Raw genomic sequence first — 51867 nt, 5'->3', positions numbered from 1 at the left:
CGCGGCTGCTCGCGCTGTGGGCCGTGACCACGATGGCCGTCGGCGGGCTGCTCGGCGCCCTGATCAAGGTCGTCGTGGACCGGGCGCGGCCCGACCTGCCCGATCCGGTGGCCCTGGCCGACGGCGACTCGTTCCCGTCGGGGCACGCGCTCAACGCCACGCTCGGCGCCGGGATCATCCTGCTGACCGTGCTGCCGCTGCTCCGGCACCGGGCGGCGGCCTGGGCGCTCGCCTGGTTCCTGGTGGTGACGGTGGCGTGCACGCGGGTGGCGCTGGGCGTGCACTACGTCAGCGACGTCGTCGCGGGCGTGATGCTGGGGGTGGCCGTGATCGCCGCCACCGTGGCCGGGTTCGAGAGGTGGCGGCGATCCGGCGCGTCCCCGCCCTCGGCGGGCCGCCCGGCCGCCGATCAGTCCTCGGCGCGGCGCTCGTAACGCGCCCTGGCGAGCTCGTACGCCTTCCGCAGCAGACCGCGCAGCGCCGTCTCGGTGCGCGGGCCCGGGTTGACCACGGCCAGCCAGCCCTGCGTGCCGTAGACGGGGTGCGCGATCACGGTGTCGGCGACGCTCGGATCGGTGGTGGCGGGCTCGCGGGGCGTGTGACCGGTCCACTCGACGAACGCGTCCTTCCCGGCGGCGACGTTCACCCGGTAGGCCCCTGGCCGGTCCAGGCGCGACGCCTCGTCGTCCGGGTAGTTCTTGGTCACGACGGTCGCGAAGGGCTGGATGTTGGTCGGGACGACGCCGTCGGGCGAGTAGTAGAAGAACGCGTCGCCCCAGGCGAGCTCCGGCGTGCCGTCGCCGGGCTTCGGTATGAGGGCCAGGACGCCCTCCAGGTCCGACACGAATGCGATGATCTCGTCTTTCTCCATGTGTTCCAGCGTTACATTGAAGTCCTTGTGGAGGCTTTCGAGCAGACGACAAGGGGATTCAGGGTGCCAGGTCTCCATTTGCGTACGGTCGACGTGGGGCGGCGGGCGGGCTACTCCGTGCAGCAGGTGCGCAACCTGGAGCGTGACGGCGTGCTGCCCCCGGCGGCGCGCACCGGCACCGGCCATCGCGTCTACGGGGAGGTCCACGTGCGTTCCGCGCTGGCCTATCGGGCGCTCGCGGCGGGCGTGGGGCCGGTCGAGGCCAAGAAGATCATGCGCGCCGCCCACCGCCATCCGGAGCCCGGCGTGCTCGCCCTGCTCGACGCGGCGCACGCCCGGCTCGACGCCGAACGCGCGGACCTGCGGCGGGCGCAGGCGGCCGCGCGGGCGATCTCCGGCGAGCCGATCGCGGAGGTGCGCCCGTCCGACGCGATGACCGTCTCCGAGCTGGCCGCCGCGCTCGGCGTGCGCCCGTCGACGCTGCGCCACTGGGACGCCGAGGGCCTGGTGATCCCCGACCGCGACCAGCCGCGCGGGCCCCGGCGCTACACCCCGGACCAGGTGCGCGACGCCCGGATCGTCCACCAGCTCCGGCTGGCCGGCTACCGCATCGCCCAGCTCAGGGACCTCATGCCCGAGCTGCGTCGGGCCAGGCGCTGGGACGACGTCTCCGCCGCGCTCGCCGCCCGGGAGGCCGCCGTCGAGGCCAGGTCACGGGCGCTGCTCGGCGGCGCGGCCGCGCTCGCCGCCGTCCTCGACGCCCACATGCCCGAGCCGTGATCGGGGAAGCACACACAGTGTGCAGACGTTCCTGCCCTTTCCCGACTTCACCCGCACCGCCCGGGTGCTCGACCCGCTGCGCCTGGGCAAGCAGCGGGTCGAGGCGCTGCAGATCCTGCGCGCGCTCACCGTCCCCGGCTACGGCTGGCGCCACCACCCGGCGGTGAAGATGTGGGCCGGCTACGAGGAGGCCCTGGTCCGCTACGGCCTGGAGGTGTGCGGCCACTGGTGCTCCACCGGCCGCGCCGACACCTGCGCCGCCACGATGACGCGCGAGCTGGCCGACACCTGCGGCGCCCGCGACGTGCGCAGCCAGCCGGAGCTGGCGCTGGCCGGCGAGCTGCCGCCGTGGCTGGGCGACCCCGAGCTGCACCTCAGCCACCGCTCGGCGCTGCTGCGCAAGGACCCCGGCTTCTACCGGCCGCTCTTCGGCGCCGACCCGGACGACCTCGGCTACGTGTGGCCGCCCTCCGACCGGCCGCCCGCCTGCCTGTGACTCACACGACCTCGAAGTTGGCCATCATCGCCATGTCCTCGTGCTCCAGGTTGTGGCAGTGGAAGACGTAGCGCCCCTTGTAGCCGGTGAACCGCGTGACGATCTCCACCGTCTGGGCGTCGCGCAGCTCCACCGTGTCCTTCCACTCCGGCGGCCCCGCCGGGCGCTCCCCGTTCACCGACAGCACCTGGAAGTGCGACAGGTGCAGGTGCACCGGATGGGCGACGTCGCTGGACAGCCGCCAGATCTCGGTGTCGCCCAGCTTCGGCCTGGCGTCCATCCGCTTCGGGTCGAACGGCTTGCCGTTGATCAGCCAGCCGGTGCCGCCGTGCATGCTGCCGCTGCTGAACTCGAAGTCCCTGGTCACCGTGGCCTTCGCCGGGTCCAGCCGCTCGACCGTGGACAGCTTGGCGGGCACCGCCGAGTCGTCGCGGACGTCCCGGTCCACCACGAACCTCATCACCCTGGCCTGCGGCCCCTCCCCGGCCAGGTTGCGCAGCTCGACCCGGTCACCGACCTTGTGCGCGGCGAAGTCGACGACCACGTCCACCCGCTCGGCCGGGGCCAGCCGCACCTGCCGCACGGTGACGGGCCCGGTCAGCAGCCCGCCGTCGCTGCCGATCCGCACGATCGGGCCGCCCGTGGACAGCTCGTACGTGCGCGCGTTGGAGGCGTTGAGCAGCCGGAACCTGTAGCGGGCCCGGGCCACGCGCAGCTCCGGCCAGGGCGCGCCGTTGACCAGGATGACGTCGCCGAGCACGCCGCCCATGTACGGCTCCAGCGCGCCCGGCTTGTCGCCGTGGCCGGGGTAGGGCATCTGGCCGTCCTCGGAGAAGGACCGGTCGCAGATCATCAGCGGCAGGTCGCGCTCCCCGGAAGGCAGCGGCAGCGCCTCCTCCTCGGCGTCCCGCACCAGGAAGAACCCGGCGAGGCCGCGCCACACCTGCGGGCCCGTGTAGTCCATGCGGTGGTCGTGATACCAGAGCGTGGCGGCCCGCTGGTCGAGCGGGAAGTCGTAGTCGCGCCGCTGGGCGGGCTGCACCAGGTCCGTCGGGTAGCCGTCGGACTCCGGCGGCGTGTGCCCGCCGTGCAGGTGCATGACGGTCGGCACGTCCAGCTCGTTGGCCAGGCGCACCACGGTCCTGCGACCGGCCCGCGCCTCGATCGTGGGGCCGGGGAAGCTGCCGCCGTAGCCCCAGATGCGGGTCTTCATGCCCGGCAGGATCTCCACGTCGGCCGCGCGCGGCGTCAGGTCGTAGTAGTCGACGCCGGCGGTCGTGCGGGACGGCTTGGCGATCTCCGGCACCGGCAGCGGCACCGCGTACGGCTTGGGCAGCGGCGCGGTGCTGGTCAGGAGCTGGGGCTGCGGCGTGCCTTCGAGCAGCGAGCAGCCCGGCAGCGCGGCGGCGACGGCGCCCAGCCCGAACAGCTGAAGCGCCCGCCGTCTCGACAGCGTCATGCCGGCACCGGGGAGCGGCTCGGCAGCACCCGGCTGAGCTGCATGACCGTCCCGCCGAACAGGAGCACGCCGAGCGGCAGGTGCAGCACCTTGAGCCCCATGACGCCCAGGGCCGCGGCCACGCCGGTGAACACCAGCAGGCCGACCGCCGGCGCGACGAACATGGCGGGGCCGCCTCCCGGACGCCACACCAGGATCGCCGCCACCAGGTGCGCCAGCCCGAGGACCAGCAGCACGCCACCGGACAGCATGTGCATCTGCCGCCCGTCCGGCGACGACAGCAGCAGCCCGGCGGTCACCGCCTGGGCCAGCATGGCGAGCACGTGCAGGACCACCACGACCCGCAGGACAGGGAGGAATCTCATCGCGTTTCCTTTCGACGGCTGGGCCACATCGTGGCCTCCGCGGCCCGTCCCGGTCGTCCTGCGTGGGATGGCATTGCGCGCTACGGCGGGGGGAGAAGCGCGGCGGGGCCCGCTACCACGCGGGGAGTAGCGGGAGGTCAAACCTGGGTCCGATGACGGCGGCGCGGGGCGGGTTCTACGCTGCTCGAATGAAGTTCGAGCACGGCCGGCGCCCGGGCGCCGCCGACGTGACGCTGGCGGTGGCCGTCGCCGCCGTCCTGCTGGCCGTCGTGCTGCCGGGCACCGACACCGGGCCGCTCGGCCAGGCCGCCGTCGTGGCCGGCTCGCTCGCCCTGGTCGCCTGGCGGTGGGCGCCGCTGCCCGCGCTCCTCGTCTCCGCCTGCGGCATGCTGCTCTACGCGACGCAGGCGCAGCCCACGCCGCCGACCGCGTTCCCGGTGCTGCTGTGCCTGTTCGCCACGATCCGGTCAGGCCACCGGGTGACGGGCATCGCGGTGAGCGCGGTGTTCCTGGCCGGGGCGCTGGCCGCCGGTCTGGCCGGCGACACCGGAAAGCCCGATCAGGAGATCATGCAGGACACCTCGCTGCTGGTCGGCTGGTTCGTCGCGGCGGGCGTGGCGGCGACCGTGAGCAAGCACCGGCAGGCGTTCCTGGAGCAGGCCGAGCAGCGGGCGGCCGAGGCCGAGCGCACCCGCGAGGAGGTGGCCCGCCGCCGCGCGGGCGAGGAGCGGCTGCGCATCGCCAGGGAGCTGCACGACTCGCTCACCCACAGCATCTCGGTCATCAAGGTCCAGGCCGGGGTGGCCATCCACCTGGCGCGCAAGCGCGGCGACGAGGTGCCCGCCGCGCTGCTGGCCATCCAGGAGGCCAGCGGTGACGCGATCCGCGAGTTGCGGGCGACGCTCGACGTGCTGCGCGAGTCCGGCGTCGAGCCGGCCGGCAGCGGCCTCGACCTGCTCGACGACCTGGTCGAGCGGGCCCGCCGCACCGGCCTGACCGCCACGGTGACGCTCACCGGCGAGCGGCGCGAGCTGCCGCCCGACGTCGACCGGGCCGCCTACCGGATCGTCCAGGAGGCGCTGACCAACGTGTCCAGGCACGCCGGCCGGGCCGCCGCGCTGGTCCGGGTCGACTACCGGCCGGGTGCGCTGATCGTCCAGGTCGACGACGACGGCTGCGCCGATCCGGACCGGGCGCCCGTCCCGGGCAACGGGCTGACCGGCATGCGCGAGCGCGTCACCGCGCTCGGCGGCAGCCTGCACGCCGCTCCCCGCCCCGAGGGCGGGTTCACCGTGCGGGCCGAGCTGCCGCTCGCCCGGGAGCTGGAGCGGGCGTCATGATCCGGGTCCTCATCGTCGACGACCAGGCGCTCATCCGGGGCGGCTTCCGCGCCCTGCTGGAGGCGGAGGACGACATCGAGGTCGTCGCCGAGGCGGTGCACGGCGAGCAGGCCGTCGCCCTCGCCCTGGAGCACCGGCCCGACGTGGCGCTGATCGACGTGCAGATGCCGGTGATGGACGGCATCGAGGCCACCCGCCGCATCGCCGCCGACGAGCGGCTGTCCGGCGTGCACGTGGTGATCCTCACCAACTACGGCGTCGACGAGTACGTCTACGACGCGCTGCGGGCCGGGGCCGCCGGGTTCCTGGTCAAGGACACCGAGCCCGATGACCTGCTCCAGGGCGTCCGGGTCGCGGCCAGGGGCGACGCGCTGCTGTCGCCGTCGATCACCCGCCGCCTGATCGGCGCGTTCATGGCCAACCGGCCCGAGCCGGAGCCCGTCGGCCTCGACACGCTGACCAACCGGGAGCGGGAGGTGACGGCGCTGGTGGCGCGCGGCCTGTCCAACGACGAGATCGCCGCCGAGATGGTGATCAGCCCGATGACCGCCAAGACCCACGTCAGCCGGGCCATGACCAAGCTGGGCGCCAGGGACCGGGCGCAGCTCGTCGTCTTCGCCTACGAGTCGGGGCTGGTGACCCCGCGCTCCGCGGTCACCTGACCGCGTCCCACCGCGGGCTCCGCTGCCGGATCGACCCCGGCTGATCTGCGCCGATCCCCCGTGCCCGGCGGCCTCGCTGAACTACACTCGCACCGGCCGGAACCCGTTTACGAGCCTAGGGCGCTCCTGCCCGCGGCCCCGAACGCCTGGGAGTCACGTGAGCAGCGGGCTAGTCGACGCACCGCCGACCCCGTCCACCACCCGGCCACGACGGCGCTGGCTGCGCCGGGTGATCGTGGCCGTGACGGCGCTCGTGCTGCTCGTGACCGGGGCGGCGGTCGCCGTCGCCGTGCGGCTGACCGGCAACGTGGAGCACACCGACGTGGCCGGCGACCTCGGCACCGCCCGCCCGGCCAAGGTCGCCGCGAGCGCGCTCAACGTGCTGATCGTCGGCTCCGACCAGCGTGACGGCCGCAACGCCCGCTACGGCCGCCGCATCACCGGCGAGCGCACCGACACGATCATGCTCGCCCACCTGTCGTCCGACCGCGAGAACGCGATGGTGATCAGCTTCCCGCGCGACTCGATGGTCCAGCTTCCCGCCTGCCGCGCCAAGGGCGGGCTGCCCGGCCAGCAGCCCCACGTCGGCATGATCAACGAATCGTTCAACTCGGGCGGCATCGGCTGCACCTGGAAGACGATCGAGTCGCTCACCGGCATCCACATCGACCACTTCGTCAAGGTCGACTTCAGCGGGTTCAAGGACATGGTCGACGCCGTCGGCGGCGTCGAGGTGTGCCTGCCGGAGCGGGTCGACGACGACAAGGCCATGCTCCACCTGCCCGCGGGCCGCCAGACGCTCGGCGGCGAGCAGGCGCTCGGCTACGTCCGGGCCCGCTACAGCTTCGGCGACGGCTCCGACATCGGCCGGATCCAGCGGCAGCAGATGTTCATCGCCTCGATGGCGAAGAAGGTGATGAGCGGCGAGACGCTCACCGACCCGGTCCGGCTGTTCGGCTTCCTCGACGCCGGCACGAAGGCCGTCACCACCGACCCCGGCCTGACGCCCGGCGTGATGAAGGACCTGGCGGAGAGCCTGCGCGGGCTCACCGCCGGGAAGATCCGGTTCATCACCACGCCGTGGCACTACTCGGTCAGCCAGCCGGGCCGGGTCGAATGGGTGCAGCCCCAGGCGAACCAGCTCTTCCGCATCGTGGCCAAGGACGCCGAGCTCACCGGCGTCCAGGGTGGCCAAGCCAAGATGCCGAGGTCGAAGGTCGCCGTGGAGCTGCGCAACGGCACCTACCGCACCGGTCTCGGGGCCCAGGTGGCAGCCGTGCTCGAACAGCGCGGCTATCACATCGTCAAGATCGCCGACACCGTACGGAAGCCGTACCGGAAGTCGATGATCCTTTACGGGCCCAACGGCGAGGCGCGGGTGCCGACACTGGCCAAGGACCTGCCGAGGAGCAGGCCGAGGCTGGTGCCGGCGGCCCGGACGGCGCGGCTGGTGCTGATCCTGGGCGACGACTGGCGCGGGCTCAAGCCGCTCGACCCGGCCGACGGCGAGGCGATCAAGGGGTTCGACGCCACGCACGACACCTGCGCCGGCTGACCCTTACTGCTTGCGCACGCAGGAGATCGTCTCCAGCTGCACGACCTTGGTGGGGCCCGCGTCGGCCTCGGTGCCGGCCTCGGTTGCGGGCCGGGCGGGGGCGAACTCCACCTCGGTCGCCGCCTCCGCGTCGAGCACGTCCGTCGGGACCGCGCCGGGTTCGTCCGCCTTGACCCAGTCCTGCCCGGCGGGCTCGGCGGGGATCGCGGGGACGGCCTTGGCGACCTCCAGCTCGACCGTCTTGCCGTCGGGCGTGGTGCAGGTGACCTGGTGGGGCACGTCGTCGGCGGCCAGGGCGGAGCCGCCCAGCCCGGCCAGTGCCAGCACCGCGACCGCGCCGAGCACCGCGAACCGTCGTCTGATCATGTGCTTCTCCTCTGTGGATGGGACGTTGCGGAGTTCAGGCTGGCGGGCCGTACCTGAAGCGGCCCTGAACGCGCCCTAAGTGATCTTCAGGTTGGCTTTAGGCGCGATGCGGCACGCTGGCCGGTGTGCGGGTGCTACTGGTGGAGGACGAGCGGCGGCTGGCCGAGCTGGTCAGGAACGGGCTGACCGGCGAGGGGTTCGCGGTCGACGTGGCCCACGACGGGCGCGACGGGCTGTGGATGGCCACGGAGAACGCCTACGACGTGATCGTGCTGGACGTGATGCTGCCCCGGCTCAACGGCTACGCGCTCTGCTCGCGGCTGCGCGAGGCCGGCGACTGGACCCCGATCATGATGCTCACCGCCAAGGACGGCGTCCACGACGAGGCCGAGGCGCTCGACAACGGCGCCGACGACTACCTGTCCAAGCCGTTCTCCTACGTGGTGCTGCTGGCCAGGCTGCGCGCGCTGGTGCGGCGCGGCGGCCGGGAGCGGCCCGTGTCGCTCACCGTGGGCGACCTGGTCGTCGACCCCGCCGGGCTGCGCTGCCGCCGCGGCGCGGCGGAGATCGCGCTGACGCCCAAGGAGTTCGCGGTGCTGCACGGGCTGGCCAGGCGGGCCGGTGAGGTGGTGTCCAAGAGCGAGCTGCTCGCCCAGGCGTGGGACTTCTCCTACGACGGCGACCCGAACATCGTCGAGGTGTACATCAGCGCGCTGCGCCGCAAGATCGACCAGCCGTTCGGCCGGTCCACCCTGGTCACGGTGCGCGGCGCCGGCTACCGGCTGGAGGCGGAGTGAACCTGTCGTCCGTGCGGGTGCGCGCCACGGCGGCGGCGACCCTGATCGTCGCGCTGGCGCTGGGCACCGCCGCGATCGCGCTGGTGGCGGTGCTGCGCGGCAGCCTGGAGGGCAGCGCCGGCGTGGAGGCGGCCAGGAAGGCGGCCGCCGTCGCCCCCGCGCTGGCCGTCGAGGCCGTGCCCGCCCTCCCGGCCGAGCCGCTGACGGTGGTCGACCCCGACGTGTGGGTCGGCGGCGAGGACTTACTCGGCACGTGGGCGCCCGCCGGCGAGTACGCGATCGCCCGGCTCCAGGTGCCGACCGCCGACGGCGACACCACCGTGTGGGGCAGGGCCTCGCTGGAAGGGGCCGAGCAGGCGCTGGCGACGCTCAACGGCGTGCTGCTGCCCGGCCTGCCCGCGCTGCTGGCCGTGGTCGCCGGGATGACGTGGTTCGCGGTCGGCCGGGTGCTGCGCCCGGTGGCGGCGATCCGCGCCAAGCTCGCCCACATCACCGCCCGCGACCTGTACGAACGGGTGCCGGTCCCGCGCTCGCGCGACGAGGTCGCCGCGCTGGCGGTCACCGTGAACGGGACCCTCGACCGGCTGGAGACGTCCGTCGAGACGCACAAGCGGTTCGTCGCCGACGCGGCGCACGAGCTGCGCAGCCCGATCGCCACCCTGCGCGCCCGGCTGGAGCTCGCCGAGCCCAGCGAGCTGACCGCCGAGGCCCTGGCCGACGTCGACCGCATCCAGGCCCTGGCCGCCGACCTGCTGCTGCTCGCCCGGCTCGACGCCGGGGAACCGCTGCCCGCCGCCGACGTCGACCTCGGCCAGGTGGCCGTGGAGGAGGCGCTGCGCGTCCGGCGCCGCCCCGGCGTCGAGCTCGACCTGGAGATCGAGCCCGACGTGGTGATCAGCGGCTCTGCCGGTCACCTCGCCCGGCTGGTCACCAACCTCGTCGACAACGCCGCCCGGCACGCCGGCTCCCGCGTCCGGGTCAGCGTCCGCGCCGACGGCGGCCGGGCCGTGCTCCAGGTGCGCGACGACGGTCCCGGCATCCCCGCCGAGCACCGGGAGGCGGTGTTCGACAGGTTCACCCGGCTGGACGAGGCGCGGGCCAGGGACGCGGGCGGCGCCGGCCTGGGCCTGGCCATCGCCCGCGACATCGCCACCCTGCACGGCGGCACCCTCACGGCCGGGGACGACGGGCTCACCGCCCGCTTCCCCCGGCCGCCGCGCTCATAGCGTCTGGTCGAGCTGCAGGAAGGCCCGCTCGATCACCTGCCGGGTCACCTGCTCGTCGTACGGGAACCGGTGGACGAGGTCGCGCAGCCCCTCCACGTGGGCCTGCCTGGCCAGCTCCGCCACCGCCGTCAGCTCGGCGTGCTGCCTCACCACGAAGTCGCGGTCCACGACCGCGCCGTGGCCCGGCACGTACACGAGCTCGCGCGTCTCCTCCAGCATGCGCGCGGTCGTGTCGGGCCAGTCGAGCGGGTACGAGTCGCCGAACGCGGGCGGCGCGCCCTCCTCCACCAGGTCACCGGCGAACACCACGCCCGCGTCGGGCACGTGCGCGACGATGTCGTTCGAGCTGTGGCCCAGCCCGAAATGCCGCAGATGGACCATCCGGCCGCCGATGTCGAGCGTCGCCGTCGAGGTGAACGTGTGATCCGGCGGCACGATCTCCACCTCCTCCACCTCGGCACGCCGCTCCTCGGGGACGAATCCGGCGACCTTGGCCCGCTGCTCCCGGCCGTCCCGCTCGATCTCCTCCGCGCACCTGACATGCCCCCAGATCTCCGCGGGCTGGAACAGGGCGTTGCCGAAATAGTGGTCGAAATGCGCGTGGCTGTTCACGACCGTCCACGGGCTGGTGGTGATCCGCCTGATGGCCTCGATCAGATCGGCGGCCTCCCGATGCGACATGCGGGTGTCGAACACCATGCAGTGCCCGTCCCCGACGACCAGCCCCACGTTCAGGTCGTACGACGCGTGCCGCCGGACATAGACCCGGTCGCCGACCTCTGTCCACTGCTCAAGTGCCGTCATGGCCCACGACCCTACTTAGGATCAGGACATGGCATTCGATATCCAGATCGTCATCGACTCCCAGGCCCCGCACCCGCTGGCCGACTGGTGGGCGGAGGCGCTCGGCTGGCAGGTGGAGCGGCAGGACGAGGCGTTCATCCGCAGCCTGATCGAGAAGGGCCACGCGACGGAGGACGACACCATGTTCCACCGCGGCAACCTGGTGTGGAAGGACGGCGCCGCCATCCGCCACCCCGGCGGGCTGGAGCGGGCCCCGCGCGTGCTGTTCCAGCTCGTGCCCGAGGCCAAGACGGTCAAGAACCGGGTGCACCTGGACGTCCGGGTGGGCGCCGACAACATCGACGCCGAGGTCGAGCGGCTGGTCGCCCACGGGGCCACCGTGCTTCACAAGGGCCGCCAGGGCCCCACCTGGTGGGTCACCATCGCCGACCCCGAGGGCAACGAGCTCTGCCTGGCCTGATCACGCCCGGAGGTAGGCCAGCACCGCCAGGACCCGGCGGTGCCCGTCGGCGGCGGGAGGCAGGTCGAGCTTGCTGAAGATGTTGGCGATGTGCTTGGCCACCGCCGCCTCCGTGACGACCAGCTCGCGGGCGATCGAGGCGTTGGCCCGCCCCTCCGCGATCAGCGCCAGCACCTCCAGCTCCCGGGGCGTCAGCCGCTCCAGCGGGTCACGCCGCCGCCGCAGCAACTGCCGCACCACCTCGGGGTCGACGACCGTCGCGCCCCCGGCCACCCTGACCAGCGCGTCGACGAACTCGCGCACCTCCCCCACCCGGTCCTTCAGCAGGTAGCCGATGCCCGCCCCGCCCCCGGAGTCGAGCAGCTCGGCCGCGTAGGTCTGCTCGACGTACTGGCTGAGTACGAGCACCGCCAGCTCGGGGCGCTCCGCCCGCAGCACCAGCGCCGCGCGCAGCCCCTCGTCGGCGAACCCAGGCGGCATCCGCACGTCCGTCACCACCGCGTCGGGCCGCAGCTCGCGCGCGGCCGCCACCAGCGCGTCGGCGTCGCCCACCGACGCGACCACCTCGTGCCCGAAGCGTTGCAGCAGCCCGGCCAGGCCCTCACGCAGCAGGACGGCGTCTTCGGCGATCACCACGCGCACGGGATCTCCACTCTGAGCAGGGTCGGCCCACCGGCCGGACTTCGCAAGGACAGTTTCCCGTCGACGACGGCCAGCCGGTCGGCCAGCCCCGTGAGGCCGCTCCCACGGGCCGGGTCGGCCCCGCCGCGCCCGTCGTCGTGCACCTCGACGACCAGCGTGCCGTCATGGACGTGCCCGGTGACGCGGGCCCGGGACGCGCCGCTGTGCTTGGCGACGTTGGCCAGCGCCTCGCTGATCACGTAGTAGGCCGTCACCTCGACCGCCTCCGCCGGCCTGCGGGGCAGCTCGATCGCCACCTCGACCGGCACCGGCGACCGGCCGGCCACGTCGTGCACCGCGGCCGCCAGCCCGCGCCCGGTCAGCACCTCCGGATGCACGCCCCGGATCAGCTCGCGCAGCTCGGCCAGCGCCCGCTTCGCCTCGTCCTGCGCCAGCCCCACCAGCCTGCCCACCGGAGAGTCTTCCGGCAGGTCGAGCCGGGCCATGCCCAGGCTCATCGACAGCGCCACCAGCCGCTGCTGCGCGCCGTCGTGCAGGTCACGCTCGATCCGCCGCCGCTCCAGCTCGAACGCGTCGACCAGCCGGGCGCGCGAGCGCAGCACCTCGGCGAGCTCGGTGTCGTACGGCGCCAGCATCGCCCGCGCCATCGCGCCCCGCCCGCCGGCCCACGCGGTCACCACGTACGCCGCCACCGGGACCAGCGCCACCCCAGCCACGCTCGCGGCCGCCCCCACCCCGGGCGCCACCAGCGGCTGGACCAGCGGCGTCAGGATCAGCAGCACCGGCCCGACCGCCGTCAGCAGGATCATCAGCAGGTCGATCCACCACAGGGCCAGCACCACGAACACGGCCAGCCCGAGCTCCCGCCCGCGCGCCACCGGCCCCAGCGCCCTGCCGTCCACCAGCCGCAGCCGCCGCCGCTCCAGCCATCCCACCAGCGGCAGCGCGGCCACCAGGAGCACCACCGCGCCGACCAGCCGCACCTCGACCGGCAGCACGTCACCCGTGATCCCGGCGAACAGCACGATCACGCCGGGCAGTTGCCCGGCCACCAGGTACGCCAGCGACCGCCACGGCCACGCCGACGTCAGGAAAGCCACCGGCCTCCTGCTGAGCGCCTCCAGCGCGGTCCTCGTCAACACCCTTGGACCGTATCGAGGAGCCGCAGGTCAGGGCAGTAGTCCTAGGTCTACCGTTCGATCGCTTGAGGTCTGCCCGCCGGGGTACTGCTCACTGATCGGCGACGCGATGGAGGTCACGGGTGGACGTGCCGTCCCTGGTGTGGTGGCTGACGGTCCTCGGGATCGTCGGCCTGCTGCTGTTCGACTTCTTCTTCCACGTACGCAAGGCGCACACCCCGACGTTGCGCGAGGCCGCGGTGTGGTCGGCGGCCTACGTGGGCGTCGCGCTGCTGTTCGGCGTCGGGGTGTGGCTGTTCGGCGGCGCCGACATGGGAGCCGAGTACTTCGCCGGGTACGTGACGGAGAAGGCGCTCTCGGTCGACAACCTGTTCGTCTTCCTCGTCATCATGTCGGGCTTCCGGGTGCCGCGCGCCGACCAGCAGAAGGTGCTGCTGTTCGGCATCACGTTCGCGCTGGTGGCGCGCACCGGGTTCATCTTCCTGGGCGCGGCGCTCATCAACACGTTCGCGTGGGCGTTCTACCTGTTCGGCCTCATCCTGCTCATCACCGCGGGCAACCTGCTCAAGCCGGAGAGCCAGGAAAGCCACTCGCCGGACAACCTGATGACCCGGCTGGCCCGCAGGCTCTTCCGCACCTCCGAGCACTACGACGGCGACCGGCTCACCACGGTCGTCGACGGCCACCGCGTGCTGACGCCCATGCTGCTCGTCATGATCGCGATCGCGGGCACGGACCTGCTGTTCGCGCTCGACTCCATCCCGGCGATCTTCGGCCTCACCCAGAACGTCTACCTGGTCTTCACCGCCACCGCGTTCTCGCTGCTGGGGCTGCGCCAGCTCTACTTCCTCATCGACGAGCTGCTGGACCGGCTCATCTACCTGTCCTTCGGCCTGGCGGCGGTGCTGGCGTTCATCGGCGTCAAGCTCGTCCTGCACGCGCTGCACGAGAACAACGTGCCGTTCATCAACGACGGCGAGCCCGTGCCCGTCACCGAGATCAGCACCGGCCTGTCCCTGTCGGTGATCATCGGCGTCCTCATCGTCACGATCGCCGCCTCGCTGCTCAGCACCCGGGGACGCGCCCAGAACATCGCCTCCTGCGCCCGGCGCTGCGCCACCGCCTACCTGGAGGACGACCTCGACCCCGCCGAGCGCGACGCCACCTACCGCAGGCTCGTCATCGAGGAGGAGCGGCTGCGCGGGCTCCCGGAGAAGTTCCGCGCCAAGCTGCGCGAGGACGAGCGGCTCATGTCACTGATCCGCCGCGCCCACGAGCGCCACGCCGCCCACGCCGGCCGCTGACCTCCTCACGACGGTCGCTCACCCCCTCACGGCGATCGCTCAGCGGACCACCTGGAGGAGGGCCTGGTCCTTGGCGGCGGCCGGCTCGGCGAGCCGCGGCACCTGGCGGCCCCTGGCGTCCAGGACGACCAGCGTGTTGGCCGTGCGGCCCGCGACGCGCACCGCCGCGTAGAAGACGACACCGGACACCGGGGCGGGCGCGCCCCGCCACACCCGGCTTTCAGCCCGGCAACCCGTCGACGAACCTGGTCAGCAGCCTGGCGAACTCCGTGCGCTCCGCCTCGCTCCAGCCCGCCATCGCGCCGGCGAACACCGCCTGGCGTGACCGGCGCGCCTCCTCGACCGCGGCCTGCCCGGCGTCGGTGAGCACGAGGACCGAACGGCGCCCGTCGGCCTGGTCGGCGCGGCGGCGCACCCAGCCGGCCTCGACCGCCGCGGCCACGAGCTTGCTGGCCCGGGGCTGGTCGACGCCGAGCGCCTGAGCCACGGTGCTCACGGTGGCGGGCCCGGCGCCGTCGATCGCGTCGAGGACGTCGAACGCCTGCCCCGTCACCCCGGCGAGCCGGGCCAGCGCCCGCCTCCTCTGCCTGCGCCGGATGGTCACCATGGCCTGCTCAACCCGTTCGACAGCGTCCATGCCACCATGATACATGTCATGAGACAAGTAAATGTCTTAGCACAAGGAGCCTCCCATGATGATCGGATCCCGGCTCAAGCGGCTGGACCAGCTGATCGAGGACACCTTCGAGCGCGCCTTCGCCGAGGCCGGGGTGAACCGCCGCCAGTGGCAGGCGCTCAACGTCATCAGCCGCGGCCCCACCAGCGCCGGCGAGCTCCACCAGGCGCTCAGGCCGTTCCGGGCGCCGGGCGACACCACCCCCGGCGTGCTCGCCCGGCTGACCGCCCGAGGCTGGATCGTCCGCGACGCCACCGGCACGCACACCCTGACCGCCGAAGGCCGCACCGCGCACGCCGCCATCGGCGAACGCGTCCAGGACATCCGCGCCCGGATGACCCGCGACATCACCCCCGAGGAGTACGCCAAACTCATGGACACACTCGGCCGAATGACGCACAACCTGGATCAGGGCACCATGGAGCGATGAACTGGACCGCACCTCAGCCCGATCGATCCGACCCCCCGCCCCTCGGCGACGAGCGCGTCCTCCTCGAGGCGTTCCTCGACCACCACCGGCACACCCTGCAGCTCAAATGCGCCGGACTCACCCCCGAACAGCTCGTCCGGCGCAGCGCCGAACCCTCGTCCATGTCGCTGCTCGGCCTGCTGCGCCACATGGCCGAGGTCGAACGCTCCTGGTTCCGGCGCAGGCTCGGCGGCGAGCAGCTCGACTTCCTCTACTGCGACCTGGACGACAACCCCGACGGCGACTTCGACGACACCGACCCGGCCCACGCCGAGGCCGACTACGCCACGTACCTGCGTGAGGTCGAGCTGGCCCGCGCCGCCGCCGCAGGCCGCGGCCTGGACGAGACCTTCCACCACAAGCACCGTGACCTGGAGATGAGCCTGCGCTGGGTGTTCCTGCACATGATCGAGGAGTACGCGCGGCACAACGGCCACGCGGACATCCTCCGCGAGCGCATCGACGGGGCGACCGGCGAGTGACTACACGCTCCTGATCTGGGCCGTCGCGGTCGCCGTCGCCACCGGCTCGCCATCGGGGCCGACCAGCTCCCCGGCCAGGAAGGCGATGTCGCGGCCCCGCTTGACCACCCGGCCGCGCCCCACCAGCCTGCCGGGGCGAGCCGGGCGCAGAAACTGCACATGAAGCTCCAGGGTCGGCGCGAACTGCCCCGCGGGCAACGTCGCGACCAGCGCCGGGCCCAGCGTGTCGTCCAGCATGGCCGCCAGGAAGCCGCCCTGGATCACGCCGACCGGGTTGGTGAACTGCTCACGCGCCGCGAACGCCACCTCGATCGTGCCCGCCTCCGGGTCCACCCCGACGAGCTCCCAGCCCAGGACCTCCGCGGCCGGCGGCGGCGGCACGGCGCCGGCCATGACGTCCCAGAACATCCCTCTCTCCATCCCCCCATTGAACAGCCCCCCACCGACAGTCCCCCGCCGCCCGGGCCACCCCCTGCGGGGGCCCAGCGGCACCGACGCGGGGGGCCACGAGGGTCGGACCAGCGGAAGGCGGGGCAGCGGCGCCGCGCGGGGTTCCCGCGCCAGCGGAAGGCGGAGCAGCAGTGCCGCGCGCGGCGGGCTCAGCGGAAGGCGGGGGCTCAGGGCCGCGCGGGGTTCCCGTTCCGGGATCAGCGGAAGGCGGGGGCGTTGCGGTGGGCCCAGGCGGCGTAGGTGCCGGGGGTGCGGCCGAGGACCTGGGCGACGTCCGGGCTGACGCGCCGCTCGTCGGCGGTGGGCTCGCCGAGGATGTTCAGCGTGCCCTCGACGATGGGCGCGGGCATGAACGTCAGCATCCGCTCCCGTGCCTGCTCCCGCGACAGTTCCTGGTACGTGACCCGCTCGCCCAGCGCGTCACCGATGGCCGCGGCCATCTGGCGCGGGGTGATCGGCTCGGGCCCGGTGAGCACGTAGGTCCGGCCGTGGTGCCCGGGTTCGCGCAGGGCGGCGGCGGCGACCGCGGCGATGTCGTCGGGGTCGACGGCCGGCAGCCCCACGTCGCCGAACGGCGCGAACACCGTGCGCCCGTTCCGCACCGATTCGGCCCAGGCCAGGGTGTTGGTGGCGAAGTTGCCCGGCCGCAGGATCGTCCATTCGAGCCCGGATTCGCGTACCTGGTTCTCGTCCTCCAGGGCGCGACGCCCGTGGCCGCCGGAGTCCGGTCGCGTGCCGGCGGACTGCGACGACACCAGGACGATCCGGCGCACCCCGGCGGCCTTGGCGGCGTGTACGGCGTGGCGCACGGTGTCGCCGGTGGCCGCGAGCGCCCCGGTGAGCAGCAGGAACAGCGCGTCGGCCGACTCCAGCGCGGGCCGCAGGCTGTCGGGGTCGGCCAGGTCGGCGGCGACGGCCCGCGCGGGCGACGCCCCGCCGCCGACGGGCTGGGGCAGGTCCGCGGGGGTGATGTGCCGGGAGACGGCGGTGACCTGCTCGCCGGCTTCGACCAGCAGCCGGACCAGCGTGCGCCCGATGTTCCCGGTGGCTCCGGTGACAACGATCATGATGAAGCCCCTTTTCGAGTGAGTTAGTTGGCTGACTTACTGAGAAGAGACCGTAGCACAAGGACCGCCTATAGTGAGTCAGGTGACTGACTCGAAAGTTTCCCGGGCAAGGGCCGCCTCCGCCAAACGGCAACGGCTGATGGCCGCCGCCGCCCGGGTCGTGCACGAGCAGGGGGCCGAGCGCACCACCATCGCGGACATCGCCCGCGCCGCCGACGTCCCGGTGGGCAACGTGTACTACTACTTCAAGACCAAGGACGAGCTGGTCGCCGCCGCGCTCTCCGAGCACGCCCGCCGCTTGCAGGAGCTCACCGGCGAGCTGGACCGCCTGCCCGACCCGCGCGCCCGGCTGACGGGGCTCATCGAGGCGTGGGTGAGCCAGAGCGACGTCGCCGCCCGCTACGGCTGCCCGACCGGCACCCTGGCCGTCGAGCTCGACAAACGCGACGAAGGCGGCCTGGACGCGGAGGCGGGCCGGGTCATCCGGCTGCTGCTCGACTGGGCCGAACGCCAGTTCCGCGAGCTCGGCCTGCCCGACCCCGGCGGGCTCGCCCTCACCCTGGTGGGCGCGTACCAGGGCATGTCACTCCTGGCCAACGCCCTGCGCGACCCCGGCGTGATGACCAGCCAGGGCGCCCGCCTGACCGCCTGGCTGACCGCGCTGCCGGACGGCCAGGAGCTCAGCTCCCTCCCGAACGGCCAAGGGTGAGCCCGCCGCCAAACCGGCGCAACCCGGAGCGAACCACCCCGCCGGACGGCCGGTCGGCGTCCGGGTCGGCGCTCCGGTCGGCCAGGTCTAGACCCAGGGTGGCCCGACAATAGACCCAGGTCGCTAAGGGCATCGCGGCGAAGTTCCTAGGCTGGGTCCCGTGAACGACAGCCCCCAGCACCAGCTCCCCCTCGACCGGTGGGGCAGCATGGTGCGCTATCTCGCGGCGCTGGGTCCCATGCTGTTCTTCGCCGTGGTCTGGGCCTGGGTCGCCGCCCACGACCTCGACAAGCTGCCGCGCGCCGTGTTCGACGTGTCGCTGGGGGTCCTCGGGCTGGTGCTCATGCGCTGGCGGCGGCGGTGGCCCTGGCAGATCGCCGCCGCGACCGCGCTGCTGACCGCCTTCTCGAGCTCGGCGAGCGGCCCCGCCAACGTGGCGTACGTGTCCCTGTGCACCCACCGCCGGTGGCGCGAGATCGTGCCCGTCGCCGCGCTGTCCTGGAGCAGCGCGACGCTCTACGCGTTCGCGGGCGGCGTGAGCCAGCAGAGCATGATCAGCTTCGTCACCAGCACCACGATTCTCGCCGGGCTGACCGTCTTCGGCCTCTACCTGCGCTCGGAGCGTGACGCCCTGCTGGCGGAGGAGCGGGCGGAGCGGCAGCGCGTCGAGCAGGCCAGGTTCGCCGAGCGCACCAAGATCGCCCAGGAGATGCACGACGCGCTGGCCCACCGCATGTCCCTGCTGGCGATGCTCGCCGGCGGGCTGGCCTACCGGGTCGACCTGGGCCCGGAGCAGACCCGCGAAACCGCGCTGGCCATCCAGGAGAACGCCCACCAGTCGCTCAACGAGCTGCGCACCGTGCTCGGCACCCTCCGCTCCGACGGTGAGCTGGCGGCGCCGCAGCCGACCATCGCCGACCTGGACGCGCTGTTCCACGAGGTGCGGTCCGCCGGTCAGAAGGTGCTCGTCACCGACACGATCGAGCAGCGCGACCGGCTGCCCACCCAGACCGGGCGCAACGCGTACCGGATCGTCCAGGAGGCCCTCACCAACGCCCGCAAGCACGCGCCGGGCAGCAGCGTCAGGGTGGAGCTCGACGGGCGGCCGGGCGACGTGCTGCGCATCGACGTGACCAACGCGACCCCTTACGGGCCGTCGTCCGCGCCGGGCGGCAGGCTGGGGCTGGTCGGCGTGGCCGAACGGGCGCGGATGGCGGGCGGCACGATCACCCACGCCCACCAGGACGGGCGATTCGTCCTCTCTGTCCGGCTGCCGTGGGAGGCTTGACGTCGTGACACGCGTGCTGATCGTCGACGACGACCCGATGGTACGCACCGGACTGCGTCTCATCCTGGGCGGCGAGCCCGACCTGGAGATCGTCGGCGAGGCGGGCGACGGGCGCGAGGCCGTGACCCTGGTGCGCGCCGAACGGCCCGACGTGGTGCTGATGGACATCCGCATGCCCGGCCAGGACGGCCTGGTCACCACCGAGCAGCTGACGTCGCGGCCGGACGCGCCGCGCATCCTCGTGCTGACCGCCTTCGACGCCGACGACATGGTGCTGCGCGCGCTGCGCCTCGGCGCGGCCGGGTTCCTGCTCAAGGACACGCCGCCGGCCAAGATGGTGGAGGCCGTCCGCACGGTCGCGGCCGGCGAGCCGGTGCTGTCGCCCAGCGTCACCTATCAGGTGATCGCCGCGGCCACCGGCGGCCACGCGCCCGGCCGGGACGAGGCACGGCGCGAGCTGGCCAGGCTGACCGACCGCGAGCTGGAGGTCGCGGTCGAGGTGGCCCGGGGCAGCTCCAACGCCGAGATCGGGCAGCGCCTGTCCATGAGCGTCGCCACGGTCAAGGCCAACGTCACCCGCATCTTCGCCAAGCTCGGCACCGACAACCGGGTCCAGGTCGCCATGAAGATCCGCGACGCAGGCCACCTCTGACACGCCCCCTCGACCCCGGCTCCACTGACGAACCACCCCACAGGGCCGACCCGGAAGAGGCCGCCCCAGAAGGGACCGGACCGCCCTGGAAGGGGCCGCGCCCATCGGGAGTCGCGCCCGCCGGGGGTCGCGCCCGGAAAGACCGACCCGGAAGGGGATTCGGAAAGGGCCGACCCCGCCGGGGTCACCAGGTGAGGTGGAGGGCTTCGGGGGAGCGGTGGATGAGGGTGGGCGCCATGGTGACCTCATCACGGGCCAGCCGCAGCCCGGGGAACTCGCGCATCAGGATCTCCAGCGTGATCCGCACCTGCTCCTTGGCGAGCTGGGAGCCGGGGCAGCCGTGCGGGCCGTGCCCGAACGACAGGCTGCGCAGCGGGGCGCGCCCGATGTCGAACACGTCGGGCCGCGTGGCGGGGTCGGCGTCGCGGCCGGCGGAGGCGTACGAGACGAAGAGCACGTCGTCCTTGCGCAGCTCGGTGCCGGCCAGCGTCACGGGCCCGGTGACCGTGCGGCGGAAGCCCTGGACGGGCGCCTCGAACCGGGCCGCCTCCTCGATGGCGACCGGCACGAGCTCGGGCCGTTCGCACAGCAGCTCCCACTGGCGGCGGTCGCGCAGCAGGTGCAGCACGACGGAGCCGAGCAGGGCCGTGGTGGTGAGGTGGCCGGCGAGCAGCAGGTTCTGGAGGTTGGAGACGATCTCCTTGCGCTGGTCGAGGGTCAGGTCGCCGGTGCCGGGCGCGAGTTCCCTGACCATCTCGGTGCAGACGTCGTCACGCGGGTCGCGCCGCCGGGCCCGCGCGTAGCCGTCGAGGAGCCGCTGCAGGGTCACGATCTCCTTGGCGCACTCGACCTGCCCGGCGTCGTCCAGCTCCGTGAACAGCAGCTCCTCCGCCCGCTCCGCGCCCCGGACGGCGCCCGGCGTGTCGGCCGGGTCGAGGCCGATGACGTGCCCGATGACGGAGGCGGGTAGCGGCTTGGCGTACGCCTGCATCCATTCGACCTGGCCGTCACCGGCGAAGGAGGCGACCAGTTCCTCGGCCCGCTCGGTCATGTACGGCAGCGCGGCGGCGACGCGGGCGGGGGACAGCCCTCTGGTGAGCGGCCGGCGCAGCCGCCGGTGCTCCGCCCCGTCGGCGCCGAGCACGGCCTGCACGCCGCCGACGCCCTTGACCAGCTCCGAGAGCGCGGCCTTGCCGGGCAGGTAGTCGGGGCGCAGCGCACCCGCCGACGAGAAGAGCTCGGGCTTGCCGAGCACTTCGCGGACGTCCTCGCGCCGGGCGACCAGCCAGGCGTTCAGCTCCGGCACGAACGTGAGCCCGCGGTTGCGGCGGGCCTCGGCGTAGGTCGGGTACGGGTCGCGGTAGAGATCCACTCGCCCATGGTCGCGGCTGCCGCTGACCCGGACAAGTGCTGGTTTCACCCGGGATGTGTCAGATCCAGGACGCCGACGGTCTGGCCTCCGCTCTCCTCACCGGTGAGCTCGAACCCGAGCCTGCGGTAGAAGCCCTCGGGTCCCCCGTCCTCCGGTTCCCAGGTCACGTACATGTGGGTGCTACCGCGCCGCCTGAGCTCGGCGGCCACCGTGGCGACGGCGAAGCTGCCGACGCCGCGCCCCTGCGCCTCGGGGACGACGTTGAGGCGCCACAGGCCGGACCGGAAGTCGACGCCCTTGCCGTCCCAGTCGATGTCGATGAAGGCCATGAGGAAGCCGACGGGCTGGTCGCCGTCGAGGATGAGGCGCGGCCAGGCGACGTCCGGCTGGACGTACGCCTCGGCCAGCGACTTGGCCACCGGCGAGACGAAGCGCTCCTGGTCGGGGCGGACCTTCACGGTCAGCGCCGTGTCGATGTTGGCGGGGGTGATACGTACGGCTCGAAGATCTTTCGTCATGTGCTGAACGATATGCCTGGTGGTTGGATGGGGAGCATGCGCTATGGCATCGACGTCGCGATCCTCGGTGAGCTCGCGGAGCCGTCGCGGCTGGTCGCGCTGGCCCGCGAGGCCGAGGCCGCCGGCTGGGAGGCCGTGCTGGTGTGGGATCACCTGGCCTTCGCCTGGGGCATGCCGTCGGCCGACCCGTGGGTGGCGCTCTCGGCCGCGGCCGCGGCGACGTCCCGCGTCAGGCTGGGCACGGCGGTGACGGCCGTCGCCCGGCACCGGCCGGAGGTGCTGGCGCACACGGTGGCGACGTTCGACCGGCTGAGCGGCGGGCGGGCGATCCTGGGCGCCGGGCTTGGCGGGGTCGCCGGCGAGTTCACCGCCTTCGGCGCGCCCCGGCCCGGCGGGGCGGTGCTGGACGAGGCGCTCGGCGTGATCTCCGCGCTCTGGTCCGGCGACGAGGTGCGTCACCGGGGCGCCCGCTACACGGTCGACGGCGTACGGCTGGCGCCCCTGCCGGTGCAGCGGCCCCGGGTGCCGGTGTGGATCGGCGGCACGGCGCCGGCCGCCCTGCGCCGGGCGGCCCGCTGGGACGGCTGGGTCGTGGCGGGCGACGACGAGGAGGGCCGCATGACGCTGTCCCCCGCCGAGCTGGCCGTCCAGGTCGCCGAGCTCCGCCGCCACCGCGTGGCGGAGGGGCCGTTCGACGTGGCGCTCATCGGCGTCAGCGAGCCGGGCGCCTCGGTGACGCCCTACGCCGACGCGGGCGCGACCTAGTGGCTGGAGCACCTGCACGGCCGCCGCGGCGACTTCGACCAGCTCATGCGGCGCGTCCGCTCGGGTCCGCCGTAGCCGGCTCCTCGGGGCTGTAGCCGAGCCGGCCCCGCGTGGCGGCCAGGACGACGAGGGCCGCCGTGGTGCCCGCGAGGAGGGTGACGCGCGACGCCTGCTCGGCCGAGGCGATCGACGGGAACAGCTCCGCGTAGGCCATCGACATGAAGTTGTTGACGCCCACGTGCAGCAGCATGACCAGCGGCAGGCTCTGGCCGGTGCGGTTGAACACCCAGGTGACGACCACGCTGAACACGCAGCAGAAGGCGAAGAACTCGCCGATCCGCATCCAGGTGACGTCCGGCCAGCCGCCCCACTCGCTCAGGTACAGCGGCAGGTGCCACAGGCCCCAGAGCGGCCCGAGAATGAGGGTGCCGACCAGCGGCCCGAACCTGCGCTGCATGCGCGCCAGGGCGAAGTCACGCCAGCCGGGCTCCTCGGCCAGCCCGGTGGTGACCATCTGGAGCAGCAGGCCCGGGACGTACGCCACCAGCAGGGCGACGGGCGGCATGTGGATGGCTTCGTCGGACAGAGCGGCGCCGGTCAGCACGAGCACGGCGGGCACGCCGACGGCGGTGCCGACGTACCAGACCCAGCTCACCCGCCACTTCGTCATCCGCGCGAGCCAGCGGCGGACGCCTTCCTTGCCGTCGGCGATCCTGGTGACCAGGTACGCGGCGAAGATCGGACCGAGGTAGGCGCCGGGGAGCACGCCCGCGAACTGCGTGGTGCCGAGCACCGAGGGGAACGTGAAGTCGAGCACTCCCAGCCCGGTCGCCGAGAGCACGTAGGGCGTCCAGGCGATCCAGCTCATCAGGTTGGCCAGGACGAAGAAGCTGACGAGCGGACGGCGGCGGATGAACCCCCGCAATCCGGTCTGCTGGTCGGGACTCTCTTCGACAGCCGGCCGGCTGTTGACTGCCATGTCATTCTCCGTGGAACGCTCGTACGAGGACACGGTTCAGGACATCAGCCAGGACCCTGTCCGGTCTCTCCCGCGTGCACCCCAGCGGAGGTACAGCTAGGGGTATGCGCGGCGGGGCCGGACGGCCGCCAGCACCCCCGCCATGAGCAGCGCGACCACTCCGCCGCAGACCATGACGGTGGAGACGGAGGAGGCGTCGACGACCCGCCCGCCCAGGAACGCGCCGAGGGCGAAGGTCGCCTGGAAGGAGGCGGTGAAGACGACGGTGGCGGCTTCGGGCGCGTGCGGCGCGGCGGCGAGGAAGGACGCCTGCGAGCAGACGGGCACGCCCCCGTACGCGAGTCCCCAGACGACGAGCAGCCCCACGGCGGCGACGGCGCCGCCTCCCGCCACGGGCAGCAGCAGGGTGGCGAGCGCGATCAGCCCGCCGCAGGTCACGAACGCGACCCGCCATCGGGCGGCCCGGCCCGCGAGGAAGTTCCCGGCGATCCCCGCGACGCCGTACGCGAGGAGCACGGCGCTGACGGCGGCCGGTCCCAGCCCCGTGACGTCCTCCAGGAAGGGCGTGACGTACGTGTACGTACCGAAATGGGCGAGGACGATGAGGAACGTCGCCACCAGCGCGATCGCGGCAGCCCGGGTGCGCAGCAGGTCGAGCAGGGCGCGCAGGCTGGTGACCTGCTCGGCGGGCAGCGGCGGCAGCAGCACGACCAGGCCGCCCAGCACCGCGAGCGCGAGCACGGCCAGCACGACGAAGGCGGTCCGCCACCCGGCGAGGTCCCCGATGAACGTCCCGGCCGGGACGCCGAGCACCGACCCCAGCGGCACGGCGGAGAAGATCACGGCGGTGGCGGCGCCGACGGCGTGCGGCGGCACCAGTCGCCCGGCCAGCCCCGCCCCGATGGACCAGAAGCCGCCGATCGTGACGCCGACGAGCACCCTGGAGACCAGCATGATCTCGTACGAGGTCGCCGCCGCGGCCAGCACGTCGGCCACGGCGAGCAGCGCCATGAGCGCGCACAGCATCGCGCGCCGGTCGAGCCGGGCGGTGGTCAGCGTGACGACGGGCGCGGCGACGGCGGCGACGACGCCGGGCAGGGCCATCGTCAGCCCCGCGACGCCGTCGGAGACGCCGAAGTCGGACCCGATGGCGCTCAGCAGCCCGATCGGCAGGATCTCGCTGGTGACGATGGCGAAGATGCCCAGCATGATCGTGACGACTGCGAGCCGGCTGACCAGTGGGGTGCGGGTGATGGTTGACACGGCGTACAGCCAAACAGGCGAGAACCCCTGCGTACCGGCGCCTTTCGGACGCGACCAGTCGTCAGACGGTCTCCACCAAGGGGCGCCCGGTGAGAACCGCCGGGCGCCTCACCCGTTCAGGCCGGCCTGCTTCTCCAGCCATCCCAGAATCGCCCGGGTCGTTTCTTCCGGCTTCTCTTGCTGGATCCAATGGCCGCAGTCCAGGTTGACCACTTCCACGTCGGGCACGAACTCCGCCAGCTTGTCGGATTTCGGGACCACATCCCGGTCGCCGTAGATCATGAGGGCGGGCTGCCGGATGATCGGCTCCACGTCCGCTAGCAGGTGCCAGTTACGATCAGCATTCCGGTACCAGTTGATCCCGCCCGTGAACCCTGACGTCTCGAAGGCGGAGACGAACACGGCCAGCTCCCTTTCGCTCATCAAGGGCTCACCGCGCGGCGTTTCCTCCCTGGCGAGATTGATCAACGCCATGCCCGGCTGCGGCTCTCTCGGGGGCTCGTTCTTCCGGTACATGTTGCGGAGGAACCGGTGGACATTCTCGTCGAACACGGCGTCCGCGACGCCGGGATGCCGATTGAAGTGGACGTAGTAGAAGTCGCTGCCGAGCGCGTCCTCGATGAACTCGACCCAGGGCTTCTCTCCACGATCGAGGTAGGGCACGCTCAGGTTGATCACCTTGCTCACCCGGTCCGGATGCAACAAGGTCAGCCCCCAGACGACGATCGCCCCCCAGTCGTGGCCGACGAAAACGGCGTCTTCGTATCCGTAGTGATCGAGCAGTGCGACCAGGTCACCCGACAGGTGCTCGATGTCATAGGCCGTTACTTCGGCCGGGCGGGACGAGTTGCCGTAACCGCGCTGGTTCGGGACGATGACGTGGTAGCCCGCTGCGACAAGGGCAGGCATCTGATAGCGCCAGGAAAAGGCGAGCTCCGGCCAGCCGTGGCAGAGCACGATGGGATTTCCCGCGTTCTGCTGTCCCGCCTCGAAGACTTCGAGCTGCACGCCGTTGACGGGAACCATGATGGGTTCGGGAAAATCGGCAGGGTCGAACATTGCATTTCCTCTCGTCTTTCCGATGATCAGACGTCGTAGTGGGACTCTTCGGTGAGACCACGTCCCCATCCTGCGAGCGAAACCGGTCACCTCATGACCGGTTTCCTGTGAAAGTGTCGTCGGCGTGCGAACTGACCGGCTGGTGGCCATCCTCCTCTTGCTGCAACGACGCGAGCAGGTGACGGCGGCAGAGGTCGCCCGAGAGTTGGAGGTCTCCGAACGCACCGCCCGCCGCGACCTCGACGCCCTGGCCATGTCCGGGGTGCCCGTTTACTCCACGCAGGGCCGAGGCGGCGGCTGGCGTCTCGTGGGCGGCGCCCGTACCGACCTGTCCGGGTTGACCGAGAGTGAGGCCCGCGCCCTGTTCCTGGTCGCCGGCCCGGCCGCCGCGACGACGCCGGCCGTCAAAGCGGCTCTGCGCAAGCTCGTCCGTGCCCTGCCGGAGCCGTTCCGGGTGCAGGCCGAGACGGCGGCGTCGTCGTTGGCCAGGGACCCGGAACGATGGGGGTCGAGCCGGGTCGAGCACCCGCCGCCTCGCTTCCTCGACGAGCTCCAGGACGCGGTGATCCGCGGCGTCCAGGTGCGGCTCGGCTACGTCGACCGCGAAGGCTCCGAAACCGAGAGAACCGTCCACCCGCTGGGCATCGTCGCCAAAGGCCCGTCGTGGTACCTCGTCTCCGACACCGAGACCGGCCTGCGGAGCTTCCGGATCGACCGCGTTTCCTCCGCCGACCCGACCGGCGATCCCGTGCACCGGCCCCCGGGCTTCGACCTGGCCGAGAGCTGGCGCGCGATCGCCGACGAGATCGACCGCAGGCGAACGCCCCTGGAGACCCAGGCGGTATGCGCGCCCCAGGGGATAGGGCTGCTGCGGGCGCTGCTCGGCGATCGGCTCCAGGTGGGAGGTCCCACGGTGGACGGCCGCATCGAGGTCGTGATACGCGGCAACAACGAGTACGCGCTCGCCGTCGAGCTCGCCGGGCTGACCGAATGGCTCGAGGTGACCGGCCCTCCGGGCGTGCGGGACCACCTGGCCGCGATCGGCAACGCACTCGTCGAGCGATACGCCTGCTTGCCCCCCGGCCCTGTCGGTAGCGGCTGACAGCATGACGCCATGACCCTGCGGCCTCTCGACGTCTCGTGGCTCTGCGACGAATACGCCGGGGAGTGCTACAGCTTCATCTACGTCCGTGCCGCGCCTGAACAGGTGATTGCCCGCCTCGGCGGCCAATGGGAGAACTTCACGCCCGGCCCCTTCCCCGGCGGCCCGGATGAATATCCACGCCCGGGGGATCCTCTCGGCGTCACCGCCATCGGGGATTGGACATTCATCTTCGACTCGTACTGGCTCGTCATCGACGAAGACCTGATCGCCGAGCTTTCCCGAGGCACCCGCCTCGTCTCCCAGGCCGCGCTCAGCCTGAAGGGCCTGGACTACTTCTATTGGTGCGAGGACGGCGAGATCAGGTTCTGCCACGGAGCCGATGTGAATCACCCGACCGGAACACCGGACGAGCTCGTGGAGACGATGGCCGAAATCGACCGGCTCTACCCGTCGTTTCCCGACCTCTACAAGGGGCCGGCTTTCCTTCTCGTCGAGCACCTGACCGAGATCAGGCTGACGGAGGAATTGTTGAAAGGTTCCACTTTCCTGTGGGGCGCCATCCCCAGAACGTGATGCCGGACCTCGGCCGCCTAACTCGCCGGGCGTGGAGCGATCTGGGAGATGCGCTGGTGGGACAAGCCCAGTGCGCTGCCCGCGTCTCGGGTGCTCCACCCTTTGCCGACCAGAAGGCGAGCGGCCCGATAGACCGCATCCCGCTCGGCCAGCTCGGCCTGCACACGGGCGCTGCGAGCCGCGGAGACGGTGGCCAGCGCGGCAGCGACCTCAGGGTCACCGGGGACGAACTGAACGGCGACGGCGTCGGGTTTGTCGTCGCGGAGCTTGAGGACGCAGTCGACGACGTTCTCCTTGGTCTCCTTCCAGCTCGCACCCTGTACGTGAGCTGTTTGCCCACCGGGGAGGTCACGAACGGTGGCGGTCCAGTGTTTGCCGATGCGCGTGACGGTGGCCTGGTAGGTGACGGCTTCGGGCTCGTTCTCGCCGATGTTCTCCACGGGCCCGAATTCGTCGAGAATTTCATCGGAACGTGAGCGCATGATGTCAGCGTAGAGGGATATGCCATTCATGGCTAGTGAGCTAGACAGTGCTTGTCTAGCTCACCTCGCCATGGCTGATCAGTACGGCACGTTCACCCCGGCGCCCGGGCTTCTGCTGCGGCTGAGAGGATGCCGATATGATCCCGAATGCTGACGACTACCTCTGGTTCAACGACGACCGGTTCCCCGATCTGGCGGACTCGTACTGCTTCACCTTGTCCGCGGCGTGAGCAGGAAAACCATCCTGCCGTTGTCGGCCGGTACGCGACTCGTTTCGCATTCCCGCAACGTCAACGCAGTCGGCTACTTCTACTGGGTGGAAGACGGGGAGATTCGCCTCTTCTTCGACCCGCTTTTCCCCCACTTTCGCCACGGCAGTTCCCCGGACGAACTCGTGGAGGTCATGCAACGAGTCGGCTTCGACCTTGCCGGCGACGACAGCGTTTCCGATAACCACGACAAGGCGGCGTTCGCCCTGGCCGAGCACGTCACCGGGGTCAAGCTGACGCCACAGTTGCTGGAGGAGTCCACCTACCTGTGCGGCCTGGTGCCTCGGCCCCGATGAGCAAGCCACGACCGTTCGGGGCGCGCCCCATCGCTCATCAAGGATTTCCGGCTGGGAAGTCGGTGGAGAGAGCGCCGTAGACGAAGGTGTCCGTCCACTCGCCCTTGCTCCACCAGTCCTGCCGGAGATGGGCTTCGCGCTGCATTCCGGCGCGCTGTGCGAGTCGTGCGGAGGCCTCGTTGCGAGCGTCCATCTGCGCTACGACCCGGTGCACCCGGTACTGCTCGAATGCCAGCCGGAGCACGGCTCGCACGGCCTCCGTCGCGAACCCTCGGCCACTGTGGGCGGGGTCCATCACCCAGCCGATCTCTGCGACTCGACGCTCCACGTCGGTCAGCCAGATCGCCACGTCGCCGACGACCGCACCCTCATGCTCGATGATCAGGGCAAGAGCGGCATTCCGGCTGTCGAGACCCGTCCGCACCATCCGCTCGCTGATACGGCAGGCAGCGTCCTCCTCCGACCACGGCTCTTCGAGAAGATAGCGGTCGACGTCGGGACGACTGTAGGTGCGCCACAATGCGTGTACGTCGGCTTGCTGGTACAGCCTCAGCCGTAGCCGCTCCGTCTCCAGGGGAAACAGCGTGATCGGTTCGAGGTCGAGAGCGTAGTGCTGCGCGACGACCTCCTGGCCCGAAGGGGCGACGCCACGGGTCTCTTCGCCTCGGCCGAAGCCGGACCGTTCGAGCACCCACCGAGACGCCTCGTTCTCGGGAACGGTACGAGCTGTGAGCCTGGTGAATCCGCTGCGCCTGACGAACTCGACCGCGAGATCCAGCGCCGCCGCGGCGACGCCCTTGCCTCGGTGATCCGGGTGCACCCAGAAGCCGACCTCGACAGAGTCTTCCTCTACGCCGAACAGCACCAGACTCCCGGCGAAGGCGTCGTCGGCGGGGTCGGCGACGGTCAGCACCGCGAGGTCGCCGCGCTCCATCCCTTCGCGGATCGTCCCCTCGATCAACGCTTTCACGGACGCCTCGGTGTACTCGGGCTCCGGCAGATGCGCGTACTGACGCACTGCGGGGTCGGCTGTGCCCGCGGCATACGCGCCGGCGTCGGTCGGGCGCATAGCACGCAACACCGCACCCTTGTTGCGAAGCGGGAGAAGACTGGCATCCAACATACCGGGTAAACTAACATAGTTCGGATAAAGTAGGCATGTGAGTTATTGGGAGCGTCGCAAGCCTGTCCGCAGAGCGCGCGCCGTGGACGTGCGCGACGTCGCACGAACGGCCGTGGAGCTGCTGGACGAGGGCGGACTGCGAGCGCTCACCGTCCGCGCCGTCGCGTTCCGGCTGGAAGTGGCTCCTGCCAGCCTGTACTCCAGAGTCACGTCGGTCGACGACCTCTACGACCTCGCGCTCGACGACGCACTCGGGCGCGACACGCAACTGCAGGAAGCCCTCAAGCAGGCCGGGCTTCACGCCCTGATGCTCGCCTACTACCGCCACCTCGTACGGCACCCCTGGGCATGCCAGGTCATCGCCATGCGCGCCCCCAGAGGGCCGAACTACCTGCGCCTCTCCGAGCGCATGTGCGTCCTGCTCACCGAGCGCGGCGCAACCGACCCCCTCAGCGATGCCTATGCGCTGTCGAACTTCGTCATCGGCAGCGCGACAACGACCCCGACGGCAGGCCACGAGCGAGACGCCCCTGTCGACCGCGAAATCGCCCCGCTCTACGCATCACTGCACGCGGCCCACACCGTGGACACCGAAACCATCATCGAGGCGGGACTCGACGCCCTCCTGCACTGATAACCGCCGAGCCCAGCGGGCGCGTCGCGGCACCCAATCCGGAACAGCTCAATGGACGAGGCACAATCCGAGCGGAGCGTTGCCCAAATTTGCCGACGCGTAGCTGCCGATCAGCGATGAATTCGTCAACGATGCGCCGGGTCGCAGCGAGGGCCTCTTCTCCTCCGGCCTGCTCAACGTGATCGGCGCGGTTCCACTTCTTGAACGTCGTCATTGGTTCTGCTCGTCCCTTTCTACGCACTCGTACAAGAAGACCTCGTGAATGTACGCAGCGAAGTCTCATCCACGGAGGCGCGCCGAGCGCTGACGGCGCGACGATGCCGTCTGCGACTCGTAGCCGGTCCATCGAAAGAGGAGGACGAGTGCGCCCACAAGGGTCGTGATCACGCCGGACAACAGGGCGACGACGGCTACGACGAACTCCCCGTCCGGATCGCCGATCCCGGAAGGTCGTCCTTCGACCCAGTTCATCGCGGCCCACGCCTGCGTTGCGACGACCACGCCGAACAGCGTCGTGATCGAGCCAAGGGTGTAGCCAGGTGTACGCGTCCACGACCGCGTGGCGGTCAGCACGATGCCCACCAGCAGCGCGGGCGGAACGGTTATGACCTGTCCGGCGTCCAGCGCCGTCAAGGCGGCGAGTCGGGCATGCTCGAAGTTCTCGCCGCGCTGGAGCCTTATGAGCGGCAGCACTGCGACACCGCTGAGCAGGCCGATCGCCAGCAACCGGAGCATCGCCACGTACAGGATGATCGTGCACTGGTTCGTCGCCGTGCTACCCCGGGTGAGCACCAACTGGAAGAGCCCCTTCCCGATCACGGGAAATGGCTACCCGTCTGCGGCCCGGCTACCACTTGCCGGTGCGGCGCTCCAGTTTTGTCAGGACGATACCGATCGTAACCCCCAGAAGAATCAGAACTAGAAGCGCAAATCCACCAAGAAGAAGCAGCTCCCACACTGACCACGTCAAGCTGTCCTCATCGGCAACTGCATTCAGCAAGCTCGGCCCCTTCGTGAAGCTGTCGGCTCGATCCTAGCCAGAGGATTCGATATTGATGGTTGCCCTCTCAATAACACTGCGACAGGTGATCGCGAGTGGTCGTAGCAGCATCGATTTCATCGCCCCGGACGGTCCATTCCCTTGGCGATCGTCCCCGCCCGGACCGAACACCTCGCCACGTACGTCCGGCGCGAGCCTGGCCGGCCTCAAGCCCGTATGGGCGACGACAGTGACCACGCCGCACCCATGTGGCGGTCGGGCAGCAGAAGATCACCGAAGGCGGGTAGCACGTCAATGGCAAAACCCCCCGCACCAAGATCGATTGCGGGGCGTTTGTCCCGGTGGAGCCTAGGAGATTTCGAACTCCTGACATCCTGCTTGCAAAGACGCACGCCGATCACGCTCGACCTGCGGATATACAGGTCAACGCACTGATCGCGTCCCCCGTGGCTCCCCGTCAGTCCCCTGGTTCGCCGCCCCATCGGGCACGCAACGGGCACGGCGTCGAACCGCCGACTGCTCCACAGCTCGTACCTTTCCTCTCCACGCGATGCTCTGGACCTGCGCTTCCTCTCTGCCGGAGCGCCACTAGCAGCAAGATCGTTGCACGCATATTGCACGGGCCCGCCGGAGGCCCCGGGCAAGCTAAGTCCCCGTGGATCAGACGTTCCTGTCTAGCTCTGCGTCGCTTCGGTCGGTTGCGTGCGGTGGAGGTGTGGTGTGAGCGTCGGGGTCAGCAAAAAGGAAGGCGCACGCATAATCAAGGGCTTCCTCAGGTGAGCCTGCGGGGTACCCGCTGGGCACGAGACTGTCCTGGTAGATGCCTTCGTCAGGAAGGCGAATCGCGAAGCCCCACGTGTGCGGAGGGCCGTCAAAACGCAGGCGGCACAACCGCGCGTAGGCACCACCATGCAGGCGTGCTTCGACATAAGCGAATCTGCCACGGAAACGTACGTCGATCCCGGACAGCTGCCAGCGCGAACGAGCGTGGTCGTGCAAGCGCTGACGCAGGTGATGTTTCATCGACTCGAACGGGTTCTCCGGCATGCCGATCATCGTGCCCTCCAAGAGATCAACCACGCTGCTCGGTGATCCAGGGCTCGTACCTCACCCTGGATCACCGATCGCCCCCAAAGCACGCACGGTGCCCACCCATCAAATGGCGATCGTAGGGCTGCATCTGTGCGGCGGCGCGACAACCCCGGTCGGCGCGCTCGTCGGTACGGCGGGGCCGGCGTGCGGTGGCCGGCCCGGTGTCCGCCGCCGGCCGGGACCGGCCCCCATGCCGCACGCCCGGACGGCGGGCGGGCGGAGGGCCGGGGGTACGGTGGCCGCCGCGCCGCCGCCCTTGATCTCTATAAGATTAATTCGGCAGCACTCTAACCTCGGAGGTAGTCACCGTCTCCATTCCGCTTGCGGTCACCGACTGCCAGCGGAGTTGGAAGCCATCTAACCGAACGGGTTCACAGCGGCTCGTGCTAGAGGACTCCCTTTATCGGCGCATGTGTGCTCAGGAGGTAGAGGGAGCGGCAAGCATTCCGCTGCTATCTACGGTTATCCGAAGCTGTCCCTGGCATCTCTGGTAGCAGACCCGATGATCAGCTTCGCGGTTCGACGGCATGCGGACCCGCACCGGACTTCCTGTCAAGTCCAGGAAACGGAAGCCCTGCGGCAGCATTGCCATGCTGTCCACCGTACAATTTGCTCGATCAGTTGAGATTTGGCCATGCGCACGTGAATAGGATGTAGCCCCATCGAGGTGCGGGACGCCGCTGGCTAGACAGCCGCAGGCATCGTACTGTGCCTGGCGAGAGCACTTAATATGGGTCGCCACACCCATTAAAGGACCCTCGCACCCTAATCCGCGAGAGCGTCTATCTCAAATAGAACCCTTCTCATTTCAGAGGGAATTTCGTCCACCTGTACCGCCTTGGCGATAGCCTCGAATGACACCGCTTTAAAATGATTACCCTGCAGATAGGCATTCAATTTCCCCAACACCTCTTTGGGAGGGCACGATGCGAGACGAAAGGCCCTATCAAGCCAGTTTCTGTCAAAGATCGGCATATATTTACGAGCGATACTGACAACATGACGATCGCCAGACCGCTCCGCTTTTTGTGCATCATAAAGGAAGCTGGCGTGAACATCGTATTTCAACGAGTCCATCGCTTCATCTATCGCTACCTTGATGTGATGCTCTGGGCACTGCGTGAGACGGGAAATAGCGCTAGGAATAAGCAGGTAGCTTTCCAGCTCCTTCCTCTGCCAAACATGAGGCTTGATTCCTGCATTTCGCAGCCGTGCCTCAACGTCCGCAACTTGACCATCAGTTCGATAGTCTCTATCCAAGATAATCATGGCTTGCACCGAATCTTGAAAGAATGCCTTCGCAAACCACGCAAATGGCTCCACGTGACTCCAGTTGGAATAGCCATTTATTGGAATTATCGCTAAGGATACCTCTTCGATCATGCGGGTCGCTCCCACTCGACCAGCGAGGATTTTGAGGATCTTCAAATCCTTTCCTTCGACGAAAAGCACCCCTCGCGCTCTCAGTGCCCTAGCCAAACCAAGATTGAAGGCGCTACCCAGGGCCGCGTCGAGCCCTGGCAGTTCTTCGTCTCTCGGCGATCTGATCGCCCGCCGTCGCGACTTGTCGACCCAAATGATAGAAGCCCTGGACGCTTCTGCAAGTACTTCGCTCGAATGCGTGGCGAGCACGACCTGCGTGTCTAATGCGTTCAGCAGTCTAACGAGCCTACGCTGAAGGTCAGCGTGGAGAAACACTTCTGGCTCGTCGAGAATTAGAGTCGGAAGACCGCGCGCCCTAAAGAGGTGCAGCACGAGCTGAACCCATATTTGCACCCCGTCACCTGCCCAAACTATCTCTCGCTCATTCCGGCTTCCGGGCTCGACATAGAAAATGTCGATACTGGATTCGTCACCACCGAAACGGTGGCATACAGGGCGACGTAAGTCGATTCCCCCGAGCCATGGAGCAGCAAATTGCATGAACTCGTCCCATCGCCCCTCATCATTCAGAATCCTGAGCTGATTTCGGAAATGGCGGCTACTAAGTCGAGAGGAGTAGTTCGATCTCACATAGTCATCATTTAGAATCTGCTCTTCATGCTCAAGAGGAGACAAAGTGGGCACAACTCCGATAGCTGGATACAGACGTCTAACCTCAGTAGGTGTGCGCAGCATCAGGGCATTGGACTGCTGCAAATAGAAGAAGGGGGATGTAGGCTCATTAATGTCCTCGACTTCCGGCCATACCGCACACATCTTGTGACCGGCCGTCCAGGTAAGTTCAAAATATGATTCCTTGTTGTGGAATTCATGCCTAACGCTTTCGATGAGCGATTCGAAGTCTTTGGATGGAACCTGATAAGCCGCGTTAACCCATAGGCCGTTGTGCTTTCCAGCAATACGCGCGGAACTCCGTTTAGCCAACCGCAAGCATGATTCGGCGAGTCGGAGCGCCGACAGGATCGTGCTTTTTCCGGCGCCATTTGGTCCAACTAGATAGTTGGATTCCTTAAAGTTTACCGTGATTCTTTGAAACGCTTTGAAGTGATGGAGTGTGATCTGCTTCAGCATTTCACTAGCCCTTCGCTCGAGCTGTGGCCTCATGTGGGGCCACTTCGATGGTAAAGCTCGCAAGCCCCAAGGAAGGTGTGGTTGCACACGTTCACAGTCTCGGTGTACCGGCGACACTGGCAACCAGTGATGATCATCTCCGGCCTCGGCAGGCACATCCGGGGACGCGACTACCTGCCCAAGCTGGGCAAGGTCACCTGTACCTCGTGGGCCGACCTGGTGACAGTCCGCATGCTCTCCGGTCAGGCGGTCAAGGATTGGGCGGACCGTACGGACAACCTCGCCCGAGGGTTCGGCGCGAGCTCCTGCCGCATCGCAGTCACAGCAGGCGGCTGGCTACAGCTCACCTTCCCACGGAACGATCCGCTCGCCACTTCCCTGCCTGCCGTTCCGATTCCCGAGTCAGCCTCAGTCGGACCGATCGAGATCGGCAAGCAGGAGGACGGGCAGCCGTGGCTGCTCAAAGCGCATGGCACTCACGTCCTGGTCGCCGGTGAGACAGGGGCCGGCAAGGGGTCGATCATCTGGTCTGCGATCCGTGGACTGCTCCCGGCCGTACGGGCAGGGCTGGTCGAGATCTGGGCGCTCGACCCCAAGCTGATGGAGCTGTCCTCGGTCGCGCGCTCTTCGGCTCCCGGTACGCCGCCGACCCAGGCGACTGCGCGGACCTGCTCGATGACGCGGTCAAGATCATGCAGTGCCGGGCCGCTCGCGGCGTCTCGGGTGCTCGATCACGTCGGGATGGGTTCGCGTCCACTGTGTGCAGACCATCCAACGTACCGGGGGTACCGTCCTTTTCTTCGAGTAGCACATCGTGGTTACCGACTCCCCCGCATGCCCCCGCTTTCGCGTGCGCGCTGCACCGGCCGGCTGCCCCTTCCGTGTCGTTGGGAAACCGGCTCCGGTCGTGGTCCCGAAAGTCGCGGTTAGCCCTCGTTGTGCCCTGATTCTGCCCGCTGGCCCCTCTACGAGCGCTGCACGAAGCCGAACTAGTGCCGACCGTCTGGACACCACCTGTTGGCGCCCACAGCGCGCCTTTACCCATATGACCCACGGAGAAGAGCAAGGACTTCGTCACCGGCTCCCGCCCAGTGAAGCTGTAGGTGTGGGTTGACGCCATGCGATCGCGTATGGCGGTGTTGCTGTCAGCACCCCGGCAGATGACCAGCTCCGCCCACCCGGTGGCAAGGGGACCCGTACCGCAGGGCCGCCAGGCCCGAGGAACGGAAGCCCCGCGGCAGCATGGAGGAGCCACCCGCAGTGAGAGAGCTGTGGCCAGCACTCACTTCGCCAGCCGCTACCCTGTCAGCATCTGCCGCCGGTTCCGGTGTGCTCACTCACGATCACGCCACCGTTAAATTTGACTTCAGTTCCTCCCACCAGGGGAAGCGCTTGACGTTCGCGTAGCAACAAGGAAGTTGCACAGCTGACAAGAGGTGGGTCTCTGTCGTATGCTTCCTCGCATGGCTAAGTACGTGCACGAAGGTCCAGATCTCTTTGAGGATGCAGGAGATCAGACCGCCCCGTCCGCACGAATCGTCCCCAGTAAAATAAAAACAAACTCACCGTTCCATCAGCCGCGCGCACTGACGGAGGAAGAAAGAGAGAGATTTCGTCGACTCTCCGAAGAGTCGCGCAGGGCAGGTCAGATGGCGCGAAGCGGAAAAGGGCCAGAGCCGATACATGAGATCAACACTCCTGCCCTCAATCCGCTAGACCTTATGCCGGCAAAGTCTGCAACGGGTCTTAGGGCCCTTTCTCTCTTCAGTGGAGGTGGCGGACTTGATCTTGGATTCGCCCGGGCGGGGTATGAACATGTCGCTGCGTACGAGATTTTGACAGAGGCCGCGCAGACGATCCAGAAAAACCACCCCGAGTGGACGGTATTCGGTGGAGAAGAAGGCGACGTTCGCGGAGTAAAATTCCGTCAATGGCGGGGGAAGGTTGATGTTATTCACGGCGGTCCGCCATGTCAGCCGTTCTCTAACGCGGGAAGACAAAAAGGCCATCTCGACGAACGTGACATGTGGCCACAGTTTGTGCGGGCAATTCGAGAGATAAAGCCGGTCGCATTTATAGGAGAAAACGTCCCCGCGCTCGCAAGCTCAAAATTCTCTGACTACGTTGCGGAGAATATATTGGGTCCACTCTCTAAGGAATACCACATATCACAGATCATTCTTCAGGCAAGCGACTTCGGAGTTCCTCAAGTACGGAGGAGAGTGTTCTTTGTTGGTTTCCGAAGCAAGAGAACGGCCGTCCGATGGATCGCACCTAAGCCGACCCACTATTGGGGTGACCTCCCCTTGGAGGGCACGGACGGTTTGAAGCGCTGCATGGGACTGCGTGAAGCACTTGGCTTGCCCGACATCGGCATAGATGACCTATCGCCGACAATTAGAAGCGCTCTAACGGGACCACGTCATACGACTTCAGTACTAAATAGCGTAGCCGCTCAGAAGAAGTTCTCCTCCTTGGAGATATGGCCGAACGGTGTTGCCGCTACAAGGGAGGCAGCCAGATTGTTTGTTGCCAAAAATAACCACTTCCGACTTTCTGTGCCCGACGTGGGGCTCATTCAAGGTTTTCCGGAGAGTTGGGAATTTGTAGGCGCTACCTATATGGCGTTGGGACAGATAGGGAATGCAGTGCCACCTCCACTTGCTTATTCGGTGGCCGCATCGGTCGCAGACGCGCTTGCGAAGTAGAGCCGAACCAAGCTCCTTAGGCTACCGGCAGGCTCATCCTCATCGAGCAGTGGAAGCCTTTCAATGTAGCTGCCTGGTATATGAGGATTGTTCAACGTTGATCCACGCGCCATGACATAAGCGCATCGCTCTCGAAGAATCTCAACCATTTTTTCCATGGAATATGTACCCGCTTCGTCCGCAGCCGCGGCATACTGGTGGGCTTTCCATTGATTTTTCATGACCCACTTGGCGTCATCGACACTGAAAGGATCCTCTCGCCCATCGAATATTTTCCTGACGATATCCGGCGTCACTTTCCTGGATATCTCCCTGCCGAGGATTACGTCAGGTAGGACATATTTCGCCCTCTCGTTGATCCACTCCGCCATGTCCACCGGTGAAGCATAATGGCAGCGAACTATATCTTTTCCGTCTGAAGTGTAGAAAGCAAAGATCCAGTGCAAGTCCTTCCATTTTTCAATATGGCTTGCACCGAAGTCCCGAACTGTAGAAAAAGAACTATTCGTAGTAGACTTCAGCTCAAAATTAACGGTGCGGTCATCGATCTTAAGAACTGCGTCGATCCCATCGCGCTTCCGATCATCCTGAAGCTTGAGGTTGAAACGGTCACGCATCTGCTGCTCGCGCTTATCATCCTGGACTGTCATGGCCAGCATCATGCCACCGTTGGTGGCGTGATGTGAATATTCAGAGGGTTCCCGTAAGGTCCGGGAAGGCGAGAAGGTCGCCGAGTAAGGGGCAGGACGGACTGCAGCATGGTGGCTGGCTGCGCTGATCTGGGGATTTGCCATGACCCTTATCGGACTGCGACGGCAACCAGTAGCGAAACCATCACATTCATACGGTTCAGCCAGTAAGAGTCGTCGGTGGCGTATGCCTTGCGCGTGGTCTGGAGTCGCCGGCGGCCGGGACCGGCCGAAGAGCCGCAGCCCGGCCGCCGAGCGGATGCCAGGCCGCGGGCGGCGCGTAGCGCCGCCCTTGCAACCGTGGAGAAAGTTCTCATCCAGTCATAGGCAGCCCGTCTGATCTGGGGTTTTGCGATGCAGTCTTGTCTGGCTGGCGACTAGTCCGTGTCGGTCTCGTCCCCATCGCGCACCCGGAGCGGTACGACGGTGTAGAGGTTTCGGGCGTCTGCGTCGGCCTGGGAATGTGCCAGTAGGACCCCGAAGCCGCCCTCGGTCCACTGGAGAGGTGCTTGCCCGAGCTTGCCCGCGACCCGCTCGACCGCTGATCGGGCGTAGTCATGGCTCCGGTAGACGCTCGTCCAGTACCGGAGCCCTTCACGATCTTCGCTGTGATCCTCGATGAGAAACACGTTACTGATGGTCATGGGGCCGATGATCCCCGCGACCGCCGTATGAGGCCTGGCGAATGAAGGATCGAGTATGGCTACTGTGGGGCCACGATGGAGCCCTTGCCCGGCTTGGTGGTGATCAGCCCTCGTTCCCTGAGAGCCTCCATCGCCTTGCGCACCGTCACTCGTGCGACGTCGAACTCTTCTTGCAGCTTCACCTCGGAGATGAGTGTCAGGGACGGGTAGGTGCCGTCCGCAATGCGCTCGGCGACGATGTCGGCTATCTGCTCCCACTTGTAGAGCCGGGGATCCCAATCCATCACGGGGCAACTCTAGGTATCCCCGCACCTAACGACATAGAACAGTCACTTGGACCGCATGAGTGTCGTCGGGCAGCTCGCCGAGGGTGCTCGGGGTGGAGGTCGCCGAACTCACCGGTCAGCCGTATCAGCACGAGACAACGGAACTCGACTCCGGACACGCCGCCGTTCCGGAACTACGGCTCGCACTTCAGCAGGCCTCGCGTTTTCGTTCGCAAGAAAAAGGCTCGCCTCACCGTTGAGCTGCGAAAGTAGGTCGAGGATCGGCACCTTGCCCCTCGCGTGGAGCCTGGATGCTGCACTTGCACCGACCACGCCAGCGAGCACACACGGACGTCCGTATGAAGAGCACTGGGGCCGTAGCTGTATTTTGCAGCTGTACAAGATCAAAAAGGCCACTTCCCGATCATGGGAGTGGCCTTTTACCTGCAGTGGAGCCTAGGAGATTCGAACTCCTGACATCCTGCTTGCAAAGCAGGCGCTCTGCCAGCTGAGCTAAGGCCCCTTGAGCGAACGAAAGCTAGCTTACCGAACCTACGCGGGTACCTGCGTCGTGCCGAGGTCGTCCGTGAGGATCAGGTCGGGGAGGCTGTTGATCGACTCCAGGAGGTGGGTGGCGCCGCCCTTGACCAGGCGTTCGCGGCTGTGGACGCCGGTGAGGACGCCGGCCACGATGGCGGCGCCGGCGCTGCGGCCGCAGAGCATGTCGCTTTCGGAGTCGCCCGCGACCGCCACCTGGCGGACGTCGGGGATGCCGAGGCGGAGCACGGCGTGCAGGACCATGTCGGGCCAGGGGCGGCCGCGGCCGCCCGCGTCTTCGGGGGTGATGGCGAGGTCGACCTTGTCATGCCAGTTGAGCATGGCGAGGACCCGGCTCAGCGTGGTGCGGCTGAAGCCGGTGATCAGGGCGACGTGGACGCCGGAGCCCCGGAGTTTGTCGAAGACCTCGATGACGCCGGGCGTCGGGATGAGGCCGGCGCGTTCGATGGCGCCCTCGTAGGAGCGTTCGAACGTGAGGTTCGCCGCCTGGGCCTGTGCTTCGTTGTCGGGGAAGATCCCGCGGAAGACATCGATGGTCGGGCGGCCCCGGGACCGGTGCACGTGAACCATGGCACGTGCGTAGGCCCCGGTCCCGGGGACTATGCCCTGGGTCGCGATCGCCTCGGCGAACGCGCGCTCGACCATGGCGATGTCACCGACCGTGGTGCCTGAAAGGTCCAGGCACGCCAGTTTGATGGGGATGACGTCACTCATCGCCTCGCCGGTCGGTTAGTTCTCGCTACCGGTCGCCTCGGTCCACAGATCGAGCTCGGCGCGGTCAGCCTGCACCTTGCGCCAGATCAGCAACCCCCCAAGGGCGACCAGCGCCAGAACAAGCAGCTTCTTCACGGTGTGACCCCACTTCTTCGACGGTCTCACCTGCCGGGGTGAGACCCAACGGTTGACTTGCAGCCTAGCAAGTGATGGCAGCGGTCCTACGTACCCATCAGTTGGATCATGCCAAATGCGGCGGGTGAGTGCGCGAGGAAGAAAGTCCCCTCCGTCGGGCATACCCCAGGGGGGTAGGGTGTTAGAGTCTGCAGAGCAGACAGCACGAGTTTACGAAGGAGCACGACATGAGCACCGCCACCTTCACCGTGAACGGCATGACCTGCGGCCACTGCGTGAGTTCGGTCAAGGAGGAGGTCGGGGAGGTCGCCGGCGTCACGTCCGTGGAGGTCGACCTGGCGAGCGGCCTGCTGACCGTGGTCAGCGACGCCCCCGTCGACCGGTCCGACATCAGCAAGGCCGTCGAAGAGGCCGGTTACGAGCTGGCCGGGTAGGCGGCTCAGTGCCGGCGGCCGAAGAACCGCCGGGCGCGGTCGCCGGAGAGCGGCGCGTCGTCCGGCGGTGTCGGCTGCCGTACGATCACGACGGTCGTACGGGCGTGCCGCGCGCAGTACATGCTGGTCGAAGGCAGGAACATCCTGCTGATCAGCCCGCGCCTGCCCCGGCCGAGCACCAGCAGATCACCCTCGCCCGCCAGGTCGACGAGGTGATAGCCGGGGTCGCCCACCCTGGCCAGCATGGCGACGGTGAGGTCGTCGGGCACGCCGCCCGCCACGTCGTCGAACACGCCCGCCACCACCTCCGCGCAGCGGGCCTCCTCCCCCTGTCTGACGGCGTGCTGCACAGGCAGCGCCTCGGGGAACGGATGCACGGGAGCCCGGCTGACGTGCACGGCGACCAGCGCCATGCGGTGGAGCCTGGCCACGCCGATGGCCCAGGCCAGTGCCCAGCGCGAGGCCGGGGACTCGTCCACTCCCACGATCAGCCTCGGGCCGCCAGGCAGGTCCTGATCCACCACGCCCCTCCCTCGGGTGGTTGAGGTACCCGACCATATTGCTCCCTCCAGCCCGTTACCGGGAGGTGGGAATCGCGAACCTCTTTACTCCTAGACCAGGTTGAGCAAGTCGTCGTAAAGAGTGGCGCGTTCCTGCTCCGTGAGCGTCGCGTACGGGCGGGCGGCGCGGCGGTTCGTACCGGACTCGACGCGGTCGCGCAGCGGGCCGGGGCGGAGGGCGACGATCTCGGCCGCCGTGAGCCCTTCGGCCTGCCAGGACGCGGCGTGACAGTCGGCGCGGTGGTAGCGGAGCGCGGCCAGGCGGTTGAACAGGAGCACGCCGGAGGGGTTCCGTCCGGTTCGTACGGCGGGGCCATGACGGCGAGGGCGCCGCCCGGGTCGCGTCTCGCCTCGTCGAGCACCCGGCCCACCAGGGTGGCGGGGCCGGTCACGTCCGGCCAGATGCGGGTCACGGCGGCCGCGTGCGCGGCGTAGAGGTCGTGGACGGCCGCCAGGCCCTGGTCGGTGAGGCGCAGTACGCCGTCCTGCTCGGTCAGGGCGCCCTCGTGGAGGTGGGCCCGGAGGTCCCGCTCGCGTTCGTCGGCGTCGCCGTACCGGTAGACGGTGGCGAGGTCGTCCCGGGTGACGGGGCGGAGCGGGAGGACGTAGCGGAGGTCGTTCAGGAGCCCGTCGGGGGGACGGCGGGCGGAGGCGTGCACGTTGACGTGGACCGCGTCGATGACGGGCGCGATGGCCGCGGCGAAGGACGGTAGGTCAGGAAATTTCGGCATTGGGGGTCATTTAAGCAGCGCTCCCCCGGCGGTGGCCGGTGCCGTGCAGAACGCCCGCCATCGTGCCGATGCGCTCCAGGTGGGCGGCAAGGGCGTCGGCGGCCTCGGCGCGGCGCTCGTCGGGCTCATGCCGGGGCAATCCCTCGGCGAACGGGCGGCAGGCGGGCGTGCCATGATGGCGACATCGTGTCTTCAAGCCTGCCGTTCCGCCTGATCCGCACCGCGGTGTTCGCCGGGGTGTGCCTCGGGCTGGGCGTGGTGGCGCACATGTTCGGCGGCGGGCGCGTGACCGGGTCCGCCCTGGTGGCGGGGTTCGCGGCGGCGTTCTGCCTGGCGCTGCCCGTCGCGGGGCGCGAGCGCGGCGCGTACGTGATCATGCCCTTGCTGGGCACGGCGCAGGCCGTGCTGCACGTGCTGTTCTCGCTGGCGCACGCCGGGTCGGCGGCCGAGGCGGTGGCGCACGTCGTGCACGCCTCCTCCTCCGGGCTGGTGCCCGGGCTCGGCATGCTGGTCGCCCACGGGTGGGCGACCGCGCTGACCGCGCTCTGGCTGGCGCGCGGCGAGGCGGCCCTGTGGGGGCTGCTGCGACGGCTGGTCACGCGGCTGCTCGCCGTGCTGCTGCCGGTGCTCGACACTCCTTTCTCCGCCCCTCGTACGGTCGAGCCGCCGGTGCTGCGTTCGGCCGTGCTGCGGCACGTCGTCAGCCTGCGCGGGCCGCCCCGGGTCGTCGGAACCCACTGATTCTCCTTCCGACGATCCACACCCTGTGCATGCCGTACGCGCGCGTCACGGGGTGAAGAAAGGCATGTCCGATGTACGTTCGTCCTGCGCTCCTGCTGGCTGCCGTCGTGGCGTTGAGCGGGTGCGGCGCCGCCACCGAAAGCACCACGACCACCGCGACCACCGCGGCCCAAGGGCCCACCGCCGCCGCCGTCCCCGCGGCCCAGGGGCTGACCATCACCGATCCCTGGGTGAAGACGGTCAAGAAGGGCATGACCGCCGCCTTCGGGACCCTCGTCAACAACACCGGCGCCGACCTGACCGTCACCGCCGGGGCCTCGCCGCTCTCGCCCACGATCGAGCTCCACGAGGTGGTCGACTCGGGAGGGAAGATGGTGATGCGCCCGAAGGAGGGCGGGTTCGTCGTCCCGGCCGGTGGCAAGCACGAGCTGCGGCCCGGCGGCGACCACATCATGCTCATGGGCGTCACCGAAGAGGTGAAGCCGGGCGCGCGGATCCCGTTCACCCTCACCGTGAAGGGCGGGGCGCCGCTGGAGTTCACCGCCATCGGCAAGGACTTCGCCGGTGGCAAGGAGGACTACCAGCCCGGCATGGAGCACTGATGTCCGGGATCAGCCGGCGCGGGCTGTTCGTGGCCGGGGCCGCCACCGCCGCCGCCACCGCTGTGGGCGGCAGCGCCCGGGCGTCGGCGGGCTCCGGGGTGGAGGCGTTCCACGGGACGCACCAGGCCGGGGTGGCGACGGCTCCCCAGGCGCACGCCGTGTTCGTGGCCTTCGACCTGCTGCCCGGCACCGACAGGGAGGCGCTGACCCGGCTGCTGCCGCTGCTGACCGACGACGCCCGCCGCCTCACCCAGGGGCAGCCCGCATTGGCCGACACCGAGCCCGAGCTGGCCGCCGGTCCGGCGCGGCTGACCGTGACGTTCGGGTTCGGGCCGGGGCTGTTCAAGGCGGCGAAGGTGAAGTCGCCCCTGCGGCCGCTGCCCGCGTTCGAGACGGACAAGCTGGACAAGCGGTGGAACGGCGGCGACCTGCTGGTGCAGATCTGCGCCGACGACAACCTGACGGTCGCCCACGCCCTGCGGATGATCGTCAAGGACGCGCGGTCCTTCGCCCGGGTCCGGTGGACGCAACGCGGTTTCCGCAGCTCCGCCGGAGCGCCGGGCATCACGCAACGCAACCTGATGGGCCAGCTCGACGGCACCGTGAACCCGGCGGACCTGGACAAGGCCGTATGGATCACCGACGGCCCGGAATGGCTGCGCGGCGGCACCACGCTCGTCTTCCGGCGCATCCGCATGAACCTGGAGACCTGGGACGCCGCCGACCGGGTGGCCAGGGAGTTCACCATCGGCCGCCGTCTCGACACCGGCGCCCCGCTGACCGGCCGGGCCGAGCACGACGAGCCCGACTTCGACCGGCTCAACGGGTTCGGCTTCCCGGTCATCTCCGAGTACGCGCACATCAGGCGGGCCCGTACCGCCGATCCCGGCCTCCGCATCCTGCGCAGGCCGTACAACTACGACGAAGGGATCAGCGCGGACGGGACCTCGGATTCCGGGCTGCTGTTCGCCTCCTACCAGGCGGATGTGGAGCGGCAGTTCGTCCCCGTCCAGCAGCGGCTGGCGGAGGGGGACCTGCTCAACGAATGGGTGACGACGATCGGCTCGGCCGTGTTCGCCGTCCCGCCCGGCTGCACGGCCGACGGCTGGATCGGGGACAGGCTGCTGTCATGACCCGAGCGTGGCCCGTGCCGCCTGGTGCGGGCCACGGCATAGTGGTGCCCGTGAACCGGGTGATCATGACGGTGCTCCTGGCGCTCCCGCTCGCGGTGTCCGGGTGCGGCGGTGGCGAGCGCGAGGTGACGGCGGAGGACGTGCTGCGCTACCGCGCCCGGATCGAGCACTCCTCCCTGGACGTCTCCCTGATCACGTCCTGGGCCGACTACCCGGCCGTGGAGACGCCCGAAGCGCTGGCCGCCCAGGAGGGGACGGTGGTCGGCGGGGTCGTCGACGACTGGCAGCAGGGGCCGGCGGCTGCGACCTACCCGGGCGGGCCGCTGGACTACCTGATGCTCATGCGGGTGCGGGTCACCGATCCGGTGAAGGGCGCCACGGCCGGCTCGTACGTGTTCGCCGGGTTCGACCAGGGCGCGGTGGTCAGGGATGCCGCCAGGGCCGCAGCGGACTGGCTGCCCGCGAAGGGCGTCGCCGACTACCGGCGCGCGATTCCCCCAGGGACCAAGGTGGTGCTGTTCTGCGATCCGCGTCCCTCGCTCGGGAACATCGTGAAGCCGGGCGATCCGCTGCCGGAGGGGGCGAGGATCATGTCCACGCCGCCGCAGGGGGTGGTCCTGGAGGATGCCGAGCTGGGGGTCCTGGTGGGCGGGATGGACCGGCTCGACCACGGCGGACCGGCCTGGCTGGAGTCCGCCACGGTGACCGAACTGGTCGAACGGCTCAGGTCCCGGTGAACTCCGGCTACGGGAATCGGTTCACGATCCGGCGTGGGCACGTCGGACGACGGACCCTCGGCCAGGCTTGGTGATGATCAGGTCGCGTTCGCGGAGGATGGCGAACGCCTTGCGGATGGTGTCACGGCCAACGCCGAAATAGCTCTGGAGCTGCACTTCCGACAGGACGGTACGCGGCGGGTAGGTGCCGTTACGGATGCCTGCTGTGACCCATTCGGCTATCTGCTCGTACCGGTAAAGCTCAGGGTTCCAGTCCTCTTCCGTCCAGGGCGCGTCAGGCAACATCACAGGCAGACCTTAGACCGACATTGACTTACAGACATATACACAACAGTACAGGTCATGTAGGGGATAGGACTAGACAGGTAGGTATAGGCCTGGTTAAAGTTCGTGCCACCCAAGGAACGAAAGGCGGAGGAGATGAAGTGATGGATCTGTACGGCAAGCCCCTCGGAGAGGTGCCGTTCACCAAGATGTGCGGCGGCAACCAGCAAGAGGAGGAGATGGACACCTGCGTCCTGATCGCTCCGATTCCCGGCGCTGACGACGCCTACGCCCTGCGCGACTCGAAGAACCCGGATGCCGGAACACTCCGGTTCACCGGTGACGAGCTTCGCGCGGCCGGCCTGACCATGCTCTAGGCATCTCCGGAATAGGCGGTCCCTGCCTGATCGAAGCAAGCAGGGGCCGCCACCGACACATTACCGGGAGCGCTGTTGAGCATGCATTGGCACGCCTATCAGTGGATCGGCGCCGGAGCCGACCGCGGCAACGAGTCCGAGCGACGGCCCAGTTCGCCTGACTTCTCCACGTCAATGCTGCCGCCGATGCGGACCGGTGACTGGCTCGCCAAACCCGTCGCACAGATCCGAGCGACGTTCGACAACGTCGACGCGGCGATGTCCTGGCTTGGCTCGGAGTATGGCCAGGTGCGTAACACTCTGCTGCGGCCCGAGGGTCTCCCGCTGGAGGATCGACTGGCGATTGCTCGCGACCTGCTGCCTCGCGGCGTTGACGTGCAATGGGGTGAGTGGCTGCACGGCGGCCGGTTCGTCACGATCGGCCTGATCTGCTGCCCTAACCGCCACGTCACCCATCCATGCCCATCCCGCCTCCACGCCCGGTGATCGGCCCCCTGGAGCTCGGGCGCCGCCAGGCGCCCGTCCTGGCAGGCAGCCCGAGCGGAGCGAGGACCGCCAGGGGTCGGGCCCCGGCCCGACTGGGAACGAGCGCCTGAGCCCCCAGGCGCGACAGCGCCGACGGCGAAGCCCGCTCGCCAGGGCGGGCGGCACCGGCCCACCCCTCAGACGGTCAACGGGTGGGGTGGGGGAGGCAGCCCGAGCGAAGCGAGGACCACCAGGGGTCGGGCCCCGGCCCGACTGGGAACGAGCGCCTGAGCCCCCAGGCGCGACAGCGCCGACCGCGAAGCCCGCTCGCAAGGGCGGCCCACAACGGGTGACGTCAAGGGGCCGCCAGTGCCTCCGTAGGCGACAGGCGTGACGCCCTGATGGCCGGGTAGAGCCCCGCCACCGCCCCGATCACCAGCGTCGCCGCCAACCCACCCACCGTGGCCTCGGCCGGAATGACGCTGGGCCATCCCTCATACATGGCGTATCCCACGGTCACCACAGCCCCGATGCACACGCCCCCCACCCCGCCCATCGCCGACAGCAGCAGCGATTCGGCGAGGAACTGGGTCCGGATCTGCCCCCGGGTAGCCCCGAGCGACCTGCGCAGCCCGATCTCCGAGCGCCGTTCCAGCACCGAGATGACCATGGTGTTGGCCACCCCCACCCCGCCGACGATGAGCGCCACCGCGCCCACACCCAGGAGCAGCCCGGTGAACGCCTGCTCCGTAGCCTGTTTGGCCGCCAGCGCGTCGGAGGGCCGGGAGATGTCGATCTCGTTGGACGCCTCGGGGTTGGCGGTGCCGGCGAGGACCGACCGTACGGCCTCCATCCGGTCTTCGTCGACGCGGGTGTAGAGGGTGGTGGGGTGGCCGTCGTAGTCGAGGAGGCGTTCGGCGGCGGGCCAGCCGACGAGGGCGCCGGTGTCGAGGTCGGCGGCGAGGGCGACGGGGTGGAGGATGCCGACGACGGTGAAGCGTTCGCCGCCGATGACGACCTGGGCGTCGGGGCCGGCGGCGGTGATGCCGAGCCGTTGGGCGGCGGTGGCGCCGAGGACGACGGCGGGGTAGGTGTGGGTGGCGGCGTTGAGCCAGGTGCCGCTGCGCAGGGTGGCGCCGAGGACCTGGGGCAGGTCGAGGCGGGCGGCGTAGGCGGTGAGGCCGCCGGTCTGGGCGGCGGGGATCTGTTCGGACCGGTAGACCTTGGCTTCGGGGATCTCGCCCAGGGCGGAGACGGCCTGGACGGGGCCGATGCGTTCGATCATGGCTTCGGCGTCGACGGGCATCTTGGCCTGTTCGCCCATGAGGGTCTGCCCGGAGGAGACGGTGAGCAGGTTGGTGCCGAGGGCGGAGAGCTGGCGGTCGAGTTCGGCGCCGGACGAGGAGGAGATGCCCACGACGCCGATCATGGCGGCGATGCCGATGGCGATGCCGAGTGCCGACAGGAAGGCGCGCAGGGGGCGGGTGCGCAGGCCGACGGCGCCGACGCGCATCACGTCGCGGGGGCGCATCCTGGCCACGGTGAGGGGGGCGGTCATCTGGTGGCTCCGGTGAGCGCGGCGGAGTCGGCGACGATGCGGCCGTCGCGCATACGTACCTGCCGGGGCAGGCCGCCGGCGATCTCCCGGTCGTGGGTGATGATCACGATGGTGGTGCCGGCGGCGTGCAGGTCGTGCAGCAGTTCCATGACGCCGGCGCCGGAGACGGAGTCGAGGGCGCCGGTGGGTTCGTCGGCGAGCAGGAGCGGCGGGTCGCCGGCGACGGCGCGGGCGATGGCGACGCGCTGGCGTTCGCCGCCGGACAGCTCGTGGGGCTCGTGGTCGATGCGGTGGCCGAGGCCGACGCGGTCGAGAGCGGCGCGGGCGCGGCGGCGGCGTTCGGCGAGCGGCAGGCCGCTGTAGAGGAGGCCGTCGGCGACGTTGTCCAGCGCGGCGACCCTGGCGGCCAGGTGGAAGTGCTGGAAGACGAAGCCGATACGGGTGCCGCGCAGCGCGGAGAGCTGGTTGTCCGACAGCGTGGACACGTCGTGGCCGTCGATGCGCACGGTCCCGCTGGTGGGCCGGTCGAGGGTGCCGATGGTGTTGAGCATCGTGGACTTGCCGGACCCGGACGGGCCGACGATGGCGACGAGTTCGCCGTGCCGGATCTCCAGGGAGACGGACGCCAGCGCGGTGACGCCGCCGGGGTAGGTCTTGCTCACGTCGGTCAGGGAGATCATGAGGCGGCCGTCCCCACGGTCATGCCTTCGGCCAGGCCCTCGCCTTCGATCTCGACGCGCCCGCCGGAGAACAGGCCGGTCTCGACGGCGACGTACCGGGTGGTGGCGCCCTCGACGATCTCGACGCCGAAGCCGCCTTCGCGCAGGGCGACGAGTGAGGCGATGGGCACGGTGAGGACGTTCTCGCGCTTGTCGGCGGTGAAGGTGACGTCCACGGCGGCGTTGTCGAGGCCGGCGGCCTTCTTCCTGTCCTTGGCGTCGAGCGTGACGAGCGCTTCGATCTTGGTTTCCGGGTCCTGGTTGCCCTCCCCCGGCACGATGACGGTGGCGACCTCGGCGACCCTGCCGCGCGCGGTGCGGCCGTCGGGCAGCGTGACGGACACCTTGGCCTTCTCCTTGGCCAGCCGCTGGTCCTCGGCGTCGAGCCGGACGGTGACGACCTTGGTGGTGCCGGTGTAGGACAGCACCTTCTGGCCCGGGGAGGCGGGCTGGCCGACCTGGGCGTCCAGCGTGTCGACGCGGATCTTGCCGTCGGCGAACACGACCCGGCCTAGCTCGACCACGCCGGTCTGTTCGAGGCCGCGGTCCTCCTGCCATTCCATGACGGCGGCGGCGGTGGCGTAGGTGTACTCGTCGTCGACGGTGAAGCCGTCGTAGCCGAGCTTGCTGAGGTTGCGTTCCAGGTTCTCGACGTCGCGGCCCTCGACGCCGTCGCGGAGGTCCCGGTACGCGGGCGTGGACCCGTACATGAGGACGACCGGATCGTTGTCGACGCGGTAGAGCGATCGGCCGCGGGTGATGGTGTCGCCGCTGTCCGGCAGCCAGGTGATGGTGCCGGGCTTGCGGTTGACGGCGGTGGTGGCGGGGCCGTAGCCGAGTTCGCCGTCGGCCTCCAGCGTGTCCTCCAGGGTCTCCTTGGCGATCTGGGTGGTGGCCGGGGGGAGCGCGGCGGCGGCGCTCGCGGGTTCGCCGGTGCGGTCGAGCATGCGGACGGTCACGGCCGCCGCCGCGCCGGCGAGGGCGACGGCGACGAGCAGTCCGGTGATCTTTTTCCCCCGGCCGCGGCGGCGGGGCCGGTCGGCGTCCGTCGTCGAGCCCGTCTGGTCGTCGAGGGCGGCCGGACCCATCAAGAACCTCCCATGGTGTCGTCCATCTGGCAGGTCTTCTGGGCGGCTTCGAAGTCGGGGTCGTCGGCGACGTTCTTGGTCATCCTGAGCATGCCGCCGTCGGGGTCGGGGAACTCCTCGACGCCGTTGTCGCGCATGCACTGGGCGAGCTTGCGGAGCTTCTCGGCGCCCTGCGGGTTGCCGTTGCCGCCCATGCCGCCCTTGGGCCGCAGGTCCTCGCAGGCCTTCTGGGCCTTGTCCATGGCCTCCTTGCTGCCGGGGCCCATCGTCATCTTGACGCCCTGGCCGGGTTGGGGGTCCTCGATGTCGATGCCGTTCTCGCGCATGCACTGCGCCCATTTCACGCCCTGGGCGCCGGGGTCGAGGCTGGGCTGGGCGCTGGTGGTGGACTGCCCGCCGCTGACGGAGGCGACGCCGTCGCCGGCGCCGGCGTCGGCGCCGCAGGCCGTGAGTGACAGTGCGAGCACGGCGATCACGCCAAGGGTTCGCATCCGGTGTTCTCCTCGTTCCGCGCGGCCGGTCGGGTGCCGGCCGTCGAGACGCAAGAGAACAGGCCGGGCTGTTTCTCCGCTGTTTCCGTCGGCGCTAACGGGGAGTAAACATCACATCCGTCACGATCGTCCCAGGTCAACGGAAGGGCATGGGCATGCGCGTGCTGGTGGTGGAGGACGAGCGGATTCTCGCCGACGCGATCGCCGAGTGGCTGCGGGACGAGACGCACGCGGTCGACACCGCGCACGACGGCGAGGCGGCTCTGGAGCGGATCGCGGTCAACGACTACGACGTGGTCATCCTGGACCGGGACCTGCCGCTCGTGCACGGCGACGACGTGTGCCGGGAACTGGTGGCGTCGGAGTCGACGGCGCGGGTGCTGATGCTGACCGCCGCCGGGGAGATCGGCGACCGGGTGACGGGGCTGTCGCTGGGCGCCGACGACTACCTGGCCAAGCCGTTCGCGTTCGTGGAGCTGGCCGCGCGGGTGCACGCGCTGGGGCGGCGGGCGCGCCCGGCCGCGCCGCCGGTGCTTCGGCGGGCCGGGATCACGCTCGATCCGGCCCGCCGCGAGGTCTATCGCAACGACCGGTACGTGCCGCTGTCGAACAAGGAGTTCGCGGTGCTGGCCGAGCTGCTGCGGGCCGACGGGGCCGTGGTGTCCACCGAACAGCTGCTGGAGAAGGCGTGGGACGAGCACGCCGACCCGTTCACGGGCGTGGTGCGGCTGACGATCCTCAAGCTGCGCCGCAAGCTCGGCGACCCGCCGATCGTGGAGACCGTGCTGGGCGCCGGATACCGCATCTCATGAGGCCGATCTCGCTGCGGGTCCGGCTCACCGTCGTCTACGGCGCGGTGTTCCTGGTGGCCGGGCTGGTGCTGCTCGGTGTCACGTACCTGCTGTTCAACCAGGAGGTGACCCGGATCTTCGAGAACAAGTACGGCGACCGGGACGACAGCGGGAACAGGAAGTTCCTCAGCATCATGGTGGACGGGGTGCCGCTCGGCCCGGAGGCGTCGCTCGCGCTCATCCGGCAGCAGGAGGAGGAGCTGCGCGGCGCGGCGCTCACGTCGCTGATCGTGCAGGGGCTGATCGCGCTGGCCGTGGTGGGGGTGCTGGCGTTCGGGCTGGGCTGGCTGGTGGCCGGC

The 51867-nt window shown here is 69.4% G+C and carries 67 protein-coding genes and 1 tRNA gene (2 of these 68 running past the window's edge); 33 read left to right on the top strand and 35 right to left on the bottom strand.

Features of this window, described 5'->3' with window-relative positions; translation table 11 throughout:
* A protein-coding gene (locus ACWDXC_RS27785; RefSeq protein ID WP_449986550.1) for a phosphatase PAP2 family protein crosses the window boundary here: on the top strand, positions 1–434 show its 3' portion. It extends 265 nt beyond the left edge of the window; 434 of the gene's 699 nt are visible here — the last part of the coding sequence; its start codon lies off the left edge, out of view; the stop codon is at positions 432–434.
* Here the strand turns inward: ACWDXC_RS27785 and ACWDXC_RS27780 are convergent.
* Positions 410–871, bottom strand: coding sequence for a DUF6194 family protein (locus tag ACWDXC_RS27780; RefSeq protein WP_449986548.1), 462 nt, complete (start codon positions 869–871; stop codon positions 410–412). The genes ACWDXC_RS27785 and ACWDXC_RS27780 overlap by 25 nt on opposite strands.
* Before the next feature lie 63 nt (positions 872–934).
* Here ACWDXC_RS27780 and ACWDXC_RS27775 point away from each other — a divergent pair, with 63 nt between their 5' ends.
* Positions 935–1651, top strand: coding sequence for a MerR family transcriptional regulator (locus ACWDXC_RS27775; RefSeq protein ID WP_449986547.1), 717 nt, complete (start codon positions 935–937; stop codon positions 1649–1651).
* A 19-nt stretch (positions 1652–1670) separates the two neighbouring features.
* Positions 1671–2147: an MSMEG_6728 family protein gene (locus tag ACWDXC_RS27770; RefSeq protein WP_449986545.1), complete on the top strand. Its 477-nt coding sequence runs from the start codon at positions 1671–1673 to the stop codon at positions 2145–2147.
* Between the two features lies 1 nt (position 2148).
* On the opposite strand, the gene ACWDXC_RS27765 is transcribed toward ACWDXC_RS27770, so the two are convergent.
* Both ACWDXC_RS27765 and ACWDXC_RS27760 read right to left on the bottom strand, forming a co-directional pair.
* Positions 2149–3606, bottom strand: a complete 1458-nt coding sequence (locus ACWDXC_RS27765) for a multicopper oxidase family protein (RefSeq protein WP_449986543.1) — start codon at positions 3604–3606, stop codon at positions 2149–2151.
* Positions 3603–3971 carry a hypothetical protein gene (locus ACWDXC_RS27760; protein WP_449986542.1) on the bottom strand — a complete coding sequence of 123 codons (369 nt, stop codon included), beginning with the start codon at positions 3969–3971 and terminating at the stop codon, positions 3603–3605. The genes ACWDXC_RS27765 and ACWDXC_RS27760 overlap by 4 nt, the downstream gene beginning before the upstream one ends.
* A 188-nt stretch (positions 3972–4159) precedes the next feature.
* On the opposite strand from ACWDXC_RS27760, the gene ACWDXC_RS27755 reads away from it, so the two are divergent.
* The 3 genes from ACWDXC_RS27755 (at position 4160) to ACWDXC_RS27745 (ending at position 7528) form a co-directional block, all read left to right on the top strand.
* Positions 4160–5311: a sensor histidine kinase gene (locus ACWDXC_RS27755; RefSeq protein WP_449986540.1), complete on the top strand. Its 1152-nt coding sequence runs from the start codon at positions 4160–4162 to the stop codon at positions 5309–5311.
* The gene (locus ACWDXC_RS27750; protein ID WP_449986538.1) at positions 5308–5973 is read left to right on the top strand and encodes a response regulator; all 666 of its coding nucleotides are present in this window, start codon (positions 5308–5310) and stop codon (positions 5971–5973) included. The genes ACWDXC_RS27755 and ACWDXC_RS27750 overlap by 4 nt, the downstream gene beginning before the upstream one ends.
* A gap of 157 nt (positions 5974–6130) precedes the next feature.
* Positions 6131–7528 carry an LCP family protein gene (locus ACWDXC_RS27745; RefSeq protein ID WP_219504210.1) on the top strand — a complete coding sequence of 466 codons (1398 nt, stop codon included), beginning with the start codon at positions 6131–6133 and terminating at the stop codon, positions 7526–7528.
* Between the two features lie 3 nt (positions 7529–7531).
* Here ACWDXC_RS27745 and ACWDXC_RS27740 read toward each other — a convergent pair whose 3' ends face one another.
* Positions 7532–7894: a hypothetical protein gene (locus ACWDXC_RS27740; protein WP_449986536.1), complete on the bottom strand. Its 363-nt coding sequence runs from the start codon at positions 7892–7894 to the stop codon at positions 7532–7534.
* A gap of 125 nt (positions 7895–8019) precedes the next feature.
* On the opposite strand from ACWDXC_RS27740, the gene ACWDXC_RS27735 reads away from it, so the two are divergent.
* Together ACWDXC_RS27735 and ACWDXC_RS27730 are read left to right on the top strand one after the other, a co-directional pair.
* Complete coding sequence (locus tag ACWDXC_RS27735) at positions 8020–8691, top strand: response regulator transcription factor (RefSeq protein ID WP_364183136.1); 672 nt, start codon at positions 8020–8022, stop codon at positions 8689–8691.
* Positions 8688–9917: a sensor histidine kinase gene (locus ACWDXC_RS27730; RefSeq protein WP_449986534.1), complete on the top strand. Its 1230-nt coding sequence runs from the start codon at positions 8688–8690 to the stop codon at positions 9915–9917. The genes ACWDXC_RS27735 and ACWDXC_RS27730 overlap by 4 nt, the downstream gene beginning before the upstream one ends.
* On the opposite strand, the gene ACWDXC_RS27725 is transcribed toward ACWDXC_RS27730, so the two are convergent.
* Positions 9912–10721, bottom strand: coding sequence for an MBL fold metallo-hydrolase (locus ACWDXC_RS27725; protein ID WP_219504220.1), 810 nt, complete (start codon positions 10719–10721; stop codon positions 9912–9914). The genes ACWDXC_RS27730 and ACWDXC_RS27725 overlap by 6 nt on opposite strands.
* Positions 10722–10749: 28 nt before the next feature.
* Here ACWDXC_RS27725 and ACWDXC_RS27720 point away from each other — a divergent pair, with 28 nt between their 5' ends.
* Positions 10750–11181 carry a VOC family protein gene (locus tag ACWDXC_RS27720; protein WP_219504222.1) on the top strand — a complete coding sequence of 144 codons (432 nt, stop codon included), beginning with the start codon at positions 10750–10752 and terminating at the stop codon, positions 11179–11181.
* Here ACWDXC_RS27720 and ACWDXC_RS27715 read toward each other — a convergent pair whose 3' ends face one another.
* Positions 11182–11823, bottom strand: a complete 642-nt coding sequence (locus ACWDXC_RS27715; RefSeq protein WP_364183128.1) for a response regulator transcription factor — start codon at positions 11821–11823, stop codon at positions 11182–11184.
* On the bottom strand, positions 11811–12965 hold the full coding sequence (locus ACWDXC_RS27710; protein WP_449986531.1) for a sensor histidine kinase: 1155 nt from the start codon (positions 12963–12965) through the stop codon (positions 11811–11813). The genes ACWDXC_RS27715 and ACWDXC_RS27710 overlap by 13 nt, the downstream gene beginning before the upstream one ends.
* 119 nt (positions 12966–13084) lie before the next feature.
* Here ACWDXC_RS27710 and ACWDXC_RS27705 point away from each other — a divergent pair, with 119 nt between their 5' ends.
* On the top strand, positions 13085–14266 hold the full coding sequence (locus ACWDXC_RS27705) for a TerC family protein (RefSeq protein ID WP_449986530.1): 1182 nt from the start codon (positions 13085–13087) through the stop codon (positions 14264–14266).
* A gap of 39 nt (positions 14267–14305) precedes the next feature.
* Here ACWDXC_RS27705 and ACWDXC_RS27700 read toward each other — a convergent pair whose 3' ends face one another.
* Both ACWDXC_RS27700 and ACWDXC_RS27695 read right to left on the bottom strand, forming a co-directional pair.
* Positions 14306–14455, bottom strand: coding sequence for a hypothetical protein (locus tag ACWDXC_RS27700; RefSeq protein ID WP_449986529.1), 150 nt, complete (start codon positions 14453–14455; stop codon positions 14306–14308).
* A gap of 31 nt (positions 14456–14486) precedes the next feature.
* Positions 14487–14903: a MarR family winged helix-turn-helix transcriptional regulator gene (locus tag ACWDXC_RS27695; protein WP_219504231.1), complete on the bottom strand. Its 417-nt coding sequence runs from the start codon at positions 14901–14903 to the stop codon at positions 14487–14489.
* A gap of 55 nt (positions 14904–14958) precedes the next feature.
* On the opposite strand from ACWDXC_RS27695, the gene ACWDXC_RS27690 reads away from it, so the two are divergent.
* Both ACWDXC_RS27690 and ACWDXC_RS27685 read left to right on the top strand, forming a co-directional pair.
* Complete coding sequence (locus ACWDXC_RS27690; RefSeq protein WP_449986528.1) at positions 14959–15372, top strand: MarR family winged helix-turn-helix transcriptional regulator; 414 nt, start codon at positions 14959–14961, stop codon at positions 15370–15372.
* Positions 15369–15893 (top strand): DinB family protein, encoded by a 525-nt coding sequence (locus ACWDXC_RS27685; protein WP_219504235.1) that lies wholly within the window; start codon positions 15369–15371, stop codon positions 15891–15893. The genes ACWDXC_RS27690 and ACWDXC_RS27685 overlap by 4 nt, the downstream gene beginning before the upstream one ends.
* Here the strand turns inward: ACWDXC_RS27685 and ACWDXC_RS27680 are convergent, their stop codons facing one another.
* Together ACWDXC_RS27680 and ACWDXC_RS27675 are read right to left on the bottom strand one after the other, a co-directional pair.
* Positions 15894–16301, bottom strand: coding sequence for a PaaI family thioesterase (locus ACWDXC_RS27680; protein WP_246644558.1), 408 nt, complete (start codon positions 16299–16301; stop codon positions 15894–15896). It lies immediately after the preceding gene.
* A 239-nt stretch (positions 16302–16540) separates the two neighbouring features.
* Positions 16541–17410: an SDR family oxidoreductase gene (locus ACWDXC_RS27675; protein WP_449986527.1), complete on the bottom strand. Its 870-nt coding sequence runs from the start codon at positions 17408–17410 to the stop codon at positions 16541–16543.
* 82 nt (positions 17411–17492) lie between these two features.
* Between ACWDXC_RS27675 and ACWDXC_RS27670 the strand changes: the two genes are divergently transcribed.
* The 3 genes from ACWDXC_RS27670 (at position 17493) to ACWDXC_RS27660 (ending at position 20059) form a co-directional block, all read left to right on the top strand.
* Entirely contained in the window at positions 17493–18119 is a 627-nt protein-coding gene (locus ACWDXC_RS27670) for a TetR/AcrR family transcriptional regulator (RefSeq protein ID WP_449986525.1), read from the top strand.
* A gap of 160 nt (positions 18120–18279) precedes the next feature.
* Positions 18280–19407: a sensor histidine kinase gene (locus tag ACWDXC_RS27665; RefSeq protein WP_449986523.1), complete on the top strand. Its 1128-nt coding sequence runs from the start codon at positions 18280–18282 to the stop codon at positions 19405–19407.
* Between the two features lie 4 nt (positions 19408–19411).
* The gene (locus ACWDXC_RS27660) at positions 19412–20059 is read left to right on the top strand and encodes a response regulator transcription factor (RefSeq protein ID WP_364183109.1); all 648 of its coding nucleotides are present in this window, start codon (positions 19412–19414) and stop codon (positions 20057–20059) included.
* Between the two features lie 184 nt (positions 20060–20243).
* Here ACWDXC_RS27660 and ACWDXC_RS27655 read toward each other — a convergent pair whose 3' ends face one another.
* Both ACWDXC_RS27655 and ACWDXC_RS27650 read right to left on the bottom strand, forming a co-directional pair.
* Positions 20244–21431 (bottom strand): cytochrome P450, encoded by a 1188-nt coding sequence (locus tag ACWDXC_RS27655; RefSeq protein WP_449986521.1) that lies wholly within the window; start codon positions 21429–21431, stop codon positions 20244–20246.
* A 44-nt stretch (positions 21432–21475) separates the two neighbouring features.
* Positions 21476–21949 carry a GNAT family N-acetyltransferase gene (locus ACWDXC_RS27650; RefSeq protein WP_449986519.1) on the bottom strand — a complete coding sequence of 158 codons (474 nt, stop codon included), beginning with the start codon at positions 21947–21949 and terminating at the stop codon, positions 21476–21478.
* Between the two features lie 36 nt (positions 21950–21985).
* On the opposite strand from ACWDXC_RS27650, the gene ACWDXC_RS27645 reads away from it, so the two are divergent.
* Positions 21986–22714 (top strand): LLM class flavin-dependent oxidoreductase, encoded by a 729-nt coding sequence (locus ACWDXC_RS27645; RefSeq protein ID WP_449986517.1) that lies wholly within the window; start codon positions 21986–21988, stop codon positions 22712–22714.
* 43 nt (positions 22715–22757) lie between these two features.
* Here ACWDXC_RS27645 and ACWDXC_RS27640 read toward each other — a convergent pair whose 3' ends face one another.
* From ACWDXC_RS27640 to ACWDXC_RS27630, 3 genes are all read right to left on the bottom strand, one after another.
* On the bottom strand, positions 22758–23693 hold the full coding sequence (locus ACWDXC_RS27640; protein WP_449986515.1) for a CPBP family intramembrane glutamic endopeptidase: 936 nt from the start codon (positions 23691–23693) through the stop codon (positions 22758–22760).
* A gap of 96 nt (positions 23694–23789) precedes the next feature.
* Positions 23790–24956, bottom strand: a complete 1167-nt coding sequence (locus ACWDXC_RS27635) for an MFS transporter (protein WP_449986513.1) — start codon at positions 24954–24956, stop codon at positions 23790–23792.
* Between the two features lie 108 nt (positions 24957–25064).
* Positions 25065–26015 carry an alpha/beta fold hydrolase gene (locus ACWDXC_RS27630; RefSeq protein ID WP_449986511.1) on the bottom strand — a complete coding sequence of 317 codons (951 nt, stop codon included), beginning with the start codon at positions 26013–26015 and terminating at the stop codon, positions 25065–25067.
* A 124-nt stretch (positions 26016–26139) separates the two neighbouring features.
* Between ACWDXC_RS27630 and ACWDXC_RS27625 the strand changes: the two genes are divergently transcribed.
* Together ACWDXC_RS27625 and ACWDXC_RS27620 are read left to right on the top strand one after the other, a co-directional pair.
* Positions 26140–27117: a helix-turn-helix transcriptional regulator gene (locus ACWDXC_RS27625; protein ID WP_449986509.1), complete on the top strand. Its 978-nt coding sequence runs from the start codon at positions 26140–26142 to the stop codon at positions 27115–27117.
* Between the two features lie 12 nt (positions 27118–27129).
* Positions 27130–27693 (top strand): DUF6461 domain-containing protein, encoded by a 564-nt coding sequence (locus tag ACWDXC_RS27620; RefSeq protein WP_449986507.1) that lies wholly within the window; start codon positions 27130–27132, stop codon positions 27691–27693.
* Between the two features lie 17 nt (positions 27694–27710).
* On the opposite strand, the gene ACWDXC_RS27615 is transcribed toward ACWDXC_RS27620, so the two are convergent.
* The gene (locus tag ACWDXC_RS27615; protein ID WP_449986506.1) at positions 27711–28175 is read right to left on the bottom strand and encodes a hypothetical protein; all 465 of its coding nucleotides are present in this window, start codon (positions 28173–28175) and stop codon (positions 27711–27713) included.
* 137 nt (positions 28176–28312) lie between these two features.
* On the opposite strand from ACWDXC_RS27615, the gene ACWDXC_RS27610 reads away from it, so the two are divergent.
* A complete protein-coding gene (locus ACWDXC_RS27610; protein WP_449986504.1) occupies positions 28313–28405 on the top strand; it encodes a DUF6461 domain-containing protein in 93 nt (30 codons plus the stop codon).
* Positions 28402–28740, top strand: a complete 339-nt coding sequence (locus ACWDXC_RS27605) for a DUF6461 domain-containing protein (RefSeq protein ID WP_449986503.1) — start codon at positions 28402–28404, stop codon at positions 28738–28740. The genes ACWDXC_RS27610 and ACWDXC_RS27605 overlap by 4 nt, the downstream gene beginning before the upstream one ends.
* Before the next feature lie 37 nt (positions 28741–28777).
* Here the strand turns inward: ACWDXC_RS27605 and ACWDXC_RS27600 are convergent, their stop codons facing one another.
* Positions 28778–29809 carry a GNAT family N-acetyltransferase gene (locus tag ACWDXC_RS27600; RefSeq protein WP_449986501.1) on the bottom strand — a complete coding sequence of 344 codons (1032 nt, stop codon included), beginning with the start codon at positions 29807–29809 and terminating at the stop codon, positions 28778–28780.
* 136 nt (positions 29810–29945) lie between these two features.
* Between ACWDXC_RS27600 and ACWDXC_RS27595 the strand changes: the two genes are divergently transcribed.
* The gene (locus ACWDXC_RS27595; RefSeq protein ID WP_449986499.1) at positions 29946–30497 is read left to right on the top strand and encodes a TetR/AcrR family transcriptional regulator C-terminal domain-containing protein; all 552 of its coding nucleotides are present in this window, start codon (positions 29946–29948) and stop codon (positions 30495–30497) included.
* 279 nt (positions 30498–30776) lie between these two features.
* On the opposite strand, the gene ACWDXC_RS27590 is transcribed toward ACWDXC_RS27595, so the two are convergent.
* From ACWDXC_RS27590 to ACWDXC_RS27580, 3 genes are all read right to left on the bottom strand, one after another.
* Complete coding sequence (locus ACWDXC_RS27590) at positions 30777–31316, bottom strand: hypothetical protein (protein WP_449986498.1); 540 nt, start codon at positions 31314–31316, stop codon at positions 30777–30779.
* A gap of 841 nt (positions 31317–32157) precedes the next feature.
* On the bottom strand, positions 32158–32553 hold the full coding sequence (locus tag ACWDXC_RS27585) for a hypothetical protein (protein WP_449986496.1): 396 nt from the start codon (positions 32551–32553) through the stop codon (positions 32158–32160).
* Positions 32554–33354: 801 nt separating this feature from the next.
* The gene (locus tag ACWDXC_RS27580) at positions 33355–35103 is read right to left on the bottom strand and encodes an ATP-dependent nuclease (RefSeq protein ID WP_449986495.1); all 1749 of its coding nucleotides are present in this window, start codon (positions 35101–35103) and stop codon (positions 33355–33357) included.
* Positions 35104–35232: 129 nt separating this feature from the next.
* Between ACWDXC_RS27580 and ACWDXC_RS27575 the strand changes: the two genes are divergently transcribed.
* A complete protein-coding gene (locus tag ACWDXC_RS27575) occupies positions 35233–36033 on the top strand; it encodes an FtsK/SpoIIIE domain-containing protein (protein ID WP_449986613.1) in 801 nt (266 codons plus the stop codon).
* A gap of 533 nt (positions 36034–36566) precedes the next feature.
* Positions 36567–37811, top strand: coding sequence for a DNA cytosine methyltransferase (locus tag ACWDXC_RS27570; RefSeq protein WP_449986493.1), 1245 nt, complete (start codon positions 36567–36569; stop codon positions 37809–37811).
* Here ACWDXC_RS27570 and ACWDXC_RS27565 read toward each other — a convergent pair.
* The 6 genes from ACWDXC_RS27565 to ACWDXC_RS27540 all read right to left on the bottom strand — a co-directional run bounded on the left by ACWDXC_RS27565 (position 37769) and on the right by ACWDXC_RS27540 (position 40817).
* Positions 37769–38605, bottom strand: a complete 837-nt coding sequence (locus ACWDXC_RS27565) for a hypothetical protein (protein WP_449986492.1) — start codon at positions 38603–38605, stop codon at positions 37769–37771. The genes ACWDXC_RS27570 and ACWDXC_RS27565 overlap by 43 nt on opposite strands.
* Before the next feature lie 272 nt (positions 38606–38877).
* Positions 38878–39144 (bottom strand): hypothetical protein, encoded by a 267-nt coding sequence (locus tag ACWDXC_RS27560; RefSeq protein ID WP_449986490.1) that lies wholly within the window; start codon positions 39142–39144, stop codon positions 38878–38880.
* A 59-nt stretch (positions 39145–39203) separates the two neighbouring features.
* Positions 39204–39428 (bottom strand): GntR family transcriptional regulator, encoded by a 225-nt coding sequence (locus tag ACWDXC_RS27555; protein ID WP_449986611.1) that lies wholly within the window; start codon positions 39426–39428, stop codon positions 39204–39206.
* A 432-nt stretch (positions 39429–39860) separates the two neighbouring features.
* Positions 39861–39933: transfer RNA gene (locus ACWDXC_RS27550), tRNA-Ala, on the bottom strand.
* A 29-nt stretch (positions 39934–39962) separates the two neighbouring features.
* The gene (locus tag ACWDXC_RS27545) at positions 39963–40682 is read right to left on the bottom strand and encodes an HAD family hydrolase (protein WP_364183058.1); all 720 of its coding nucleotides are present in this window, start codon (positions 40680–40682) and stop codon (positions 39963–39965) included.
* 15 nt (positions 40683–40697) lie between these two features.
* Positions 40698–40817: a DLW-39 family protein gene (locus tag ACWDXC_RS27540; protein WP_013130296.1), complete on the bottom strand. Its 120-nt coding sequence runs from the start codon at positions 40815–40817 to the stop codon at positions 40698–40700.
* Between the two features lie 227 nt (positions 40818–41044).
* Here ACWDXC_RS27540 and ACWDXC_RS27535 point away from each other — a divergent pair, with 227 nt between their 5' ends.
* Positions 41045–41251 (top strand): heavy-metal-associated domain-containing protein, encoded by a 207-nt coding sequence (locus tag ACWDXC_RS27535; RefSeq protein ID WP_219504290.1) that lies wholly within the window; start codon positions 41045–41047, stop codon positions 41249–41251.
* Between the two features lie 5 nt (positions 41252–41256).
* Here ACWDXC_RS27535 and ACWDXC_RS27530 read toward each other — a convergent pair whose 3' ends face one another.
* The gene (locus ACWDXC_RS27530) at positions 41257–41775 is read right to left on the bottom strand and encodes a universal stress protein (protein ID WP_449986488.1); all 519 of its coding nucleotides are present in this window, start codon (positions 41773–41775) and stop codon (positions 41257–41259) included.
* Positions 41776–41862: 87 nt separating this feature from the next.
* Positions 41863–42090: a hypothetical protein gene (locus ACWDXC_RS27525; RefSeq protein WP_449986486.1), complete on the bottom strand. Its 228-nt coding sequence runs from the start codon at positions 42088–42090 to the stop codon at positions 41863–41865.
* 143 nt (positions 42091–42233) lie between these two features.
* Here ACWDXC_RS27525 and ACWDXC_RS27520 point away from each other — a divergent pair, with 143 nt between their 5' ends.
* The gene (locus ACWDXC_RS27520; RefSeq protein ID WP_449986485.1) at positions 42234–42524 is read left to right on the top strand and encodes a hypothetical protein; all 291 of its coding nucleotides are present in this window, start codon (positions 42234–42236) and stop codon (positions 42522–42524) included.
* Between the two features lie 28 nt (positions 42525–42552).
* On the opposite strand, the gene ACWDXC_RS27515 is transcribed toward ACWDXC_RS27520, so the two are convergent.
* Entirely contained in the window at positions 42553–42681 is a 129-nt protein-coding gene (locus ACWDXC_RS27515; RefSeq protein WP_449986483.1) for a hypothetical protein, read from the bottom strand.
* A gap of 47 nt (positions 42682–42728) precedes the next feature.
* Between ACWDXC_RS27515 and ACWDXC_RS27510 the strand changes: the two genes are divergently transcribed.
* From ACWDXC_RS27510 to ACWDXC_RS27495, 4 genes are all read left to right on the top strand, one after another.
* Positions 42729–43283, top strand: a complete 555-nt coding sequence (locus ACWDXC_RS27510; RefSeq protein ID WP_449986481.1) for an MFS transporter — start codon at positions 42729–42731, stop codon at positions 43281–43283.
* Between the two features lie 71 nt (positions 43284–43354).
* Entirely contained in the window at positions 43355–43885 is a 531-nt protein-coding gene (locus tag ACWDXC_RS27505; RefSeq protein WP_449986479.1) for a copper chaperone PCu(A)C, read from the top strand.
* Positions 43885–45018, top strand: a complete 1134-nt coding sequence (locus ACWDXC_RS27500; RefSeq protein WP_449986477.1) for a Dyp-type peroxidase — start codon at positions 43885–43887, stop codon at positions 45016–45018. The genes ACWDXC_RS27505 and ACWDXC_RS27500 overlap by 1 nt, the downstream gene beginning before the upstream one ends.
* 50 nt (positions 45019–45068) lie before the next feature.
* Positions 45069–45755: a hypothetical protein gene (locus tag ACWDXC_RS27495; protein WP_449986476.1), complete on the top strand. Its 687-nt coding sequence runs from the start codon at positions 45069–45071 to the stop codon at positions 45753–45755.
* A 21-nt stretch (positions 45756–45776) separates the two neighbouring features.
* On the opposite strand, the gene ACWDXC_RS27490 is transcribed toward ACWDXC_RS27495, so the two are convergent.
* Positions 45777–46040 carry a winged helix-turn-helix domain-containing protein gene (locus tag ACWDXC_RS27490; RefSeq protein ID WP_357583687.1) on the bottom strand — a complete coding sequence of 88 codons (264 nt, stop codon included), beginning with the start codon at positions 46038–46040 and terminating at the stop codon, positions 45777–45779.
* A gap of 143 nt (positions 46041–46183) precedes the next feature.
* Between ACWDXC_RS27490 and ACWDXC_RS27485 the strand changes: the two genes are divergently transcribed.
* Positions 46184–46396 carry a DUF397 domain-containing protein gene (locus ACWDXC_RS27485; protein WP_449986474.1) on the top strand — a complete coding sequence of 71 codons (213 nt, stop codon included), beginning with the start codon at positions 46184–46186 and terminating at the stop codon, positions 46394–46396.
* Between the two features lie 75 nt (positions 46397–46471).
* Positions 46472–46882: a hypothetical protein gene (locus ACWDXC_RS27480; RefSeq protein WP_449986472.1), complete on the top strand. Its 411-nt coding sequence runs from the start codon at positions 46472–46474 to the stop codon at positions 46880–46882.
* Between the two features lie 334 nt (positions 46883–47216).
* Here the strand turns inward: ACWDXC_RS27480 and ACWDXC_RS27475 are convergent, their stop codons facing one another.
* From ACWDXC_RS27475 to ACWDXC_RS27460, 4 genes are read right to left on the bottom strand one after another with little or no spacing between them, the layout of a single operon-like run.
* Positions 47217–48419, bottom strand: coding sequence for an ABC transporter permease (locus tag ACWDXC_RS27475; protein WP_449986470.1), 1203 nt, complete (start codon positions 48417–48419; stop codon positions 47217–47219).
* Positions 48416–49099 (bottom strand): ABC transporter ATP-binding protein, encoded by a 684-nt coding sequence (locus ACWDXC_RS27470; RefSeq protein ID WP_219504307.1) that lies wholly within the window; start codon positions 49097–49099, stop codon positions 48416–48418. The genes ACWDXC_RS27475 and ACWDXC_RS27470 overlap by 4 nt, the downstream gene beginning before the upstream one ends.
* Positions 49096–50226 carry a peptidoglycan-binding protein gene (locus ACWDXC_RS27465; protein WP_449986468.1) on the bottom strand — a complete coding sequence of 377 codons (1131 nt, stop codon included), beginning with the start codon at positions 50224–50226 and terminating at the stop codon, positions 49096–49098. The genes ACWDXC_RS27470 and ACWDXC_RS27465 overlap by 4 nt, the downstream gene beginning before the upstream one ends.
* Positions 50226–50717 (bottom strand): hypothetical protein, encoded by a 492-nt coding sequence (locus tag ACWDXC_RS27460; RefSeq protein ID WP_449986465.1) that lies wholly within the window; start codon positions 50715–50717, stop codon positions 50226–50228. Before ACWDXC_RS27460 ends, ACWDXC_RS27465 begins: the two co-directional genes overlap by 1 nt.
* Positions 50718–50872: 155 nt before the next feature.
* Here ACWDXC_RS27460 and ACWDXC_RS27455 point away from each other — a divergent pair, with 155 nt between their 5' ends.
* Positions 50873–51529: a response regulator transcription factor gene (locus tag ACWDXC_RS27455; RefSeq protein ID WP_357582891.1), complete on the top strand. Its 657-nt coding sequence runs from the start codon at positions 50873–50875 to the stop codon at positions 51527–51529.
* Positions 51526–51867: the 5' portion of a sensor histidine kinase gene (locus ACWDXC_RS27450; RefSeq protein ID WP_449986463.1), read on the top strand. It continues 861 nt past the right edge of the window; 342 of the gene's 1203 nt are visible here — the first part of the coding sequence; its start codon is at positions 51526–51528; its stop codon lies off the right edge, out of view. Before ACWDXC_RS27455 ends, ACWDXC_RS27450 begins: the two co-directional genes overlap by 4 nt.

The organism is Nonomuraea sp. NPDC003214 (assembly GCF_053590035.1).
The sequence above is the reverse complement of the archived record's forward strand: the minus strand, read 5'-3'. Positions and strand labels throughout refer to the sequence as shown.

What these genes read in the sequence shown, in the direction of transcription:
- ACWDXC_RS27680 (WP_246644558.1), bottom strand. Translation starts at nt 16,301, where the DNA reads ATGTTCTGGGACGTCATGGCCGGCGCCGTGCCGCCGCCGCCGGCCGCG.
- ACWDXC_RS27610 (WP_449986504.1), top strand. Translation starts at nt 28,313, where the DNA reads ATGATCCCGAATGCTGACGACTACCTCTGGTTCAACGACGACCGGTTC.
- ACWDXC_RS27685 (WP_219504235.1), top strand. Translation starts at nt 15,369, where the DNA reads ATGAACTGGACCGCACCTCAGCCCGATCGATCCGACCCCCCGCCCCTC.
- ACWDXC_RS27765 (WP_449986543.1), bottom strand. Translation starts at nt 3,606, where the DNA reads ATGACGCTGTCGAGACGGCGGGCGCTTCAGCTGTTCGGGCTGGGCGCC.
- ACWDXC_RS27570 (WP_449986493.1), top strand. Translation starts at nt 36,567, where the DNA reads ATGGCTAAGTACGTGCACGAAGGTCCAGATCTCTTTGAGGATGCAGGA.
- ACWDXC_RS27565 (WP_449986492.1), bottom strand. Translation starts at nt 38,605, where the DNA reads ATGGCAAATCCCCAGATCAGCGCAGCCAGCCACCATGCTGCAGTCCGT.
- ACWDXC_RS27475 (WP_449986470.1), bottom strand. Translation starts at nt 48,419, where the DNA reads ATGACCGCCCCCCTCACCGTGGCCAGGATGCGCCCCCGCGACGTGATG.
- ACWDXC_RS27695 (WP_219504231.1), bottom strand. Translation starts at nt 14,903, where the DNA reads ATGGACGCTGTCGAACGGGTTGAGCAGGCCATGGTGACCATCCGGCGC.
- ACWDXC_RS27575 (WP_449986613.1), top strand. Translation starts at nt 35,233, where the DNA reads ATGATCATCTCCGGCCTCGGCAGGCACATCCGGGGACGCGACTACCTG.
- ACWDXC_RS27600 (WP_449986501.1), bottom strand. Translation starts at nt 29,809, where the DNA reads ATGCGCCCGACCGACGCCGGCGCGTATGCCGCGGGCACAGCCGACCCC.
- ACWDXC_RS27465 (WP_449986468.1), bottom strand. Translation starts at nt 50,226, where the DNA reads ATGGGTCCGGCCGCCCTCGACGACCAGACGGGCTCGACGACGGACGCC.
- ACWDXC_RS27720 (WP_219504222.1), top strand. Translation starts at nt 10,750, where the DNA reads ATGGCATTCGATATCCAGATCGTCATCGACTCCCAGGCCCCGCACCCG.
- ACWDXC_RS27630 (WP_449986511.1), bottom strand. Translation starts at nt 26,015, where the DNA reads ATGTTCGACCCTGCCGATTTTCCCGAACCCATCATGGTTCCCGTCAAC.
- ACWDXC_RS27490 (WP_357583687.1), bottom strand. Translation starts at nt 46,040, where the DNA reads ATGTTGCCTGACGCGCCCTGGACGGAAGAGGACTGGAACCCTGAGCTT.
- ACWDXC_RS27615 (WP_449986506.1), bottom strand. Translation starts at nt 28,175, where the DNA reads ATGCGCTCACGTTCCGATGAAATTCTCGACGAATTCGGGCCCGTGGAG.
- ACWDXC_RS27535 (WP_219504290.1), top strand. Translation starts at nt 41,045, where the DNA reads ATGAGCACCGCCACCTTCACCGTGAACGGCATGACCTGCGGCCACTGC.
- ACWDXC_RS27560 (WP_449986490.1), bottom strand. Translation starts at nt 39,144, where the DNA reads ATGACCATCAGTAACGTGTTTCTCATCGAGGATCACAGCGAAGATCGT.
- ACWDXC_RS27580 (WP_449986495.1), bottom strand. Translation starts at nt 35,103, where the DNA reads ATGCTGAAGCAGATCACACTCCATCACTTCAAAGCGTTTCAAAGAATC.
- ACWDXC_RS27725 (WP_219504220.1), bottom strand. Translation starts at nt 10,721, where the DNA reads ATGACGGCACTTGAGCAGTGGACAGAGGTCGGCGACCGGGTCTATGTC.
- ACWDXC_RS27545 (WP_364183058.1), bottom strand. Translation starts at nt 40,682, where the DNA reads ATGAGTGACGTCATCCCCATCAAACTGGCGTGCCTGGACCTTTCAGGC.
- ACWDXC_RS27470 (WP_219504307.1), bottom strand. Translation starts at nt 49,099, where the DNA reads ATGATCTCCCTGACCGACGTGAGCAAGACCTACCCCGGCGGCGTCACC.
- ACWDXC_RS27755 (WP_449986540.1), top strand. Translation starts at nt 4,160, where the DNA reads ATGAAGTTCGAGCACGGCCGGCGCCCGGGCGCCGCCGACGTGACGCTG.
- ACWDXC_RS27760 (WP_449986542.1), bottom strand. Translation starts at nt 3,971, where the DNA reads ATGAGATTCCTCCCTGTCCTGCGGGTCGTGGTGGTCCTGCACGTGCTC.
- ACWDXC_RS27740 (WP_449986536.1), bottom strand. Translation starts at nt 7,894, where the DNA reads ATGATCAGACGACGGTTCGCGGTGCTCGGCGCGGTCGCGGTGCTGGCA.
- ACWDXC_RS27640 (WP_449986515.1), bottom strand. Translation starts at nt 23,693, where the DNA reads ATGGCAGTCAACAGCCGGCCGGCTGTCGAAGAGAGTCCCGACCAGCAG.
- ACWDXC_RS27780 (WP_449986548.1), bottom strand. Translation starts at nt 871, where the DNA reads ATGGAGAAAGACGAGATCATCGCATTCGTGTCGGACCTGGAGGGCGTC.
- ACWDXC_RS27690 (WP_449986528.1), top strand. Translation starts at nt 14,959, where the DNA reads ATGATGATCGGATCCCGGCTCAAGCGGCTGGACCAGCTGATCGAGGAC.
- ACWDXC_RS27585 (WP_449986496.1), bottom strand. Translation starts at nt 32,553, where the DNA reads ATGATCGGCATGCCGGAGAACCCGTTCGAGTCGATGAAACATCACCTG.
- ACWDXC_RS27455 (WP_357582891.1), top strand. Translation starts at nt 50,873, where the DNA reads ATGCGCGTGCTGGTGGTGGAGGACGAGCGGATTCTCGCCGACGCGATC.
- ACWDXC_RS27650 (WP_449986519.1), bottom strand. Translation starts at nt 21,949, where the DNA reads ATGACGAAAGATCTTCGAGCCGTACGTATCACCCCCGCCAACATCGAC.
- ACWDXC_RS27645 (WP_449986517.1), top strand. Translation starts at nt 21,986, where the DNA reads ATGCGCTATGGCATCGACGTCGCGATCCTCGGTGAGCTCGCGGAGCCG.
- ACWDXC_RS27500 (WP_449986477.1), top strand. Translation starts at nt 43,885, where the DNA reads ATGTCCGGGATCAGCCGGCGCGGGCTGTTCGTGGCCGGGGCCGCCACC.
- ACWDXC_RS27505 (WP_449986479.1), top strand. Translation starts at nt 43,355, where the DNA reads ATGTACGTTCGTCCTGCGCTCCTGCTGGCTGCCGTCGTGGCGTTGAGC.
- ACWDXC_RS27460 (WP_449986465.1), bottom strand. Translation starts at nt 50,717, where the DNA reads ATGCGAACCCTTGGCGTGATCGCCGTGCTCGCACTGTCACTCACGGCC.
- ACWDXC_RS27555 (WP_449986611.1), bottom strand. Translation starts at nt 39,428, where the DNA reads ATGGATTGGGATCCCCGGCTCTACAAGTGGGAGCAGATAGCCGACATC.
- ACWDXC_RS27485 (WP_449986474.1), top strand. Translation starts at nt 46,184, where the DNA reads ATGGATCTGTACGGCAAGCCCCTCGGAGAGGTGCCGTTCACCAAGATG.
- ACWDXC_RS27750 (WP_449986538.1), top strand. Translation starts at nt 5,308, where the DNA reads ATGATCCGGGTCCTCATCGTCGACGACCAGGCGCTCATCCGGGGCGGC.
- ACWDXC_RS27620 (WP_449986507.1), top strand. Translation starts at nt 27,130, where the DNA reads ATGACCCTGCGGCCTCTCGACGTCTCGTGGCTCTGCGACGAATACGCC.
- ACWDXC_RS27675 (WP_449986527.1), bottom strand. Translation starts at nt 17,410, where the DNA reads ATGATCGTTGTCACCGGAGCCACCGGGAACATCGGGCGCACGCTGGTC.